Here is a 52,654-nt window from a genome sequence, read left to right as displayed (position 1 = left end):
CTGACACCGCCGGAAGAACACGACAGATGGTACGAGCAAGTGAAGACATGCAAATGAAGCCGTAGAACAGGGAGTTATGAACGCTTTAAGAGCGAGAATCAGAACTCCAATGTTGAGAACAACACGGCCTGACTGTGTCGAACAGCGAGCGGATCACCTAGACGCCCTGTGACACGCCATAAATCGTCCCACCTCTGAGCGACAACCTCTATTGCGAGCAGAACCAGACCAGCGCAGCGTTCGCGAGGGCAATAAGCCAGGCCAATGGCGACCATCAGACCTGCTGAACAGTATCGATTGCGACCCTCTTCACGGCCTTGGCCGCCTCGATCGCTCCAGTGGCACTGAGCCTGCCGTGGGTGGGTGGCTGCAGGGGCTGATCCAAGGCCCAGCGGCCTGATTCAAGCTCCTCCCGCCGAAGAATGCGATGGGACGCGTGCTGCCTGAGGCCTTCCATCAAAACGGAGGCCTCGGCAAATCCCTGACGCTCCACAACATGAAGTCCGAGATCCGCTGCCATGGCTTCACAGAAACTGCTGAAGCCAGGTTTCCCGAGATGCCGCCTGCAGTAGGGCATCACATCCAGTGGTCGAACCCCGTCGGGTAGCAGGGTCACGTTGCTGATCAACGCGAGACGCTCTTTCAGATCTGGATTCCGGGGAAGAGTGAGCAGGAAACGATGATCGGGCCAACGGGCAAACAGTGATGGCTCCAGTCCCAGACCGAGCCCTCCGAACCCCACCAGCACGTTCGGAGAAGGGGACTCCTGCAACTTGGCCTCCAGCGCTGCGGGAATGGATCTGGGTTCAGCAGCGACCAACGTCAAACTGATCTCCCGTAGGTTCCAGTTCATCGCCAGGGAGAAAGGACAACGCAGCAGCAGGGACCCGCGTTGATAGCAATCCCGCGCGCGGCGAACCCATGCCGCGAAGGCAGATCCAAGGGGGGCGTAAATGTCATCCCACCCGAAATTGCCCATCCAAACCAAAGGAGCTTGCAACTGCTCGGCGAGTTCGGCGGCGACAGGTGGGATATCGCCGATAACGAGCACTGGCATGTCCTGCTTGGAAATCCAAGCCACTTCCTGATCCAGCCGCTGGGGAAGGGCGTCCTCCAGATCCTTCAACGCCTCCAGTGTGGCGGCCGGATCGGCACCGAGAGCATCAGCCTGGAGCATCCCCACATCCCAGCGCACGGGGCGTAGCACCACGGGAATATCCCGAAAAACGAGCTCAAGGAAGCGACGATCCACCATCGTGCTGATCACCAGCGTCCAGTGGGGACAGAGCAAGTGCAGCTCCCTCAACAGAGCGGCCTGACGGGCTGCATGGCCGAAACCATGACTACTGATGCAGACGTAGATCAACATCAGTCGGGTCCCCGTGCGCTCAGGCGATGGAGGGTCTGTTCATAAATAAGATTGCCCTGCGGCCGATACCAGCGGTGGCTCACCAGGGTGGGACGAGTGCCATCGAATTCAACCCATGTGAAGTGATGGAGTGGCTCCCCCGATGCATCAACGCCCGTGCGTGGAACACAGGCAGCGTTCACATACAGGGTGCCCAGACGGTCGCGGTGAAAGGTGATCCGTTCGCCTTTCCCACCGCGCAGATGGTGGTGCATGTGCCCAAACACCACGAGATCGGCACGCCGCCGCTCCTGCATGCGATCCAAGGCCAACGCGAGATCACGATCACCCCAATCAATCGCAGGCTTTTTCCAGTCCCGGCCACATGGACTGGAGGCATCAGACCCCAGACCGGTGGGACCGCAATGGGCCAGCACCACCAGCGGCCAGTCGTCGGGTACACGCCGTGCGGCCTCAACAATCCGACGCGCTGATTCCTCTTCCGTCACAGGTCCAAACACGGCTTGAACCGCTTGAGAAAGATGAAACCCTCCTCCGGCGCTGCAGGGACGGGCTCCGACAATGCCGACCGCAGGGGCTTGCCAGGAACGGAGTGCCCATGAGCAATCGCGATCGCCCAGCAGGGTCAACTGCTGCTGGAGAAGAGCACCACTGCGGTCTTTGCCCCGATCATGGTTGCCAAGAATGACGGCCACTGGACAGGCCAGTTGGGTGATCCGCTTGACGAGACGCAAATCGCCATCACTGAGATCACCCACGAACAACAGAGCATCAGCGCCAAGTTGCTGTGCCAACACGGCATCCCGGTCTCCCCAGTCACCGTGCAGATCTCCGGCAATGGCAAGACGGAGCGTCGTCAGAGCAACTGCCTAGGCTGGGTCCATCCTGCCCCAGAAGGCTCAGATGAGCGCTGACACCGCCCTCGTTGCGGCGATCAACCGGCTCCGCAAGGAACGCAACGCCGTGATCCTTGCGCACTACTACCAGGAGCCAGCCATTCAGGACATCGCTGATTTCATCGGCGATTCCCTCGAGCTCTCAAGAAAAGCGGCCAGCACCGATGCGGATGTGATCGTGTTTTGCGGTGTTCATTTCATGGCTGAGACAGCAAAAATCCTCAGTCCAGAGAAAACGGTCGTTCTGCCTGACCTGGACGCGGGATGTTCCCTGGCGGATGATTGCCCAGCCGATGAATTCGCCAGATTCCGCGCCGAGCATCCGGATCACCTCGTTGTGAGTTACATCAATTGCACCGCAGCCGTGAAAGCGCAGAGTGATTTGATCTGCACCAGCAGCAACGCTGTGGACCTGGTCAATCAGCTACCAGCCAACCGACCAATCTTGTTCGCTCCGGATCAGAATCTCGGTCGTTGGGTGCAGCGCCAGAGCGGCCGTGAACTCACCCTCTGGCCAGGGCGTTGCATCGTTCATGAAACCTTCAGTGAAGAGGCGGTCTTACGCCTGAAGCTTGAGAATCCCCAGGCGGAAGTCATCGCCCACCCTGAATGCCAGGAGAATCTCCTGGATCTGGCCGATTTCATCGGCTCCACAAGCAAACTTCTCAACTACACCCAATCAAGCCAGTCCGACACGTTCATTGTGTTAACGGAGCCTGGAATTCTCCATCAGATGAAGCAGCGGGTTCCTGACAAAACCCTGATCGATGTGCCAGGGCTCGATGGCTGCAGCTGCAATGCCTGCCCTTACATGCGACTGAACACGCTGGAGAAGCTCCGCGATTGTCTTGAAAACCTCTCGCCGCAAATCGCGATGGAGGAATCCCTCCGTACTGAAGCCGAGGCTCCGATCCGCCGCATGCTCGAAATGAGTCGTTGAACAAAACTTCGGTGAAGGCTCAGCGGAAACGCAGGTCTTCCTGATCCACCCGCTCCGGCTGCCACCAACGCAGATCAGCATCGTCGTAGGCCACAACATTGAACATGCCTTCGGCATCGTGGTAGGTGATGTGGCAGTGGAACGCCCAGATACCAGGTTGATTGGCATCGAATGCGATGCGACAGGTTTCACCACTGGGCACCATCACCGTGTCGCGAGTGGCTCCCTGCAGCCTCTGGCCGTTGATTTCCACAATTTCGAATTCATGGCCATGCAGATGCATGGGGTGAGCCATCGGTGACGGATTCGTAAACACGATTTCAACCCGTTCACCGCGACGAACCCGAAAGGGATCGCGGTAGGGATACACCTTGTGATTCAAGCTCCATTTGTACTGAGGAGCCGGACCGGTCAAAGCAACGGGAATCACATTGTCGACAGCTTGAGGAGCCAGAGGCGTGCGACTGCGCAGGTTTTGTTCTTGCAAAAACGACAAGCGTCCGATCCACCGATCGGTCTGAGGTGCCAGTTTCGGCAACGACGCCTGCGACGTTCGGATCAAAACGCCACAGCGCATGTTGCTGCGCTGGCCGTAGGCGAGCACGGGAAAAAGTCCAGGTTCGTCGGGAAGTGTCACGCGAATCGCGAGGCGCTGCGCGGTTGCCAGCTGAAACACAGACCCCTCAATTGGCTCCACTGGATTGGCATCCGTGCGCAGAAGCGTTCCAACCAGCTCACCAAGATCCACAAACCAGCTCATGAAGGCACTGGCAGCGATCATCCGCAACACCACGGTGTCGCCAGGCCTGGCCTCAATCACCTCTGGGTCATCCAGGGTTCGATCGTTCGCCAGCAAGGCGTCGTAAACGACATCCGGTTGCTTCACCGCCTGTTGATCCGTGCGCCATTCGAAGCGCTGAAAGGTTGGATTCCATCCCTGCACCAGCACATCCCTGGGCTGATTCCAGTCGAAATCGCTCAGCGATTTCGACATTGCGGTGCCACCACCATCCTCACCAGCAATCAGGTTCTTGAGGATCTGGTCGGAGGGGGTGAATGAAAAATCGCGCAGCATCACTGTCACATCGCGATCAGCCCAGCGCTCCTGCTCAGGTGTGAGCACGAGAAACGGTGCCGACACGTAATCCTGAATCTGCAATCCGTAATGGGAATGGATCCAGAAGGTGCCGTCCTGCACCAGTGGGTACTGAATGCGCAGGCTCTGGCCAGGAGGAATCGGCGGTTGGGTCACGAAGGGAACACCATCCTGCAGATTCGGGATGTAAAGCCCATGCCAGTGGATCGTCGTCGGAACCTCCAAGGTGTTGACGATCTCCACATCCACACCCTGATCACGGGTGACGACGTATCCAAATGTTCCATCCGCCTGCTGGATCGATCCGCGAGTCACGGTGCGTCCATTCACGGTGAGTGGCTTGCTCACAACGTTCAGCACCGTGGTGCCGGCATTGCGGGAGCTGTTGAAGGGCCAACGATCTCGGAAGGTGTCCCAAAGGGATGTGGCGGCAGCACGGGAGCGTTCTCTGAGATCACGCCCAAGCAATGTCAATCCAGTCCCAACGACTGAAAGCCGAAGAAAATCCCGTCGACTGGCCATTCCACATCTTTTTTTTCACCGTAATTACGCTGAGCCCAGCGACAACCGCAACGTCAGCGTCGTTCTTGCCACAGTTGATCAATGGCGCTTCTCGAACACACCGACAGCGGTCTCTACTGCCGAGCTGCGGATGCCTGGATCGATCCATCCAGACCTGTCAGACGCGCTCTGATCACCCATGCCCACGCGGATCACGCCAGGCCCGGCTGCGATGAATACTGGGCGGTTGCGTCCTCCGAAGGGGTGTTGAGGCAGCGCCTGGGGCGTGACATCACCCTCCATTCCACGCCCTACGGCCAGCAGTTCTGGCTCAACCAGGCCTGCGTGTCATTTCACAGCGCCGGGCATGTGCTGGGCTCAGCCCAGATCCGTCTCTGTGTGGACGATGAAGTGTGGGTGGTGACTGGTGATTACAAGCGATGTGCTGATCCGAGCTGTGAACCATTCGAGGTGGTGCCGTGCGATGTGCTGATCACAGAGGCCACCTTTGGGCTGCCGATTTATGCCTGGGAACCGGGTCACCGCATTGCTGAGCAGATCCGCAATTGGTGGCAGGGTGATCGCGAGCACCCGTCGCTGCTGTTCTGCTACTCGTTTGGCAAGGCTCAACGGTTGATGGCGGAACTGCACGCCATCGGCGTTCAAGACGAAGTGCTCCTCCACGGCGCCGTGGAAACCGTGACCCGCAGCTACAGAGAGGCCGGAATCGCCATGACGCCAAGCCGTCCTGTGAGCGCTCTCTCGCGCAAAGACTCCCTCGCCGGACGGTTGATCCTTGCTCCCCCATCGGCCCATCGCTCCGCCTGGATGCGACGGTTCCGCTCTCCGCAGACAGCCTTCGCCTCCGGATGGATGACCGTTCGCGGTGCGCGCCGGCGTCGCGGTTACGAACGGGGCTTTGTGCTCAGTGACCATGCGGACTGGCAGGGATTGATCCGGACCGTGCTCGATTCCGGAGCCAAAAGGATTTACGTCACTCACGGCCAGAACGATGTGCTCTCCCGTTTCCTCAAGGAGCGGCACGAACTCGACGCCCGCCCCCTCGAGCAGCTCAGCTGAACTAAGGTCAGGCCCCGGATGTTGACCCATGCTGAACCCACGTTTTGCGCTGATGGGCTTCGGACTCTTGATCGCTGTCTTGCCGACGCCAGTCGCAGCGCAGGACATCACAGTCACGATCGAGCAGATCAACAGCGTGGTGTTTCCCGCTGATGGGAACGCCGCTGCGCGTGACATCTGCGCAGGCCTCAAGGCCGGCGTTCTCAGCAGGGATCAGATCGGTACCTCTCTGGCGCGGCTTCAGTCAGCACTTGATCGCTACTCCGATGCCAAGTATGTGAAGGCCTACGTAACGGCCTTCAACCGTGCTGCTGCAGGGCTTCCAGGCTGCAGTGTTCAGGTCACAGGGCCTGAGAACAGCAATCTCAACCGCTGGAGCTACTGACGGGATCGCACCGTCCTTGCCCTGCAATGGATGACTTCGCAACGCTGATCGATGCCCTGGATCAATCCACGGGCACGGCGCGCAAGGTCGATCTGATCGCCAACCAACTCTGCACAGGCGAGGCGCACGACAGCGCCTGGAGTGTGTTGCTGCTGATGGGGGAGAAGCGACGACGACTGATCACCGGTCGCCGGCTTCGCGAGATTTTGCAGGCGTGCGATGCAATTCCCGACTGGCTCTTCGATGACTGTCAGAGCCATGTCGGTGATTCGGCCGAAACGCTCGCTCTGCTTTGGCCGCAGCTCAAAGGAGCCGTTCCGGTTCAGTCGATTGATGCCAGGCTGAATGCCTGGATCAGAAGCATTGAGACCAACCCGCCCTTGCACTGGTGGATGGAAGAGCTGCTGCCGGAACTGGCGGTACTCGAGCCGCAACAACAGAGTGCAGCCCTGCTGACGATCTGGAGCACCCTGCCTGATGAGCGGCATTTTCTATTCAACAAACTGCTCACTGGAGGGTTCCGGATCGGCGTTGCCAGGGGGCTGGTGGTGAAGGCGATTGCCAAGGGGTTTTCGCTGGAGGAGGCCCTGGTGCTGGAGCGGCTGATGGCCCCCCTCGAGCCTTCACCGAGCTGGTTTGATGCGCTCACCGCAGCACCCACAACGGAACGAACGAATCGTGGTCCGGTGCCCTACCCGTTTTTTCTAGCCAGCCCCTTGCACCTGGACTCCCTGCGGGAGACGCCGGCACAGCAGTGGTGGGTGGAGCACAAATGGGACGGGATTCGAGGACAGCTGATCCAACGCAACAGCGGCACCTTTCTCTGGAGTCGTGGTGAGGAGTTGATCAATGCACAGTTTCCTGAGCTGATTGAGATGGCGGCATCCTTGCCCGATGACACCGTGCTCGATGGTGAGGTGATCTGCTGGAGTGCCGAAGACGAACGACCGCGACCCTTCAGCGACCTGCAACGCCGTCTGGGCCGCAAGAGTGTGGGCCGGAAACTCCGTCAGGACTGCCCGGCCTGTTTCGTTGCCTACGACCTGCTCGAATCCCGTGGAGAGGATCGTCGCAACAGCCCCCTGGACGAGCGCCTCGCGGCGATGAACGCGCTCCTGGCCTCGATGGACAAGGCTCGATCCGCGGGACAGCTGCGCATCAGCGCTGGAGAACAACTCAGCACCTGGGATGACCTCGCCACCCTTCGCCAGCGGGCCGTGCGCGAGGGAGCGGAGGGGCTGATGCTGAAACAGAGGCAATCCCCCTACCTGAGTGGACGCAAACGCGGCCATTGGTGGAAACACAAGCGCGATCCCATGACCCTGGATGCTGTGCTGATCTACGCCCAGGCAGGGCGTGGGCGCCGAGCCAATCTGTTCACCGATTACACCTTTGCACTTTGGGATCGCCACTCAGCCGATCCAGATCAGCATCAGCTTGTGACCTTTGCCAAGGCCTATTCCGGACTGAACGATCGTGAGATTCTCGACCTCGATCGTTGGATTCGAACGCACACAATGGAACGTTTCGGACCAACGCGATCGGTTACTCCCGATCTGGTGTTCGAAATCGGTTTCGAGGGCATTCAGCCATCCAAACGTCACAAGTGCGGACTGGCTGTTCGATTCCCCAGGATTCTGCGCTGGCGCCATGACCGAATAGCGGACAGTGCCAACACGCTCATCGACGCCGTTCAACTTTGCGAAGAGCAGCGTCCTATTCAGGCGTAGACGCTGCGGCCATCGCCCGGCAGCAATGTGAGGGATTCTGGAGTGATACGAACTCCAACGCACAGTTCAATTTCACCATCATCAGCAAGAAGTTCAGAAGCGGAGTAAATCTCGACGCTGAGAACCCTGTCAGACTGAGCGACATAGTCGTGGAAACGACAGGGACCTCCCTGCTGACTGCCACGGGAAGTTTTCCGGTAGTTGGCGATCCCCTTTTCAGACAATCGATAGCGGACGCCTTGATAAACAAGCTCATCACGAAGAGGGAATACAACAGAGACCTCTTCTGGAGGCACCTGATGCATCCAAGACAATTCAATCCGATCATCATCAACAACTACCAGCCAAACTCCCTCGGCGCCGTCCCTCAGGTAATACTCCTGCCACTGGAAGCCTTTCTGATCAAAAACAAGGGTATTTTCAACAATCCAATCGCGCGATTCACGCTGAACAACATCACCCACCCGAAGATTGAACAAGGTTCGCTGCTGAGGCATAGATCCCACTGGAGGGCGATGCCAACGCGACATGCTGTAACGAGAAAACAGCCAGAGCAGAAGAGCAAAGGCGACAAAAAGAAAAATGAAAAACTCCATTAGAAACCTGTTGTCGTAGAAATTGGCGGACGGGGTTGTTGCAGCCTGCGCCGGCGATCGTTCCGTAGATAGTCGAGCAGAACCGGGCGCGTCATTCGATTGGGTTGAACTGTATCCGAAGCTTCAGGCCTTAAATCACGGGGGAAAGCAAACAATGCAGAAAGCTGATCAGCATCCAACCAGCGAGTGGCAAACGGTATCGGACGGAAACGATTGGACCTGTTGTTCTCATGGGCCATCACGAACCCCCAGGGTCCAAAACTTGGAATCGCCACTGAGTAAGGACGCGTCAGCAAGCCCACCTCCCGCAATGCAGCTTCAATCGAGGCCAGAACGCGGGGTGCGAGAAAGGGTGTACTGGCCTGCGTGACAACCACAGCGCCTGGATTGAGCCGTTGGCGCAAGGTGCCATAGAAACCCACGCTGTAGAGACGAGCGACGGGCAACGTATCCGGATCGGGAAAATCAGCAATCACCACGTCGTATTGGTTGGGCAGGGAACGCAGATGGGCATAGGCATCACCGAGATGAATCCGAACCCTTGGATCCCTGAGGCTGTCAGCATTGAGACGCCGGAGCATGGGATGACGGCGCGCCAGGTTGACGACCTCTGGGTCGAGTTCCACCACATCGACGTTTTCAACGTCAGGCCAACGAAGGATTTCCCTGAGGGCCAAGCCATCACCTGCGCCCATCAAAAGAATGCGTCGCGGTGCTGGGTGCCAAGCCATCGCTGGATGCACCAACGCTTCGTGATAGCGGTACTCATCAAGGCTTGAAAACTGCAAATCTCCATCCAGGAAAAGCCTGAGGTCGGCCCCCTGGCGGGTCAACACGATGCGCTGAAACCGCGATTGCTTCCTTTCAATCACGCGCGCCCCATAAAAGCGATCCTCGATGCGATCACCCAGCGGTGCGATCAGCACACCCGCGACCGATGCCAGGGGGAGCAGGGCCAGCAACGGGTAGCGCCAACGCCGCAAGCTCGGAAAAACCGAGGCCAGGGCCAGGCTGCACCCCACCGGAACGAGCGACAACGCCGCGGCGGACGGAAGCAGACCGAGCCAGGGCAGCAGCACCAGGGGGAAAGCAAGGGCACCGACGAGAGACCCCAGGTAATCCAGCGCAAGAACCCTTGCAAGGGCGCGGCGCAATTGATCCTGGGTTTCGAGCATGCGCGTAATCAGCGGCAGCTCCATGCCGCCAAGCAACCCCACAAGCACAGTGAGCACGACGGTTGCCAACCAGAGCGGCGCATTGCGCGAGAACAACCAGAACAGGGCCAAAGGTCCCAGCAAACAGAGGGGAAACAGGCAGAGTTCCACCAGAATCAACGCCCGAAGCAATCGCACCAGGGATTGCCTCTTCGTGCCAATGAATTCGGTCAACCAGGCACCCAGCCCCATGGCCGCGAGAAACGTACCCACCACCACACCCGTGGCAAGGGTTGCATCACCCATCAGGTAACTCGCCTGGGCGACCAGCAGCAGCTCCAGCGTTAGGCCAGCTGCAGAGGACACCATGGCGGTCACCAACAGCACCCGAACCTGGACGGGACTGAGATCAGCGGCGGTTACTTGCCGCTCCATCCACCACCGCCATACCCACCGCCGTAGGACGAACCTCCAGAGCCGCCACTGCCTCCGTAGTACAGCAGTCGATTCGTTTCCAAGCGGGAGCTGCGGCTGACCCAACGGCCACCCACATAGGAGCCGCGATACGCACCTTGGGTATCGGTGTCTGGCAAAAGGCTCGAACCCAATTGGTTCGCACTGTCGTTGGTCAACGCTGCACTCACTGCAAGAGCAGCGATGCCTCCATTGAGAAGAAGCAAAAGAAGTTTGGTCATGGATTCAACCGGGCTCGAATCGTTTGAGCTTGAGTCCAGGGAAGAGTGACCTCATCACAAATCTGGATAGCAAGGCGTTCGGGGCCGATGTCGGCAAGACTCGAAGGAAGACTCACATCAAAACGTAAAAAGCTATCCCGCGTGAGATGAAAAAGCTGAGGTTCAGCACGCAACGTATAGGTATCGGAATCTTCACCATCGCGTGTGAGCCGAGAAGGAATCGTTCCCTGAAAAATTGAACGGCCCAAACCATTTGTGATCTCCAGACTCACAGCCTGACAATCATTTGCATACCATCGCCCTGAGTGTTCAAAGGTTGCAAAGAAGCGAACTCTGAGCAGTCCACTTTTATACTCACCACGGGTGGCGCGACTCACCTCAGATTGACTTCCACACCAGCCAGAGCATTGCAGAGATCCGCGAAAATACACCTGAGACAGATATAAAAAGCTGACGATTAGGGACGCAAAAAACCCATAAACGAGCACTCCCGAATCGAAGGGATCCTTGGTGATGACACTGTTGACAACAACTGGCGCTGTAAGTTGAGTGGGCTGCGCTTGTTGATCTCTGGGCAAATACACCTCGAAACGCAAGCGAAAACGCCCGGGCTTCTTTGGTCTGAACTCGAGATATCCATCATTTTTTGAGCGACTTTTACCTTCCCTGTCGTATTGGAACTGAACAACACCCTTGTCGTCTAATAACTCTGTGGAAAGAAAAACAAATGTTTTTGCAAATGTTTTTGCAGGAACGGAAAACCGGGACCTGACCGTGACACGATCATTGATGTTTGGCAGCTCGAAAGGTTCCGACTCCACCGGCTGATCAGCGCGGGGGACCTGCACACTCAGGTTGGTGATCGACGAGGGACGATCAAAAAATGTTGCAACAAGCAGCCCGACGGGAATCAACAAGACCCAAAGAGGCCGTCGTGACACCGATGAAGCTGGCGCCTTCTCCTCTGGATCAGCCGGCGAGGTCTGCGGCACTGTCTGCGACATGGAATTCACACAGACTGCGCCGCATTAAATTACTACTACAACTTCCTCGCCACGACCGATGCCGGGACCGATCGCCCAGCTGCTGCTGAGTCTCCTCTGGACTGTTGCTGGGGTGCTGTTAATTGTTGGGGGAATCTGGTTGTTTGATCGCCTGACGCCTCTCGACTACAGAGGCGAAATTCGCAAAGGCAACATCGCAGCTGGAATCGTTGTCGCAGCTGTTGTTCTTGCCGTGACAGCGGTCGTCGTCACCGTGATTCTGATCTGACCCATCCCCTGACCCCCATTGAGCGCTGGTTTGCGCTTCAGGGCTGGACACCCATGCCCTTCCAACGGTCCACCTGGAGGGCCCATCTGGACGGTCGCAGTGGCTTGATTCAGGTCCCTACCGGTTCGGGAAAAACGTACGCCGCCGTGATGGGGTCAATCGCCCGCATGCTCGAGTCACCCTCGCAGCAGAGAGGCGTTCGACTCCTCTACATCACGCCCCTGCGGGCCCTGAGCCGCGACCTTGCCCTGGCGATTCAGGATCCGATCGATGCCATGCAATGGCCACTGAGAGTCGCCATCCGCAATGGAGACACGCCAACGGCCGAACGCTCACGCCAGATCAAAACCCCCCCGGAGATTCTGATCACCACGCCCGAGTCGCTCTGCGTGCTTCTGGCTGGCCGCCACTGCGAGCGTCTGTTTCAGACCCTCGACACCGTCATCCTCGATGAGTGGCACGAACTGATCGGCAGCAAGCGGGGGATTCAGGCAGAACTGGCGCTCAGTTGGTTGCGACAACAACGCCCCTCACTTCAGACCTGGGCCATCAGCGCCACCATCGGCAATCTGGAGGAATCGGCACGGCATGCCCTCGGAGACCGATGCGATCCCTGTCTGATCACCGGAGCGCCGAAGCGGGGACTGAGCGTGAGCAGCATTCTTCCGGACAGCATCGATGGCTTTCCCTGGGGGGGCCATCTCGGCCTCAGACGGTATGAGGACCTCGTTGGTTCACTGGTCCCCACCACCAGCACACTGCTGTTCACCAACACCCGCAACCAGGCGGAACGCTGGTTTCAGTGCCTGCGTTACGCCTGCCCTGAGATGGAGGGGCTGCTGGCTCTGCATCACAGCGCTTTGGATCGCAGCGAACGCGAGGCGATTGAAGCCTCGGTAAAAGCAGGGTCCATGCTCTGGGTGGTCTGCACCAGTTCCCTGGATCTTGGGGTTGATTTTCAGCCTGTGGAGCAGGTGGTGCAGATCGGATCTCCCAAGAATCTGGCCCGATTGCTGCAGAGAGCCGGACGTTCGGCCCACCTGCCAGGGGGCACATCGAAGGTGTTGTTCATGCCGACCAATGCCCTGGAACTGCTGGAGCTCAGTGCCGTGCGTCGCGGACTGGAGAACGGCTTGGTGGAGGAACGACGCCCTCCCCGTGCCCCCCTGGATGTGCTGTTGCAGCACCTCACCACCCTCGCCTGCGGTCCAGGCTTCTGTGCGACATCAACCCTGGAGGCCATCCGTGCCACCGCCAGCTACAGCCAACTCAGCAAAAGCGACTGGGACTGGTGCCTGCGCTTTCTCGAGCAGGGGGGCGATTGCCTCGGGGCATACCCCCGCTACAGAAAGTTGGAAGCCACAGACGACGGACGCTTCGTAATCCGCGAGAAGGCCATTGCCAGGCTGCATCGCTTCAACATCGGCACGATCACCTCCGCTCCATCCATTCGCGTGCGCTTCGTGCGTGGCTCGGTGCTCGGTCACGTGGAAGAAAATTTCATCAGCCAGCTCAAACCCCGGGATGTGTTCTTCTTTGCCGGCCGTCAGCTGGAGTTCGTGCGTCTGCGCGAGATGACCGCTTATGTAAAAAGCACCACCAAGAAAAGCACTGCCGTACCGGCCTGGGCCGGCGGCCAAATGTCGCTGTCTGATCTACTCACCCATCATCTGCGCGAAGAAGTAGCCCGAGCCGGGCGCGGGGAGCTCGATACACCGGAATTGAAGGCGCTTGAACCGTTGTTTGAGCGCCAGATGGATCTCTCCACCCTGCCCGAAAGCGATCAGTTGCTGATCGAAACCTGCCGAACACGGGAAGGGGTGCACCTGTACGCCTATCCCTTTGAAGGCCGGTTTGTGCATGAAGGGCTCGGCTTTCTCTGGGCGACACGCCTCACGCGCATTCAGCGGGGAACGATCACCGTGTCGGTGAACGATTACGGATTTGAACTGCTTGCGCCGAGGGGCTATCCCATGGACCAGCTGCTGGAGGACCATCTCGACGAGCTCCTCGATGACACATCCTTGGAAGAAGATCTGGAACAGGCCCTGAACCTCTCGGAACTGTGCCGACGCCGGTTTCGCAGCATTGCCCAGGTTGCGGGGCTGCTGGTGCAGGGATTCCCGGGCCAGAGCAAATCCACCGGCCAACTCCAGATCAGCGGCTCCCTGCTCTGGGAAGTGTTCAGCAAACACGAACCCAACAACCTCCTGCTCCGCCAGGCCAGAGACGAGGTGCTGCAGGAGCAGCTTGAGCTGCCCCGACTGCGCTCTGCTCTGAGGCGCATCCGTCAGGGAGACACCCTGCACTGCCCGACACCCCGACCGGGCCCACTCGCCTTCCCCCTGCTGGTGGAACGATTGAACAATCGGATGACCAACGAATCCGTGCAGGAGCGCGTGCAACGGATGATGCGGGAGGCATTGCGCGTAGAAGCTGACTAGGTTCCGATCATCCAGATGTTCCTGGCCATGGCGCGCGTGATCGAGGTGTTCCGCCAGTTCCTGCTGCTCGGATGCTCGTCTTTCGGCGGTCCAGTTGCCCACCTCGGCTATTTCCGTGAGCGGTTCGTGCAACGGGAGCAGTGGCTCACCGACGCGGCCTATGCCGACCTCGTGGCCCTTTGCCAGTTTCTGCCTGGCCCTGCCAGCTCCCAGGTTGGGATGGGCATCGGCTTGATGCGCGCGGGGTGGCTCGGCGCCTTGGCAGCGTGGATCGGATTCACCTTTCCATCAGCGATCCTGCTGGTGATTGCGTCGGCAGTGCTGTCAGCCAATCCGGACTGGCTGGCAGGAGGCTGGGTGCAGGGCTTGAAAGTGGCTGCCGTTGCCGTGGTGGCGCAGGCCGTGCTCGGCATGCAGCGCAAGCTGGCACCTGATCGAGGCCGCGCGAGCCTGATGGCTCTTGCAGCTGTGTTAGTACTGTTGGTCCCCCTGGCCTGGGTTCAGGTTCTCGCCTTGCTGATCGGAGCGATCGTCGGGCTGACCCTGTTGCCTCCACCCGACGATCGCGCCTTGAGCCATGAACTGCTCAAGGTGCCCGTGCGCCGAAGCGTGGCCATTCTTCTATTGCTGGTGCTGATCGGCCTGCTGATGGCCCTGCCCTGGCTCACAACGCAGGCCCGACCGGTAGCGATCCAGCAAGTGGCTGGGTTTCTTCAAGCTGGATCTCTGGTGTTCGGTGGAGGTCATGTCGTGCTTCCTCTGCTCGAACAGTCTCTGGTTCCCGCTGGGTGGATCAGCCTTGATCAGTTTCTGGCCGGCTATGGAGCAGCTCAGGCTGTTCCTGGTCCCATGTTCAGCTTTGCGGCGTTCCTCGGTTTTGATCTGCGCGGCGGGTTGCAGGGCATCGGCGGCGCGCTGCTGGCGCTGATGGCCCTGTTTCTTCCGGCTTTTCTATTGATCGGAGGCGTTCTTCCGTTCTGGACTGACCTCGGCAAATTGCAAGCGATGCGACGCGCCCTGAAGGGCATCAATGCTGCAGTCGTGGGTGTGTTGCTGGCAGCCCTGTTTCAGCCGGTCTGGCTGGCCGGCATAAAGAACAGTGCCGATTTCAGTTTGGCGTTAGTGGCCTTTCTGCTTCTGGTCGGTTGGAAGCAACCGGCCTGGCGGGTTGTTGTGGTTTGCGGCTTGGTAGGCGGCTTCGCCCTGTCGTCATGACCGATCAACCGACTTTGTTTCTTGTCGTCCTCGGAGGACGTACAGCCACGTGCCACGTGGAACTCCACGATGTGCGCTGGGTGGTGGGGTCTTGCATCGAAGACACCATTCCATCGCTGAGACGCGAATGGTTCGGCTTGCAGAAGGGACTGCATGTGGACAGCTACAAGGCCATCACCCAGGTGGATGGCTTCGCGATCCATCTGATGCCATCAGCCGTGGACCAGGCGGAGTTCTCTGAGCGTGATGAGGCTGGCCCGGTGAATCGCTTGTGGTTTGTCAATCTCGGTGGCTATATGCGGGAATCGCTTCAGGAACAGCATCATTTCGGCCTTGTGGTGGCAGGCTCACAGCAGGCGGCCAAGGCCCGGGCCAAAGCCCGTTGGTTGAGGAACTCACTGCAGCTTCACAAGGATGATCTGCACAGCATCAATTGCGTTGGTGACGTCGATGATTGCTTGCCGATCGATGGCCTTGATGGTTGGCGCATCACGTTGCGGAAGCAGCCCTCTGCCCTGGAGATGGATCTGAGTCCCGACTGGTTCGGCTACTGGCGCATTGATGGCCGAAGACTGAAACCAAGACCGGACGCACTCACTTGAATCAGCTTTGAACGAACTGCCACCAAGCGTGAACACGCTCAGGGCTTCCATACCAGAGCGAACCGAATAAACCGCCGTGGGCGGTGGCAGCGAGAACCTGATGACGGGCATCCTTTAAGAGGGCTGACGAAACGGGCACAAGACCATCCCCTGACACCGACGCGTCGCCCGTAATGCTCCTGTAGCTGCCAGCAGCGCTGCGCCGACTGAACGCGGATGCCATGGCAGCACTGAGATCAAGCTCGCCGGCAACAGCCACGTAATCCACTTCCGGATGATGGCAACCCGGGTAGCGGCGATCCACCATGGCGCGCAGGGGGGTCGCTCGGATGGCCTGATGGGGACTGCCGAGTGTGACCAGGCGGTTGCAGCGATCAGAGCCGCCGTACCGACGCCCCTGGAAATCCTCATCACTGAGATACAGGCGCAGCATCACCCCCCCGGAGCTGTGGCCGACCAAGGTGACCTGCCCGCTAGTTGACATGTTCTGCTGCTGCTCCACCGCTGCTGCCACGCGATCGAGCACGCGCCGCCAGCCGAATCCCCAGCTGGTGAGCAACCAGTCGAGGCGGCTGACCGGAACGACCAACACGTCCGCAGCACCGGATTTCCTGATGGCTTCGGCCATCGGCTGATACGCCTCCTCGGTAATCAGAAATCCACCAAGAATCACCACCGGCTGATGGGGGTCGACGGGTCGCATCACTCCAGTGCAGGGGAGACAGCGCCATCATCAGAGCAGACGATCATCACGCCATGGCATTGGAGAGGGTCGCCGACTACCCCAGGCCACCACGACTGGAGCCCAGCGAGGATCACGTTCTGATCAAAGTCGGCGGTGAAGTGCTCTTCGATGGCAAGGGCTGCCAACGCGTGCTCGAGACGTATCACCCTCCCACTTACTACTTGCCACCAACGGGGATGGCCACAGCCTTGCTCTCCCCCGCAGCAGGACGAAGTTTTTGCGAATGGAAAGGGGTAGCGGAGTACTTCGATGTGGTGACATCACAGGGCAGGATTCATCGAGCTGTGTGGCGTTATCCATCACCCACCCCATCGTTTCAAGCCATCACTGGGTGGTTTGCGCTGTATCCGGGTTTGATGCAGGGATGCTGGGTCAATGCTGAACCAGTGATCCCCCAGCCAGGAGGTTTCTACGGTGGATGGATCACATCAGCTGTTGAGGGGCCATTCAAAGGGGATCCAATGCATCCGGAGCTGATCTGAACCGATGGAGAAACTGATCCGCTTACTCAAAGACCATCCCAAAGACCCGGCGATCGCGGCGTTGATCAAGGACGCCGAAGCCGGGTCTGATGTGGACCTCAATCAGCAGAGCGAACAGCTCAGTGGGGTTTGGGAATTGCGCTGGAGCAGCGCCAGCCAACCCTGGCTGAAACAGGCGGCATGGTTGGACAATCTGCAGGTCTTGGACCCAGTTCACAGCCGAGGCATGAATGTGCTGAGGCTGAATGGTCCCCTTGGTGGGTTGGCGGCGATCACAGTTGAGGCAGAACTGTCGATCGCGAGTGCGACCCGGGTTTCAGTCTGCTTTCGCAAAGGAGGCTGGATCGGGCCTGGGTTGCCAGGAGGAGGCCGCTTGGCGTTGATGAAAACAGTGAATCAATCGTTCCCAGCCTGGCTTGAGATCACAGCGCTGGATGAAAAGCTGCGAATTTGCAAAGGGAATGCAGGAACAACCTTTGCCCTGTTGCGACGGAATGACCTCAACATTGAATCATTTTTTCAGTCGATTGAATAAACATCATCATCAAAAACTGAGACACCGAACCTGGGCTGATCGAACAAGCAAGCAAACATTGCCTACTCACTACGAAGAACATCAGACAACACGAGGCTTTTTGTGTGCCAGTGACAGACAAAACAGTTTTCTGTTAACTTCACCAGCACGTTCAAAGTTATCCCCTTCATGAAGCGCTTGATCTGGCTCGCAGCATTGGCCCCCTTCATGCTCACCCCTTCCGCCTTGGCTCAGAAGGAAATACCCAAGGCACCAGGTCATGACCAATGTCCGCTGGGTTATGTGAACACTCTGGGCAGTACCTGCGTGTCACCGGTGTACTACGAAGTGGCTCCCACCAACGGCAAAGCTTGCCGGTCGGGCTGGATGAACATTGGTGCTGGCTACTGCAAGAAGAAGACTCTCGGAATCTTCTGAGCTGTCCATGCCATTCGCTGTTGCCCTAGCCATGTTGCGGCAGCGTGATCGCTGGCTGCTGCAACTCCGCGATGACATCGATGGCATCGCCGCACCAGGGTGCTGGGGACTCTTCGGCGGCCATCTGGAACCAGGAGAATCCCCTGAAACGGCTCTGCGCCGGGAACTGGAGGAGGAGATCGGCTGGTGTCCCGTCAACCTCCAGCTGTGGATCAACCACAGCACCGCCATCCGCACAGCCCATGTGTTCGTTGGTGAGCTCCAGAAAGATCTGCACCGGCTTGAACTGAATGAAGGCCAAGACATGGTTCTGGCCACTGCAAAAGAACTGCGGTCTGGCCGAATTCTCAGCCCGAAGCTGAATCAAACCCGTCCGCTGGCGCCAACGCTGACACTCTTGACCGCCAAGCTCGACGCGATCGATCACAGCGACTGAATCAGGATCACCAGCAGGAATGCGATCACTGCGACGACCAACCAGAAGGCCAGTCCCTTCCTGCGTGTGGTCAACGCAGGTCTGCGAACCCCTCCTACCCGTTGATCGGCAGGAGTTCCGCAATGGGAGCAGACCAGACGACCACCAAGGGAGCGATCGGCACGGAAACTGGTGGATCCGCATCGGCTGCAGCGGCTGGTCATTGAGATCCCATCGGCTCAGCCGCCACAATCACCCTATGGCCCTTCACTACGCAAGCAGACGAGACGCACCTTGGCTGGAACTCCAAGCCATCGAAGCTTGGGCTGGTGGTCAACGCATTGTCGAAGGCTTGTCACTGCGGCTCTGGATTGGCGAATCCACAGCGATTCTCGGACCGAACGGTGCCGGCAAAAGCACCCTCGTCAAGCTCATCAGCCGCAGTCTTCATCCCGTGGTTCAACCGCAGTCCCACCTGCGGCTCTTCGGAGAGGAACGCATCAATCTTTGGTCCCTGCGTGAGCGTCTGGGAATGTTGGATACGGAACTGCAGCAGCGCATCCCCAAGGCAATGCCCTGCCGTGAGCTGATGCTCTCCGCCTTCTTCGGAGCCATCGGTCTAAGACGCGGACTTCATCCCACCCCTCAGCAGATTCAACAATCCGCTGAAGTGTTGGAGCAGTTCAACCTTTCAGATCTGGGTACCTGCCGATTCGGGAGCCTGTCCGATGGCCAGAAACGCAGAATGCTGATAGCAAGAGCGATGGTGCATCGGCCGCAGGTGTTGGTCCTCGACGAACCAACCAATGCCCTCGACCTGCGGGCTCGGCATGGATTGCTGGCACAGCTGAGACAGCTCTGCCGCATGGGAACCACAGTGATCGTGATCACCCACCAGATCGATTCGATCATCCCTGAGATCACCCGAGTGGTGGGAATGCGCAAGGGTGGCGTTGTCGTGGATGGTGCACCAGTCGAGGTGCTCAACGACCGCGTGCTGTCGGATCTGTTCCAGACGCCTTTGAAGGTTTTAGAAGCCGGTGGTTACCGTCAGGTGCTGCCGGCATGACCCTTGCAACAGAGAGCCAAGGGGTAATGAAACGCCTGTTGCCCTTAGCGCTTTATGGGCTCCTGAGTGTGTTGAACCCCAGCGCGGCACGCTCGAACACGACCGATGGACCCCTTGCTTGTGCACCTGTGGAACCCGCTCCAGAACGGGCACTGAATCGTCTCCAGGCGACCGCAGAGCTTGAGGACTGTCTGCAGCGTCATGGATCGGATCACGAAGCAATCCAAAGATTGATCAGCGAACTCAGAAATGAACTGATTCAGCTGAGCAACCATCGGGCGAATCACCTGGATGAAACCGTCAAGAGTCTTGAGGCCACAGCGTTCTCTCCGACAACGCGATTGAAGGGAGTCACCACGTTCATCATCGGAGGCAATGCCTTCGCAGGAACCTCCGACACGCTGCGCAACGACATTCGCAGCAGCTTCGGAGCTTCGATCGTTGGCTACGACGAGAAGCTGATCCTGCGCACGAGCTTCACGGGCAAGGATCTACTCAATCTCCGGCTGAGAGCTGGCAATCTCGATTCAGACCAAAACGCCTTCGGAGGAGGTGGCCCAAGCCAACTCTCGGAATTGGAGGTGGCTTTTCAGCAAGGACCTGTCTCCGACCGCCTCGGAGTCAATCGCGCCTGGTATCAGTTCCCAGTGGGTGAAGATTGGACGTTCACCGTCGGTAGCCGGGTGAACCAGAGCGTGATGCTGGCGATGTGGCCAAGCGTCTACCCCGACGACACGGTGCTGGATCTGTTCACCCAGGCAGGAGCTTCAGGGGCGTACAGCAGCAATCTCGGCGCCGGTGGTGGTGTGATGTGGGAACGAGGACCGCTGAGCTTCAGCCTCAACTACATCGCCGGCAACGGTGAGAACGGTGTTTCCGGATCGGGAATGTTCGGGGTGGACGCAGGCAGCAGCGCCACCGCACAGGTGGGCTGGGCCACGGACGCCTGGGGAATCGCCGCAGCGCTGGCGACCATCCAGAACGGTTTCAACATCATTGATTACGCCAGTCCTTTCACCCTGCGCAGCTTCAACCAACCCGGCATCACCACAGGCACGGCCTTGAGCGGGTACTGGCAACCCCCCGATGATGGATGGGTCCCATCAGTCAGCGCCGGGTGGGGGTGGAACAGCACGCGCTATCGCAAAACGGTGAAGAGCGATGGGCTGGTGTCGATCTCCCAGTCATGGACGGTGGCTTTGCAGTGGAGCGATTGGCTGTTTGAAGACACATCCATGGGGCTGGCCGTCGGCCAACCGATCTTTGCGACGGCTCTGAAGGGAGGGGCGACTCCCGACGACGCCGGTTTCGCCATGGAGGGCTGGATGATGGTTCAGGTTTCAGACGCGATCAGCGTCACGCCCGCGCTCTTCTATCTCAGCCGCCCCCTGGGAGCAGAGACGCCCCAAGGCACATCCCTGAGTCAGCTTGGCGCCTTGCTGAAAACAACCCTGAGATTCTGATCTGCGGCGGCCGGTGTCATAACCTCGCCTCGCGCGAGACGTGACGTTTTGAACAGCAACGCCAGAATCGATGCTCTTCAGCTGATGCTGACCGATCTGCGCACGCGCAATGAACCGATCCGGCATAAGGCCGCATTCCGAGGTTGCCAGCCTGAGTTCCAGGCGCTGGTCACGCAACTGATTGAACAATTGGAAGGGGAATTACTGGAGGAGAAGCATCGCTTTCGAGCTTCTCAGCGCGACTGATTGCGATAGGCGGTGGGTGCAATCACGAGGAAGAGAAACCACCAGCACCCCACAACCAAGGCCACAGAGCCTGTGACCCAGAGCCGGTGAAGCACCAACCAGCTGCCAACCACCACGAACAGGCCGGTGAGAAGGATCGTCCATGGCTGACACCACCATGGCTTGTGCGACCACAGATCGGTGTCAGTCGACTCAGTCATCGCAGCGAATCAATCTGGCCACTCTGATGCAGCTGATGGAGGGCGGTGTAGTCGCCGAAGTAGTCCCCATCAACAAAAATCTGGGGAAACACCTTCAGCCCACTGCGCTTCCGGCAGGCCTCAAATGTGCTGTCGGATTCGACGGGGATGAGGCGATGAGGAATCGCATGCCGTTCGAGAAGCTGGCGTGCGCGATGGCACCAGGGACATCCTTGGAGAACGGCCAGCTCAACCCGTCCGTTGCTGGTTGTTGGTGAGCTCTGGCCTGGCAATTCACTCAATCCGACCATCAACTGCACGCCCCTGTGCACGATGGTTCCAGGTTCGAGGTGTCCACCCCAAACCTGGCAAGCTCCGTCCGAGAGGCTGAGATGGAGGTGAACTCCCTGCGGAGAAACCGTGCCATTCAGTGTGATCACTTCCAGTATGCCTTGCATCCTGGTGGGATTGGGTTGACCCGGGCACTGAAAACAAGCCGCTGAAAGATCGCCAACAACTCCCAGAACGAAGCCGCTGAGCTGGTGATCGGATGCAAGTTGATGAAGGGACTGGTGAAGATCCTGACCGGGTTCCAGCTTGAGGGTCAGAGTCTCCATGCAATCCCTGAGAAGGCCGCAACAGAATAAAGCAAGCCAACTAAAGGGCATTACGGTACGATTACGTTGCGCAAACGAAACATTTACGTGTCATTCCTCCAGACATTGCTCCATGAGCTGCAGGAACAACTGCGCTCAGAGCATCCGGAGATCAGCGCCGGGCAGGTCGCTGAAGCCGCTGAATCGGAACGGGTGAATGTCACCCTTCCTGCCGGTGTGATGAATCGACTGAAGCAGCAGGCCCTGGCAGAAGGCAGAAGCTGCAGCAGCCTCGCCACTTTTCTGATTGAGGAAGGCCTGCGCAGGCATGGATCCCTGCAATAAAGGCGGCATCGGACCGGTCTCGGTCATTGCAACAGAGAGTCTGTGATCTTTTTCACCTCTCCCTTTCGTTGCATGTCGAGCAACACCACATCAATCGGAGTCCGCAAGGGACTGTCGATCGGCAGAACGAAACCGTAGGTCTGATTGGCCAGGCTGAATGGCGCAATCTTGTAGGGGGCCCCAGGATTTTGCTGAAGGTAAAAACGCAAGGGCGCACCATCGAAAAGCACCCCATCAACATTGCCCTTGCCGAGCAACGCAATGGCCTTGTTCAGTGTTGAGGCAGGCTTCGCCCGTGCGCCATAGATCTTCGCCCAGGTTTCGCTGGTCGTGCCATCCACAACGGCGACGGTCTTGCCCCGTAGATCTGCACTTTCGCGGATATCCGTGGGGTCAAGCCGAGAGAGCGAAACAGTGAAGGCTGAGGCCAGGCCAGCCGTGATGGACGAGAGCGCCAGAAGCGACATCACCATCCAAACGCCCGCAATGGTGCGACCGGTTTTGGAAAGCGGAGCCCGATCGCCATAGCCCACGGTTGTGAGCGTGACCAGGGCAAACCACATGCCATTGCCCACACCCTGAAGGTAATGACGGGGGAACTGAGCGGCATTCCGCCTGCGTTCCGCCAGCCAGATCAGATTTCCAACCAGAAACAACAGCAGCATCAACCCCCCGGCTGATGACAAGGCCGCCCAACCAAAAAAGGGACGAAGCCGAGCCAGAAGACTGGGTGCTCGCAGGGGCAGCAGCAGATCTTCTGTGCCGTTGAAATAAGGCTGGGTGAAGTCGATCTTGGGGTTGGCCAGACGACCTGGGGTGATGCTGATCGGCCCGATGGCCATATCCACCTTTCCATTCACCACGGCGTCCACATTCGCCTCCGTATTCGGAAACTGGATCAAGTCATAAGGGCGGTTGAGACGATCAGCCGCTTCATCCCAGATCTGGAGACTGATCCCGCGCAATGCGACGCCATCCTCGATCACGAAGGGAGGAGAACCGCTCACGCCCACCCGAAGCGTCTGGGCCAGAGCATCACCAGGCCAGGCAAGCACCGTTAGCCCTGCCAAAAGGAGTGCAGCCTTCACGTTCACCGCCTCAACCGTTGCGCTCAAGCCGTCTCACGATGAAGCCCATGGCAACCAGCGAACCGAGCAGAGCCAAGAGCAGGGCAAGTGTCATTGAGGCTCAGGAAACCGTGGAACCCTGAGGTTGCCATCTTCAGCTCCGAGAATCCACTCCGCAACCTCCATCCGCAGGGCATAGGCACATTCGAAACGCTCTTGCCGCTCGAGGGAAATCAACCGCCGCTGGAGCCAATACAGAGTTTCTCCCGCAGGAGCGAGGGGTTGGGAAGCACTCGCCATTCGACCGACCCACAATGCGTTGAGAATGGACGATCGGGAGAGTCATTGGCTGCCATCGACGCTACAGAAGCAGATTCAGCGATTCCAACGGGCGGCTGCATCTGGCGTTGGCGGGATGAGCAGCTGGTGCTTCTGCCGGATCGGGGGATCTGGAGAGAGGCGAGCCGAGACCTTCTGGTCGCCGATCTCCACCTTGGCAAGGCCGAAGTGTTTCAAGCCTTTGGGATTCCCGTGCCGAGTGATGAGGATCGCGGAACGCTGGGGCGTCTTCAGCGGATCTGCACCAGCTGCAGCCCCGAGAGGATCATCATCCTGGGTGATCTGATCCATGGTCGCCAGGGGCTCACCCCCCGGTTGATGCACGACCTGGCCACGTTGTCTGAACGGCTTGCAACCCAGATTCTCCTGGTTGGAGGCAATCACGACAGGGATCTTCGAATGCCAGTGCTTCCTCGAAAATCGTCCTTCCGTCTGGGCAGTCTCTGGCTGAGCCACGAACCAGAAAACGGCCCAGCTACGGCAGAACTGCTCAATATTTGCGGCCATATTCATCCAGCGGCAACCCTGCGCCAGGGTGCTGATCGCCTGCGACTTCCTTGTTTCGCCTACGACGAACTCGAGCAGCGAATGCTGATTCCTGCCTTCGGAGAGTTGACGGGAGGGCATGACTGCGGTCACCGTTACCGCAAATGGCTGGTGGCCGAGGGCGCCATCGTTCCTTGGCTTACTCCCGAACCCCAACCAGGAAAGCGACGGCAAGCCCGGTGAAACGGACCACTGCGCCCGCAACCGGCAAGGGACGTCGGAGACGTCAGCCACGACGGAAGCGGCTTGGCGGTCGCAAACGATGGCTGATTCTCGGATTTCCAGTCGCCGTCTTCGCAGGTTTGCTTGCGCTTGCACCGGGGACACCCGATCCAGGCCTCACACCACGCACGGACCAAGAGCTCGAAGGTGACGCGCTTGGCACCTTCAGGTACCAACCTGATGATGAGGTGTATGCCCTTGATTTCGACCCACGCAAAGTCAGACTTGGTCTGCTCGAGGGATGGGATCGCGAGCAGGATGCCTTTGAGGACTCGGCAGCACTGGCTTACGTGTCCGGGCCGATGTATGAGCGACACATCGACAGCGGTGGGCAGGAGATCACCGTTCCTTTGGGGGATCTGAAATTCGGTCAACGCATCTGGCGGGGACGCAACCGCACAGCGTCCCGACAGCGGGCCTTCGTTGGAATCCGTGACGACGGACGCGTGGACTTCGGCTACGGGGAACTCACCCCTGAACGTGAGCAGACCTACGACATGTTCATCGGTGGACTGCACAGCGTTTACAACGATCTTGAGCAGCCCCCTGACAGCTACAAAGGCGCTTACAGCATCAGCATGGGGCAGAGAATCCGCTACTACTTGCCTCGGATCAGGATGATCTTCGGCCTGCGCAGTGACGGGCGGCTGGAAATGCTGATGAGCAAGGACGGCCTCACATTGGAACAGACCAGAGAACTCGCACGGCGGCGAGGCTTGGTTGCGGCCTACATGCCCGACCATGCCTCCAAGAGTCGTCTGATCATTCCAGGCGTGAAGGGATTCACCGAGGAAGACGCCAATTGGATCAGCGGTGGGGCGACCAGTTTTGTGCATGTCCCGTACTTGCTACGGCTGAGTGAGCGACGCAATCAGCTTCAGGGAGGACTGGTCGCCAACCTCTCAGAGCGTCTGCAGACACAGGCGTCCTGCAACGGCCCAGCCGATTGTGTTCAGATGGCTGGATCGCGTCTGGCTGATCGAGCGCTGGCTGGTCTTAACCGCGTGATGGAACAGGGGGTTGAACCCATCGCCCGGATGATCTGGACGCCGAAACCGATGTCCCGCGAGTCCGATATGGCGCAACCGACGACGCCGGGGACCAGGAACCGTTCTCCTCTTCCGGAGCCGCCAATTACCGCTGATCCCTTGGTGCTGCTCGAACAGCCCCTTGGGGACGATTTGGCAGCACCGCTGGAGCCGACGCTTCCACCGATTGAGACCGATCTACCGCCAGACCTCCCCCCACCCGAAGTGATCGAGCCCCGATTGAGAGAAGAGTCTCCAGGCACGCCTGCCGAAAACAACGGCCAAGATCCTGCTGATGCAATGGTTGGAGCGCCACCGCCGCCGCTTCTTCCCCCTCCCCTGCCCTGAAATCAGCGGCGGAAGATGCCGTTGCAGTCCCCACTTGGCGGCTTGGAGAAACACACATTCTCTGGTGACCAGTAGCCGATCGCAGGGAAACTCAGACCCTGGCGACGCGCTTCCGCATTCACAGCCTCCACGCCTCGGGCAGTGATCAGAACATGACCGGGGCCCTCGACCTGATCGAGAAACTTCTGTTCCGGCATCTCCTTCATCGCAGAGGCCACAGTCGTCGATGCGGCCAAGGAGGCAAACCCTGTGATCAATAGGAAGGGAAACAAGCGCTTGAACATGGCTGAGTTGCTGAAGTTCAGTTGGTGGTTACAACCACAGGAGTGCCGACATCCACCTGCTTGAAGAGCGTGACGACGTCCTTATTAAGCATGCGGATGCATCCCAGACTGACGGCGGCCCGGAGCTTGACCCAGTTCGGCCAGGCTGTGCCGTGGATCGCGTACTCGCCGGAACCGATCTGAAAGTAAGCCATGTAGCGAACGCCAACTGGATTCTTCGGACCGGGTGCGATGACCTTGCCGCCCTTGTGATACACAGGAGCTTCCTCTTTGCGCGTGATCGCGTAACTGCCTGCGGGGGTCGGCGATTCCGGAGCTCCGATGGCGACAGGGAAGCGTTCCACAACCTTGCCGTTGTCAAACAGCGTGAGGTATCGCTGCTTGAGGCTGATCTCGATGGTTTTTTCAGCCCGAGCCTGCATCGGAACCAAGCTCACGCACAACAGAGCCAGACCCGCCGGCAGGGCGATGCGCCAGGAAGGGAAGGGCATGGCTGAAATCGCGTTTGCGCGGCCATTGTGACCTAGATCGGGTCGGGCTAGCGTCACTCCACTTTCAGACTCTCCCGTGTCCCCCACCTCCGCACTCCGATCCCTGCTCCGCTGCGGACCCTTGCGGGGTGTGATCGGTGCGGGCCTTGGACTCACTGCACTGCTCACTCCCGCCGCCTCCGCTGGGTTCTCACCCGAAGAGCTGGCTGCGTTTGAAGTCACCGAGATGCGAGCCACGGTGACCACCGCTCTGCCAGAAGAGAAAGTGATCGAGGTGATCGATCCCCACGGTCACAAAGAGATCCTGACGGTGGGCATCGATCTCACTCCCCTGGGCCTGAAAGCGGGGGACGAAGTGAGCCTCTCCATTCTTGACGGCCTGGTGGTGGAACTGGAACCAAGTTCCAGCACTGATTTGAGCTTCAACCGCGAAGACATCATCCTTCCCATGGACATGGGCAAGCTCAAGAAGGGCATGCGCGTGGCCCTGGCATCGGGGACCGGCCGGGTGATCCGCATCGATGCTGAGGACAACTCCATCGATCTGCTGGGTCCTCTCGGCGGAATCAACAACCTCGATGTGGTCCCCACACCCGGGGTAAATCCCTTTGACAGCCTCAAGGTCGGAGACACCGTTGACTTCCGGCTGATCCAGCCTCTTGCCATCGATGTGCGCAGGCTCCCTGCCTCAGAAGCGTCAAGGCAGAGCTACAGGGTCAACGGACAGGCGCCGATGGTCAGCACTGTGATCGATGACGGCGCGGCCATCAAGAGTGAACTGCTGGAAGCCTTTGAACTGGCTCAGCTGAAGGCCACGATTCAACGAATCATCCCCGGTCAGAAAGTGATCGAGGTGAAAGGCGCCCAAGGCCATACCAGCCTGCTGACCAGTGCGATCGATCCTGCAGCAACGGGCCTCAAACCAGGAGATCTTGTGTCCATCGAGCTTCTCCAGGGTCTGGTGGTGGATCTCAGGCCCTCGAGCCAGACCAAGCTCAGCTTCCAACGGGAAGATCGCCGACTCGGAGAGGATTTCGGTCCACTGCCATCGGGCACTCGGGTGGCCATGGCGACCGGAACCGCCGAAGTCGTCCGGCTGTCGCGCACCGATCACAAGCTCACCCTGCGCGGCCCCCTCGGAAAGATTCACAAATTGGACATCCGTCCTGAACTCGAAGATGAAGTGTTCGCTGATCTCAAGGTGGGCGACATGGTGGACTTCCGGCTGATCAAGCCGATTGCCATCCGCATCCAGCCCCTGGCCCAGCGCTAGGGCTGGGCGGACGCCAGGGCTCTCACCACATCACCCCGGGTGAGCATGCCAACAGGTCGGCGCTCTTCATCAACCACGATCAATCGCTGCGTCCCTTTTTCGTGGAGCATGGAGGCAGCCTTCGGCAGTGGCAGAGACTGGGCACAGGAATGGCTATCACGACTCATGAGATCGGCCACGGTATTGCCCAACACCTGATGAACCTGCTTGTCCCAATTGAGGGGGTTGCGCAGGTAAATCACGCTGTCGAGAAGCATCACGTAAGGCCCCGCATCGACCCCGCTCTCGCGCACCATCAGGTTCTGCTCGGTGAGTTCACCCACAAGCGTGCCGTCATCACCGACCACAGGCACTCCACTGATGTGGTGGTCGCTCAACAGAGTCACGGCATCCTTTAAGGGAGTGGCAGGCGTGACTGTCAGCACCGGAGCGGACATCACCTCCCCGACCGTCTGCTGGAGCACCATGGGACCTGATCAACTGCACGCATTCTGAGCCTTGGTCTCTCCCTGGCGATCCTGGGCGGATCGACTCACCCTGTTCCGTGCTGTTCTGGGCGCCCCCGTACTGCTGGCTCTTGCCGCTGATCAGCTCTCCACCGCTTGGTTGCTGCTGCTCTTGGGTGCCTTCAGTGACTGGGCTGATGGCTGGATGGCCCGCAAGGCCGATGGCGGCAGCAGCTGGGGGGCCAGGCTCGATCCCCTGGCAGACAAGCTTCTGATCAGCGCTCCATTGATCTGGTTGGCCAGCGAGCAGGTCCTCCCCCTCTGGTCGGTCTGGCTTCTGTTGGCCAGGGAACTATTGATTTCGGGTTGGCGATCAGCAAGTCAGAGCGGGGCTCCGGCCTCCTGGATTGGCAAAACAAAAACCACCCTGCAGTTCCTGAGCCTGTTTCTGCTGATCTGGCCTCCAAGCTGGGGGGCCGGTTCAGTCGTCCTTGGACTTCGTCAGCTGGGCTGGAGCCTGTATTGGCCAGCCCTGGGGCTGGCCCTCTGGTCTGGGCTGGCCTACATCACGCCGCTGACAGCAGGGCGTCGTCGCCGCTGAAATCCGGATTGGGCGTGGGGCTCAGCTGGTAATCCCGTTGAAAACTGTCAGCCATTGAGGTAGCGGCATCAAACCGGGGCATCCAGGCCAGTTCGCGCTCCACCCTTGAGACATCGGTCAGGAAGTGACTGAGCCGCAGGGGGAACGCTTTGCGGGCTTTCGGATCCAGGCCACTGGGGTCGAATGAACGCAGATCAAGATCCGCGCACTCGCGGCCACAGGCCTCGGCGGCGGCGGCAATCAACCCACGGAAGGTGATTCCGCGATGGGATGAGCAGTTGTAGATGCGGTTGCAGGCAGCATCCACTTCAAGGCTGCGGGCCATGGCCTCCGCAAGATCCTCCACATGGCCAACCTGGGTCACCGTGGTTCCGTCCCCCGGAAGCGGGATCGGGCGCCCATGCACGATGCGGTCGAAGAACCAGCGCTCTACCGGGTTGTAGTTGCCGGGGCCGACGATATAGGTGGGCCGGAAACTTGTGAACGGAATCCCCTCACGCATCAGCCAAGCTTCGGTTTCAGCCTTACCGGCATGGCGACTCTGAGGATCCAAGGGACTCTGCTCATCAAGAGGCCAGCTCTCACTAGCGGCGTAAACCCCAGCAGAGCTTACGTAGAGAAATCGGTGGGAGGGAGCTCCAGTCCGTTCAATTACCTTTTGGCTGTCAGCAAGAGTCCGTCCGGAGCTGTCGATCACCACCTCGAAGCGGCGGCCACGGAGCTGCTCCAGGGCGGTGTCGTCCTGGCGATCACCAACGCAGGACTCGACACCAGCGGGCAGGGGTTGCCGACCACGGGTGAACAAGGTGAGCTGATGACCCTGCTGCAGAAGGCGGCTCACGAGAGGTTTCCCAACAAAGCGGGTCCCACCCATCAACAGGATTTGCACAGTCAGTCCAGCGGATCGGCAGCCATTGAAGCGCGCTCAACCCAGCCATGCAGGATGGGGGTTGTTCCCTGAGCCGGCCATGCAGATCATTCCCGCCATCGATCTGCTGGGGGGCAGCTGCGTCCGTCTGCACCAAGGTGATTACGACAAAGTCACACGCTTCAATGACGACCCCGTGGCCCAGGCCATGCGCTGGCAGGAACAGGGCGCCGAACGACTGCACCTGGTGGATCTGGATGGAGCCCGCAGTGGGGAACCAGCCAATGACAGCGTCATCCGTGCGATCACTTCAGCACTCACGATCCCCGTGCAACTCGGTGGAGGTGTGCGAACTGCGGAGCGGGCAGAGACTTTGCTTGCTTGTGGTCTCGACAGGGTGATCCTCGGCACCGTGGCGCTGGAGCAGCCCCAGCTGGTGATCGATCTTGCCGAGCGCCATCCCGAGCGGGTCGTGGTGGGCATCGACGCTCGCCACGGGAAGGTGGCCACCAAGGGATGGCTGGAGGACAGCAACACCGAAGCCATCGCGCTGGCCGCCCGCTTCAGTACCTCCGCCATCGCAGCGATCATCAGTACTGACATCAGCACCGATGGCACCTTGGAGGGACCAAATCTTCAGGCCCTTCGGGAGATGGCTGAAGCCAGTTCCGTTCCAGTGATCGCCTCTGGAGGCGTGGGATGCATGGCCGATCTTCTGGCCTTGTTGACATTGGAACCGCTTGGAGTCGAAGCCGTCATCGTTGGTCGTGCGCTCTACGACGGACGGATTGATCTGGGCGAAGCGCTGAGAGCCCTGGCGAGTGGCCGGCTTCAGGACCCTCCATCGGACCTACTTCAGGATTTCGCCTGAGCCATGCACCCTCCCGAGGAGGGTTTTAAAGTGAAGTTATTCCGACTACCGCTGTGGAGTCTGCGCTCGTGTCACCCCTCATTCAGGATGGAGGCAGACACAGGAGCCTTCAGCAAGCATTCGAGCAGTGCCGAACACTCGGCATGCGCTTGATTCGGCAACGCAGGATGGTGCTGGATCTGCTCTGGAGCGAAGGAACCCATCTCAGTGCGAGAGACATTTTTGAAAAACTGAATCAGAGAGGCCGGAGCATTGGCCATACCTCGGTTTATCAGAATCTCGAAGCCCTGCAGAGCGCTGGTGTGATCGAGTGTCTCGATCGTGCCAGTGGTCGTCTCTACGGGTACCGCAACGACCCCCACAGTCACATCACCTGCATGGAAAGTGGTGTGATTGAAGATCTCGACGTTGAACTCCCCGCGGCCTTACTCCAGGACATTGAACAACGCACCGGCTACAGGATCGAGTCCTACACTCTTCAGCTCAGTGGTCGTCGTGCAGAGACCACTGGAGGATCCTGAAGAGGACCGTTACCTTGACGCCTGTAAGCAATAGAGCTGAGCACCGTGAACGTTCAGGCCAGGGAGATTCTCCTTTTCGCTCCCGACCTTCTCGGTGAAAGTCTCGCGGCTGAACTCTCCACCGCTGAGCATCCCCTCAGCATTCGACGCAGCAGTGAGGCGTTAGAGAGCCACCCCGACCTGGTGATCTGGGCGCTCCCGGGACGCAGCCAGTCACTCCTTCTCGACCGGGAGATTCTCCAGCTCCAGCAACGCTGGACTCCTTCGCCAATCCTGCTCGTTCTTCCCTCGGATTTCAGCCGTGATCCCAGGGAGCTTCTAGCTTTGAACTGTGAGGGGGTAGTTCAGGATCCTGATCTTGAGGGTCTGCGTTCCGCCATCCAGCGCCTCTTGCAGGGGGGACGGGTGCTCGCTATCGAATCCAGCGCATCGACGGCTGACCATCCAGTACAGCCTGTCGGCGCTGCCAGTTGGCTGCTATTGAGCGGTCTGCAGCAGATCAGTGCAGATCTGCAGGTCATCGAAGCGCTCTTGAATCCTCCACCCGAGCAATCGCTTCTGCGTTTGCTGCTGGAAGGACGCCGGCGGGAGCTGCTGAGTGCGCGCAATCTGCTGCTGTGGCTCTGGGGGCCTCTTCAGGTGGGTCTTGATCATGCCGTTGCCCTCTCGCAGCCGAAAGAAAGCATCAGTCTCAGCATCAGAGATCGCAACACGGAGGCGGTGTGGGAGGCCATCCAAGACCGACTTCAAACCGCCGTGAGCGGAGGTCTGGGTAATGGCACCGGCCAGTTGCTCGCCATCGAGGGACTGCATCCGGAGCGTCGCCGCGATCTGCTCCTGGCCCTTCTCCAACAACTGCACACCGTGCTGCAGCGCCTCCGGCAAGAAGCCCCCGCAGCCCCCTTGAGCCAGCAGGACCTGAGAAAGCGCTGGAACGCCCTGCAACCGGAAGTCCGTCAGCAAGCGCTACGCAGTGTGGCGGGCAGCTACGTGCGCTTGCCTCTCGGCGAAGCCATGCAGCCGGTTGCGGACGAGCTGCTGAAGCGGACCGATCTATTGCGAGGCGACGAGGAACTTCCAGACCCCATGACCATGCTTGCGGCGTTGGTGCAAGACCAACCCGTTCTTGTGGACGGACAGCTGCTTCCCTCCGATGATCCCAGAGCCTTGCTCCAGCTCGAGACGCTCATCAGTAACTGGCTGGTGCGCACAGCGGAGTTGATCGGGGGCGAGTTACTGGGCGTCTGCGGCGAGTGGCCTGAACTGCGTCGTTATCTGCTTGATCACGCCTTGATTTCCACCCGTGAACTGGAGCGGCTGCGCAACCAGCTCAACAGTCAGTCCCGTTGGCAGGAGTGGATTGAACGACCGATCCGCCTGTACGAAAGTCGCAGACTGCTGTACAGGCTGAAATCAGGCCAGATCGAGCCCCTGCTGCTGACGGAACCGAGGGATGAGGAACTGAAACAGCTGCAGTGGTGGCAACAGCAGGTCGCCCTTCTGGTCGAAGCCCGCGATGCCATCGCCCCCCAGGTGCAGAGTCTGGTGAAACGGTTCGGCGATCTGATGGTGGTGGTTCTCACCCAGGTTGTCGGTCGCGCGATCGGTCTCATTGGCCGGGGCATTGCCCAGGGAATGGGGCGCAGCTTCGGGCGAAGCTGAGCGTCGAGATGAGAGTGCGGCGAGAAGGGTTCAGAATGCGTTGTCTTTCCTGCTGAACCATGGCTGGGTTCCTGCTTCGCTCCCTTTCGATGGTTCTTGCTTTGGTTCTGATCGCACTCCCTGGACAAGCCGCCAGGGAGACCGACAGCTACGACGGAAACATTTTCGCTCTGTACGCAGGCAACGGATCTCTGGTTCCACCCGCCATAACCCTGGCCGAGTCGCAAGCCGCAGGCCGCACGAGCGTTTTGGTTTACTACCTCGACGACAGCAGCACCAGCAAGGTGTTCTCCTCATCCGTGTCGGAACTCCAGCGCGTCTGGGGCAACAGCGTTGACTTGCTTCCCCTCACCACCGATGCCCTGCAGAATCGCGGTGACCAGGGTCAGAACGACCCTGCCCACTACTGGAAAGGGGTTGTTCCTCAGGTGGTGGTGCTCGACGGCAGTGGTTCAGTGATTCTTGATGCAGAGGGACAGGTGCCCCTCGAAGAGATCAATGCGGCGATCAGTGCTGCGACCGGAATCCCCGCCCCCACAGGCGGAAGCACAAGTCTGAGTTTCAACGAGCTCAACACCGAGGTGATCTCCCGCTGAGCCCTCGGCTCGGACGCCTTACGCTGCGCGCCACTACTACCGGTCCAGGACCGGCGATTCCATGGCTTGTCTCCTGCTGATTCTCTTGCTGCTGGGGCTGGCAATCGCCTGGATCGAAGCGCGCCATCGACTCCGACCCGCTTCCCCCCTACTGCTGTGTCAAAGCGACTGGTCCGTCAACCAGAAGGGAGCATCTCTGGTCATGAATGGGTGGCTGGAGATCAGCAATCCCCACACGCGCATGGAGGTGATGGTTCCGGAACTTGAGGTCCACCCCACCCTGATCGGCAGTGCCGATCTGCGCGACATCGTTACATCCATCCAGATCACACCGCAGCACCCCGATGAGGACACACGGGCTGATGGCTACTGGCCCGCGTACATCGTGAAGGGTCAGAAAAGCACCAAGGTCCACGTGGAGATCACGCTGACGGGTGACGCATCCACACCTGTTGGCGAGAGGGTGGACACGGTCTGGGTGGACGTGCAGTGGGTGAACTACGGACCCTTCGGACGCTTGAGCCGTCGCCAGGGGGTGGTGGTGCCCCTGCGCCGACCGGCAGTGATGGCAGCCGGTCAGGCTGCATTCCGAACGGGCGAAGGATGCTCGGTGCTGCCGTTGAAGACCCACCTGCTCGGACCTCTTGATGACTGCATTGAGGTGTTGCGTCACTACGCCGGCGATCTGCTTCAGAAGGGCGACATCCTCACGATCGGTGAAACACCAGTGGCGGTGATCCAGGGGCGTTATGCCCATCCCTCCACGATCAGTCCGGGATGGCTGGCTCGACTGCTCTGTCGCGTGTTTCACCCCACCAGCAGCCTGGCCACAGCCTGCGGTCTGCAGACCCTGATCGACCAGGTGGGGCCTACCCGAGTGTTGCTGGCCTGGTTGGTCGGCTCCCTGCTCAAACCATTGGGACAGCGGGGCTGGTTCTATCGCCTGGCTGGAGAACAGGCCCGCCTGATTGACGACATCACCGGAACGACGCCTCCCTATGACCAAACGATCGTGCTGGGGCCCCAGCACCCTGAACGCCTGTGTGAGGAAGCAGCGGCAGCCCTTGGCGTTTCGGTCGCCATCGTGGATGTAAACGATCTCGGACGCGTCAAGGTGCTGGCCTCGAGCCGTGGATGTGATCAAGAACTGCTGCACCGCGCACTCAAACCGAATCCCGCCGGCAATGCCAACGAGCGCACGCCTCTGGTGTTGGTGCGCCCTGCATAAGCACGAAGTGAGAACGGCGGCGATACATTTGGAAGAGGCAGGAGGCCTGCGGTGGGACAGTCAGCGGGATTCCGGCTTCGGATCGAACCACTGAAGGCGGGTCACATCGCCAGCAATCCCTTCAACGGAGAGCGCAACGAAGGGCTGCCTGACACCACTCTCCAAACCCTGCTGGTGCAGAACTGGGTCAGCGGCTTGGGTGGTCTGATCCGCTCCGCGCTAACCACCCGTACCACCCGGGTGCTCTCTCTGCTTGAAACAGCCTCCACCCATCAGGACCGACTGCTGGCGCTGGCACTACTTCGCCCCGGCAACCGCCGTTCAACCTGTTGGCATTTGGATCTTCTGCAGTTCCAGAGCCCTGAGCGTTTCAGCCACGCGCAGGCATTGCGACTCCTCATTCAGGACTCCATGAAGGATCCAGTGGCTCAGTCGCCCAGCTGGCTGGTGCGATGTGACCCACTGGATCGCGTAACGCTGGATGTGTTGCGCGAATCTGGTTTTCAGCCACTGCTTCAACGCCGCATCTGGACGGCCCCGCAGAAACAACGATCGGCTCTAGAGGAACAGGCCCTGGGCTTACCCGACGATCTCCGGTGGAGTGCGGTCTCGCGGAGCAATGTGAAGCCGTTGTTGTCTCTTGAGCAGAGCAGCATTAGTCCCCAGCACCGTCAGATCATTGACAGGCACTGGATTGACTTGCTGGATCGCCGGCAAGGCTCGCTGGTGCTGATGGCGGGAGTTAACAAGGAACCGGTGGCCATCGCCGGACTCCTCAACCGACCTTGGGGGCTGGATGCGTCCCGTTGTGAATTCGTGCGTGGCCCCGCCTGGGATGCACGGATCAGCTCGGCTTTCAGTGACATCGTCCACCGGTGGGTGGTGCGAGGCCGAATCCCAGAGCTTCTCGTGAATGAAGACGATCACAGGATGCAGAACCAGCTGGAAAGCCTTGGCTGGACATCCGAAAAATCAGAGCTACTCCTGGGCCGGAGCCTCTGGAGACGGGTGAGTCAGAGGGAACCGGGAGGCCTCCGCTCTTTGGAAACCATGCTTGGCCATCTGCAGCCGCAGCATCCTCCGCTTCCCACCCCAACCCTGGCACCGAGGCGTTGAATCCCAGGCCTGCCCCCCGCTCAATGCTCAGTCTCGACGTCGGCCGGCGCCGCATCGGACTCGCCGGTTGCGATGGCCTGGGGCTGACGGTGTCACCCCTTCCGGCATTGCACCGTGGCGCCCATGCGCAGAATCTTCATTACTTGCAGACACTTTGCCATCAGCGCAACGTGCAAGGACTGGTGGTGGGCGTCCCCTTGGATGATCAGGGACAGCTCACAGACCAGGCGCACCACTGCCGTCGCTATGGACGAAGGATCGCCCGAGATCTTGGTCTTCCTCTCGCCTTTGTGAATGAACACAGCAGCAGCTGGGCTGCAGCTGATCGGCATGGACTGCAGGGAGATCGAAGCGGTCGACTCGACAGTGCCGCCGCCGCATTGCTTCTGGAACAGTGGTTAGCCGAGGGCCCGGATGTCGAACCGGTCAACGCGGCGCCCGATGAACGTGGCGGGAATGAGGCTAATGAAGGATCCTGTTCACATCCATCCACGACCCCATGAGTTCAAGCGGCCCGTCGTCCAGCGGTGAAGTCCCCACCGTCCTCGTCAAAGACAGCGAGGGACGCGACCTGCTCTGTTTCCTGGAGCAGCTCATCCCTCTGGATGGCCAGGACTTTGCCCTGCTCACTCCGGTGGACACGCCCGTGTGCCTGTTCAAGCTCCGCGATGGCGAGGATCCCCAGCTGATCGACAGCATTGCGAGCAGTGAGCCGATCCTCTCGGTTGCTGATGTGGTGCTGCAGGAACATGACCTCACCCTGGTGCGTTCGGCCGTCACCCTCACCGTGAACGGTGAACTGGATGAACCCGAACCGGAAGATGCTGACGACGAGGAGGGTGACGACGAGTCCGAGACCTATGAACTGCTGGTGAGTTTCCTCGTTGAGGACCAGGAATACGGGCTCTACATCCCCCTCGATCCCTTTTTCGTGGTGGCACGCATGGACGATGGCTGTGCCGTTCTCGTTGAAGGAGAGGACTTCGACAGGATCCAGCCCAGAATCGAGGCTGAACTCGACGAGCGCGATCTACCGGAGTGATGCAGCGACACTGGTTGCGGCCCGACTGGGACCCCGGTCTCACCCTGGCCCATCTGCCACTGGAACCATTCCTTGGGCGAGGAATCAAAGTGCTGCTCCTGGATGTGGATCGCACACTCCTGCCAGGCAAGGACGTGCTGCTGCCACCGGCCATGCGCCAGTGGCTGGATGAAGCCTCCCGACAACTGCATCTGCATCTGGTCAGCAACAACCCCTCCAGGCAACGGGTGAAGGCCGTTGCTGATCAGATCGGGGTCGACTTCACCTGCGCCGCATCCAAGCCCCGCAGACGGGCCATCAGCCGAATCATCGACCAATTGCCCACCCCGCCCACGCAGATCGCCATGGTTGGCGATCGGGTCTTCACCGACGTCCTGGCAGGAAATCGCCTGGGACTGTTCACGGTTCTGGTCAGGCCCCCGAATGCTGAAGGATTCCCCTGTCAGAACGATCGAGTTCAGCGTCTGGAACGCCGCCTGGCACTCCTTCTGGGGAGCTCCTTCCGATGAAGCTCAGAGTTGTGAAGGTCGGAACCAGCCTGCTCAGGGAGCGTCCGGGTGCCACGACTGCAGATGCAATTGAGCGTCTGGCCAGCAGCTTGGCGAAGAGCATTCATAACGGAGACAGAGTCGTTCTTGTGACCTCTGGAGCCGTCGGACTGGGGTGTCAACGCCTGGGGATGCCCCACCGACCCACAAGCGTCGCCGGCTTGCAAGCCGCAGCAGCCATCGGCCAGGGCCATCTGATGAGCTTGTACGAGAAAGCCCTGTCGCATCGCTCGATTCCTGTGGCACAAGTGCTCCTGACGCGCTCGGATCTGGCTGACCGCAGGAGTTACCACAACGCCTCGGCAACCCTGCACCAATTGCTGCAGTGGGGTGTGCTTCCGGTGGTGAATGAAAACGACACGGTGTCTTCAGCGGAACTGCGCTTCGGCGATAACGACACTTTGTCGGCGCTTGTGGCAGCGGCCGTAGGCGCCGACGAACTGATCCTGCTCACCGACGTGGACCGCCTCTACACAGCTGACCCCCGCAGTGACAGCGCAGCCACACCAATCACCGATGTGCTGCATCCTTCTGAAATCGCCGAACTGGAGGAGGGAGCCGGTGATGGCGGCCGCTGGGGGACCGGTGGAATGACCACCAAACTGGCCGCCGCACGCATCGCCACCGCCAGCGGTATCACCGTGCATCTTGGCGACGGACGCAACCCCGAGGGGCTGCGTCAGATCCTTCTGGGCGGGCGAGGTGGCACGGTCTTCCATCCCCACCCCGAACCGCTGGGCAACCGCAAAAGCTGGCTGGTTCACGCGCTCCAACCCACCGGAAGTCTGTCCATCGACAGCGGTGCCTGCAGGGCCGTGACGCAGCGTGGTGCATCCCTGCTTCTGGTGGGAATCACCGCTGTGGAGGGTCAGTTCAGCGTGAATCAGGCCGTGCGCGTTCTCGACCCCGATGGCCTGGAGATCGCCCGTGGGCTGACATCCATTGACAGTGAGCAGCTTGTGTTTCGTTTGAACCAAGCCTCCAAGCCCCGAACCATCGGAGGCTCCCCCGTTGTGATTCACCGTGACGCCATGGTGCTGATCACACCTACGATCCGCCAGCCAGCCTCCTGAACCCATGCGATTCAGCCAATTGATCGCCGTGCTCAAGAACGGCGATGCAGGCGTTCTCTCCCTTTCCGAAGGCCGGGACCCCGAACTGCGCGGTGCTGCCTCACTGGAATGTGCGACGGCGGATCAACTCAGTTTTCTAGAAAAAGGAAACGCGCTCGTTGGCAGTCTCGAAAGCAGCGACGCTGGCGCGGTGTTGATCCCCGATCAACAGGACCTGCGCGACCTTGCCGAGCAGCATCAGCTGGCCTGGGCCATCTGTCGTGATCCCCGGCTGGCTTTTGCCGAAGCCCTCGAACAACTTCACCCCAAGCCATCCCCCCAGGCAGGGATCCACGCCAGTGCTGTGATCGCCGATCGCGTGCAACTTGGTGCCGGTGTCAGCATCGGCCCCCAGGTGTGCATCGGCGATGACACCCGAATCGGTCCACGGACCGTGATTCATCCGGGTGTGGTGATCTACGGGGATGTGGACATCGGTGAGGGCTGCGAACTGCATGCCAACGCCGTTCTCCATCCCGGCAGCCGGATTGGTGATCACTGTGTGGTGCATTCCAATGCCGTTGTGGGATCCGAAGGCTTCGGCTTTGTGCCCACCGCCAAGGGGTGGCGCAAGATGCCGCAGACCGGCCTTGTCGTGCTCGAAGACGGCGTTGAAGTGGGGTGCGGCAGCACCATCGACCGTCCATCCGTCGGCGAAACCCGGATCGGCAGCGGCACAAAAATCGACAACCTGGTCCAGATCGGTCACGGCGTGGTGATGGGCCGCGGCTGTGCCCTTGCCTCTCAGGTGGGGATCGCCGGTGGTGCCCAACTGGGCAACGGGGTCATCCTTGCTGGCCAGGTGGGCGTGGCCAACAGAGCCGTGATTGGCGATCGAGCCATTGCAAGCTCCAAGAGCGGGATCCATGGGGAGGTGGCCGCAGGCGAGGTGGTAAGCGGTTATCCAGCCATTCCCAATCGGCTCTGGCTGCGCTGCTCGGCAGCCTTTGCCAAATTGCCCGAAATGGCGAAGCAGTTGCGAGAACTGAAGAAGCAACTCTCTTCAGAAGCCACCGGAGGATCGATCGAAGCCAATCAGTAATCTCAGCACCATCGTTGTCGGTCGTCTCCATGACTCAGCATCGCGTCGTCCTGCTTCCGGGAGATGGCATCGGCCCTGAAATCACAGCCGTAACGCGCCAGTTGCTCGACATGGTGGCCGATCGCCACGGCTTCCAGCTGGACTTTGATGAACAGTTAATCGGAGGGGCTGCGGTCGATGCCACCGGAGAGCCTCTCCCCGCCACAACCCTGGAGGCCTGCCGCTCAGCGGATGCGGTGCTGATGGCTGCGATCGGCAGTCCACGGTTTGACAGCCTTCCCCGGGAGAAACGACCGGAAAGCGGCCTACTGGCGTTGCGGTCGGGACTGAACCTGTTTGCCAATCTCCGCCCGGTGAAGATCGTGTCTGCACTGATCGAAGCCAGCAGCCTGAAGCCCGATGTGATTAACGGTGTGGATCTGATGGTGGTGCGGGAGCTCACCGGAGGCATCTACTTCGGCCAACCCAAGGGAAGGGTCGAAGCCGACGGTGAAGAACGCGGCTTTAACACCATGACCTATTCGGCCTCAGAGGTGGATCGCATTGCCAGGGTGGCCTTCGAACTCGCCAGGGAGCGAGAGGGGCGGCTCTGCTCCGTGGACAAGGCCAATGTGTTGGACGTGAGCCAGCTATGGCGCGATCGTGTGGACGCCATGGCCCCTTCCTACGCGGATGTGGAGGTGAGTCATCTGTATGTCGACAACGCAGCCATGCAACTGGTGCGCGCACCTCGACAGTTTGATGTGTTGCTCACCGGCAACCTGTTTGGCGACATCCTTAGTGATGAGGCCGCCATGCTCACCGGCTCCATCGGCATGCTTCCTTCCGCATCCCTGGGCAGCAGTGGCCCAGGATTGTTTGAACCAGTGCATGGATCTGCTCCGGATATCGCCGGAGAAGACAAGGCCAATCCAATGGCCATGGTGCTGTCTGCAGCCATGATGCTCCGGATCGGCCTCAAGCAGAAAGCCGCCGCTGACGACCTTGAACAGGCCGTCGACCGCGTCCTTGCCTCTGGTTTCCGCACCGGTGATCTGATGGCCGAAGGATGCACACCTCTGGGATGCCAGGCCATGGGTGAGGAGCTTCGCAAGGCGCTTTAAACAAGTCGCGCCAATGAAAATTCGGATTTGGCCCTTCGACCTGCCAAACTCGTCGGGCCAGATCTGCCTCCGTCGATGTCGAAGCGTCACCCCGTCGTGGCTGTCACGGGTTCCTCCGGTGCAGGAACCAGCACCGTGAAGCGTGCTTTCGAGCACATCTTCGCCCGTGAAAGCATCACTCCGGCTGTCGTTGAGGGTGACAGCTACCACCGCTTCGAGCGGATGGAGATGAAAAAGGCCATGGCAGAGGCCCTCTCCAATGGGGAAAACTTCTCCCATTTCGGACCTGAGGCCAACCTCTTCGACAAACTCGAAGAACTCTTCCGAGTCTACGGCGAAACCGGCGGTGGACAGAAGCGTTACTACCTGCACAGCCCCGAAGAAGCGGCGGAACACAACGCCCGTCTCGGCGTTGAGCTCAACCCAGGCCAGTTCACCCCCTGGGAAGACATCCCCAGTGGAACCGACCTCCTCTTCTACGAAGGTCTCCACGGCGGAGTGCAGGGCGAAAACTACGACGTGGCTGCCCTGGCCGACCTGCTGGTTGGCGTGGTGCCCATCACAAACCTGGAGTGGATTCAGAAAATCCACCGAGACAATGCCGAGCGGGGCTATTCCGCCGAAGCCATTGTGGACACCATCCTGCGCAGGATGCCGGATTACATCAATCACATCTGCCCGCAGTTCAGCCGCACGGATATCAACTTCCAGAGGGTGCCAACAGTGGACACCTCAAACCCTTTCATCTGCAGGAACATTCCAACCCCAGATGAAAGCTTCGTGATCATCCACTTCCGCAAGGGAGCTCGTGAAAAGTGGGGGATCGACTTCTCCTACCTTCTGAGCATGATTCACGATTCATTCATGTCGAGCCCCACCAGCATTGTGGTGAATGGTGGCAAGATGGGCTTTGCCATGGAGCTGATCCTCACACCAATCATTCACAGGATGATCGAGGAAAAGAAAAAGCTGGGCTGATTTCAGTCTTTTCCAGTCACGCTGAATCGATCTATCGTGGGTTCATCTGAACAGTCAGGTGAACCCATTTCTTCGTTTTCACCATCCTTTGTGATTGAAGGTGCTGGCGGTAGTAACGCCGGACTGACACCACGTTGGGATCGAGTGGACAGTCGACGCTTGATCGCCGTCGCACGGAAGGTTTATTTCAATCACCTAACGACCAACGGTTACACCCTCGATCCATGTGGTGTGGTGGTGAATGGTCAGCACGATGACGGTCGCGTGGTGTTTGAGATGCCGACTCTCCTGCCCGAGGAACAGTTCATCAGCGCTGAGCTGATTGGCCTCAAACTCAAGCGCCCCAGAGTCCCCAGAGATCGACAGAAGGGGAGCTCGTTTTAGTGGCTCTTATGGTGATCTCCCTGGCCCTCTTCGGCGCCTGCATCGGCAGTTTCACCAACGTCGTGGTGTGGCGACTTCCAAGGCAGGAATCTCCGATTTGGCCAGGAAGTCACTGCCCGAGCTGCGGTCATCCCGTGCGTTGGCATGACAACGTTCCGGTGCTTGGGTGGTTGCTTCTGCGCGGCCGATGTCGCGACTGCACAGCAGCGATCTCGGCCCGTTACCCAATCGTGGAAATCTTTAGTGGCTGCCTGTGGCTCAGCGCCCTGATCCCTGCCCAACGCAGCAGCGAAAACAGCGTGGTGCTGATCACGCTGCTGATGGGGCTTGTGCTGGTAAGTCTCCTGCTGCCGCTGGTTCTGATTGATCTTGACCACCTGTGGTTGCCGGAACCGATTTGCCGAGCAGGGGTGATCTGCGGCGTCATCGCCACAGCGTTTCTGGCCTGGGGAGGCGGCAGTGACCAACCAGAGGCGATTCTCCTGAATCATCTGATCGCCAGCGCGGCCGGACTTCTGGTGATGGAGGGCCTGAGCGCACTTGCCGAACGAATCCTGGGCCAACCTGCTCTTGGTCTTGGCGACGCCAAACTGGCTGCGATGGCTGGGGCCTGGCTCGGTTTGGGTGGCCTCGGCATCTCCATGGCTCTAGCGGTGTTCTCCGGTGCCGCGGTTGGAACTTTGGGCCGATGGACGGGCCGTCTTGGGCCCAGGCAACCCTTCCCCTTCGGTCCTTTCATCGCCTTCGGGGTCTGGATGACATGGCTGATGGGAGCGTCGTGGTGGTGGCACCGCTGGCTTGCTCTGATGGGAGGAGCCTGATGTGTCGTCTTAAATGGTTCCAGTAGAAGGCATTGCGTGTCGCTATTCGACTGGTTCGCCGATCGCCGCAAGGAACAGTCCGTCGTGAAGGTTGCCCAGGAGCCCGAGGAAGGCGACGGCCTCTGGAGCAAATGTCCTGAATGCGGCCAGGTTGTGTATCGCAAAGATCTGCTTGCCAATGCCAGTGTTTGCAGCAATTGCGGACATCACCACCGGATCCACAGCGCTGAACGCATCGCCCTGATCGCCGATGAAGGCAGTTTTGAAGCGATTGACGAGGAACTGGCCCCAACCGATCCTCTTGGTTTTAAGGACCGTCGCGCCTACGCCGACCGGCTGCAGGAGACCCAAGCCGGTACAGGCCTCCGCGATGGAGTGATCACAGGCTTCTGCCGAGTGGACGACATCCCCATGGCCCTGGCGGTGATGGATTTCCGCTTCATGGGCGGATCCATGGGATCGGTTGTGGGAGAAAAGCTGACCCGCCTGGTCGAACAAGCCACAGCCAAGCGCCTGCCGCTGCTCATCGTCTGCGCGTCAGGGGGAGCACGCATGCAAGAGGGGATGCTCAGCCTGATGCAGATGGCCAAGATCTCCGGTGCCCTGGAACGGCATCGCGAAGCAGGCGTGCTTTACGTGCCCCTGCTCACCCACCCCACCACCGGAGGCGTGACCGCCAGTTTCGCCATGCTCGGTGATCTGATCCTGGCGGAACCGAAGGCTCTGATCGGCTTCGCCGGCCGCCGGGTGATCGAACAGACTCTGAGGGAAAAATTGCCCGAAAACTTCCAGACAGCGGAGTACCTCCAGGACCACGGATTCGTGGACACAATCGTTCCTCGCACCCAGCTGAAATCCACGCTCGCCACGCTGATGAAGCTGCATGGCTGCCTGCAGGGGAGTGCGGCAGTTTGATGCGACTGACTCCCCGTTTCAAATCCGCCCAGTGGATCAGCGTGTTGGTTGTGCCACTCCTGCTTGTCCTGCTTGGGGGGCCAGCATTGGCAGGCCCGGTTGATTGGCGAGAGGTTCCATCCAGTTTGGAGGGCCAACAGTGGTGGGACGCCGGCAGTGTTCGACGCACCCGGGACGGCAACGTTTCCGTTCTCAGCCGTTACAGCCTGAGAACGGAGGATGAATCACCGGCATTAGGGACCCTGGTCGTGATGGAAATTGATTGCGACCAACGGCTGTATCGGGACACGCAGAAAAACGGTCTCCCCCGTTTCAAGGCCTCCTGGGAAGCGCCGGCTGACGACGATCTGATCTCTGAGGTGATCAATGCTGTGTGTCGCTCCGGCTTGGCCTGATTCCGCCTTGTTGTCTTACCCCCTGATGCTTCATGGCTTTGCGCTCTGATCGAGAACCAATTGGTGTCGCCGTTGCCGGACTCGGTTTCGGGGCAACGGTTCACCTGCCCGCTCTGGAAGCGAACGCTGATTTCAAGGCCGTGGCGTTGTGGCATCCCCGTAGAGACCGCCTGGATCAAATGGTTGGAGACAGGGGCTTGAAGGGATATGACGCCTTCGATGCCCTGCTTGAGGATCCCGATGTGCAAGCGGTGATCATCGCCACACCGCCTGGGCCGCGCTACGAGCTGGCCCTAAGGGCTCTGGCCGCAGGGAAGCATCTGCTGCTTGAAAAGCCTGTTGCCTTGAATGCGGGTCAGGTGGCTGACCTGCAGCGCACAGCATTGGCATCGGGCCTCACTGTGGCGGTGGATTTTGAATATCGAGCTGTACCGCTATTCCAGCAGGCAGAACGGCTTCTGAACAGCGGCGCGATCGGGACCCCCTGGCTTGCAAGGCTCGATTGGCTGATGAGCAGTCGAGCCAATCCTCAGCGCCCATGGAACTGGTACGCCAAAGCCGACGAAGGCGGCGGTGTGCTGGGTGCCCTTGGAACCCATGCCTTCGACATGCTGGCCTGGCTGATCGGTCCGGTGCAGACCCTGCAATCAATCACGCAAACCGCCATCGCGAACAGGCCGGATGCCAGCGGCGACGTTCGGGCCGTCACAGCGGAAGACATCGCCCTGATCAACACCACGCTCACGTCCCATCAGGGAGCACCGCTGGCCGCACAGGTGGCCTTGGCATCGGTAGCGCGCAATGGCAGGGGCTGCTGGCTGGAGATCTACGGATCGGAAGGAAGTTTGAAGCTGGGCAGTGAAAACCAGAAGGACTACGTGCACGGGTTCTCCCTCACCCTTCAACGGGACGGCGAACCGCCTCGCAGCGTTCAGGCGGATGAAGAGTTCCGCTTTGCGAAAACCTGGAGTGACGGACGCGTTGCCCCTGTCGCTCGGCTGCAAGGTTGGTGGGCGGAAAGCATGCGCAGCGGCCGGCCGATGGTGCCAGGTCTGTTGGAAGGGCTGGCCAGTCAGAAGGCATGCGACCGCTGCCTTGAGATGGCCTTAGGACGCTGATCGAGGCGAGACAAGAATCTCGGGGTTAGATCCGGTAGATTCGCCCCCATTCGTCTTCAAGACGTTCCACCTCGAGGTTCTTTCCCATGGCGCTCGTTCCGCTTCGGCTTCTGCTCGACCACGCCGCCGAAAACGGCTACGGCATTCCTGCGTTCAACGTGAACAACCTGGAGCAGGTGCAGGCGATCATGGAAGCGGCTGATGAGACCGACAGCCCCGTGATCCTGCAGGCCTCCCGCGGCGCTCGCAGCTACGCCGGTGAGATCTTTCTGCGTCACCTGATCCTGGCCGCCACCGAGACCTATCCCCACATCCCCGTGGTGATGCACCAGGACCACGGCAACGCTCCCGATACCTGCTACTCCGCTGCCATCAACGGTTTCACCTCCGTGATGATGGATGGCTCCCTGGAAGCCGATGCCAAGACTCCCGCCAGCTACGAGTACAACGTGGCTGTCACCAAGCAAGTGGTGGATTTCGCCCACTCCGTGGGTGTGAGCGTTGAAGGTGAGCTGGGCTGCCTGGGTTCCCTGGAAACCGGCAAGGGTGAGGCTGAGGACGGCCACGGTTTCGAAGGTGAGCTCTCCAAGGACATGCTTCTCACCGATCCCGCTGAGGCTGCTGACTTCGTTGCCAAAACCAAGTGCGACGCCCTGGCCATCGCCATCGGTACCAGCCACGGCGCTTACAAGTTCACCCGCAAGCCCACCGGTGAAGTGCTGGCCATCAGCCGCATCGCTGAAATCCACAAGGCCATCCCCAACACCCACCTGGTGATGCATGGCTCTTCCTCCGTTCCCCAGGAATGGTTGGAGATGATCAACAAGCACGGTGGTTCCATCCCCGAGACCTACGGCGTTCCCGTCGAAGAGATCCAGGAAGGCATCCGCAACGGCGTGCGCAAGGTGAACATCGACACCGACAACCGCCTCGCCTTCACCGCTGCTGTGCGCGAAGCGGCCATGGCTGATCCCGCCAACTTCGATCCCCGCCACTTCAACAAGCCGGCTCGCAAGTACATGAAGCAGGTGTGCCTCGACCGCTACCAGCAGTTCTGGGCCGCCGGCAACGCCAGCAAGATCAAGCAGGCCAGCATCACCCACTACGCCGGTCTTTACGCCAAAGGCGCTCTCGATCCCAAGGCTGCTGTCGCTGCCTGATCATTGCGATCGAGTCATCACGCCAAGGGAGGCCAAAAGGTCTCCCTTTTTTGTGCTTAAACAGTCACCACATCCAGGTCCATCCGATTGTTGGTCCTGCGCTCTTCCACTTCGATCACCATCTGTTCGGGGTCAGCGATCACGGAGATCCTGTGATCACCCACGGGCAGATCCAGGGGCATCGTGAAGTCCTCGCCTTCACCGGCTTTGAGCCACGGGATGCGCACGTAGCGATGGTTGCTGTAGCGGTCATCGATCACGACAGCGACGCCCACATCACTGACATCCATGCTGCCGATGTTGCAGACACGGAACTGGAGCTCTCCCTCTCTGTAGGCAAGCTGCTGAATTGCCAGGTCGCTGGCCAGTGTCCTGATGCTGCGCAGCGGGTAGATCCAAAGGCACTCCAAACGTTCCAGGCGGGTTGAAGGATGTTCATGGTGGAGATGACCGCCGTAAGCCAGGTCGGTGCTGCAGCCATGCAGATGAAGATGGGCACCTGGTTGTGGCACGGTCACCCGTCCCTGTTCCGGCTCCGTATCAAAGAATCCGCAGCAATCCCAGTGCATAGAGCGGCCGAGATAACGGATCGGATCGCTTGAATCTTCACTGGGCAGTGGTGAAAGCCTGTAGTGCTGAAGCATGTCGTAGAGGCTGAGACCGGCGACTGTGGTGCCTGCCTCACTGGAAGCGATCCCGAGGTTTCTGCGCTGCTGTCCCATGCAGAGCTTGGAGGCCACGGTGATCACCAGTTCATGCCAGTGCGCGATCAGACGCACGCCGTAGATCGGTGCCGCCTCCAGGGTGCCAAGACGCTGCCCCTGGGCGATGGCTTCCTCTACAAGGGCTTGAAGTGGTCGGCCCTCCAGGTCTCCCAGGGCTCCGAGATCAGCGGGTCGACGCAAAGACGTGGCATCGCCGGTGAAGCACACATAAGGGAAGTGGCCGCTGCCATCTCCAGGGGTGAGTCTGACGATGCTGCCGTCGTGAGCGACGCAGCGCCAGATCGCGGTCTGCTGATCGCCATCGCGCAGGAAGGTCAGTTCTCCATTGTCGACACTCGTGGTTGTGCCCAGACCCAGCACATCACCTTCGAGCGGAATCCTCTCCAGCGGCAGATGTTCGCGCACATCGCCAAGGATCAGATCACAGACACTGTTGGCAATGGTGAGGTCGGCCATGTTGAGTCAGCGAAGAAGTTGAAGGGTGCCATCGCTCCCATTCAGCTGTGCCTGCACGCCCAGAGGCAGGGATTGATTGGGTAATCCATGGCCCAATGGCAGATCGAGCAGCAGGGGAATCCCGAGATCACCGAGCCGTTCCTCGAGAATCCCAGCCATCGAAAAATCACCGGGAAGGATGTCGTCTTCCTTCCAGCTGAAACGACCGCAGGCCACACCCGCCACGTTGTTCAAGAGCCCCGCACTCCGCCACTGCGTCAGCATGCGATCCACGCGGTAGGGAGCCTCGCCCACATCCTCAAGCACCAAAACAGATCCCTGAAGCGATGGAAACCATGGGGTTCCGATCAGATGCGTCGCCACCGTGAGATTGGTCACCACCAGGGGGCCCTGGGCTGAACCAGCATGCATCGGGCGTCCCTGCAACGGTGCTGTCGGCTCACCTTTCAAAAGCGACACTGTGCGTTGCCACTGCTCCTCCGGCCCACCTGTGGAGCCATGAATAGCGCCAAGAAGTCCGGCTTTCCACTGAGCTAACAGCAGGGCGCTGCTGTCTGAAAAACCAAGCGCCCAGAAGGATCGTTTCGGAAACTGAACGCCTGCTTCCAGCACCCTGGCCGCGCCCCAGCCGCCACCCACATACATCACCCCATCCAGAGTGGGATCATTCCAGGCCTCCTCGAGAACCCGGCGTCGCTGAGCATCGGTTCCCGAAAACCACTGCCACTGACCGCGCACGTCGTCAGGGATCTCCAAGACCCACCCCTGGGCCTCACAGCGTTGAACGAGAGGATTGAAATCCGTGTCTGGATCCATCCAGGTTCCTGGATTAAGAGCACGCAGCCGCGAGCCTTTCGCCAGAGGTTGTAGAGGTGAAAGCGATCGGGGCGTTTGGCGTGCCCTCACACCACCAGGCCAGAGTGAGGCCATCGCCCCGGAACCGACTGCTAACGAAGCCAACTCCAGCAGCGATCGACGGCGCATGACTCAGGAGAGCAGAGCCTCCAGGATCGCGCGACCGGCTGTACTTCCAGTCACTGGATCGCAAGCGCGCTCCGGGTGTGGCATCAAACCCAGCACATTGCCCTGTGCATTGGTGATACCAGCGATATCGGCGACAGAACCATTGGGGTTACGGCAATACCGCAGGGCAATGGCGTCATCGTCCTGCAGCTTCTTGAGAGTGTCGTCGCTGCACTGAAAACGGCCCTCCCCGTGTGCGATCGGCAGGGAGAACTGGTCATCGCGCGCGCAAGTCGCCAGCCAGGGGGTGCGATCACTCACCACCGCAAGGGGGGTGGACTCGCAGATGAAATGGAGATGACGGTTCCGCGTGAGGGCACCAGGCAGCAGACCGAGTTCCGTCAGCACCTGAAATCCGTTGCAGATTCCCAGAACACGGCCCCCCTCAGACGCGAAACGTTTCAAGGACTCGAGCACTGGTGCAAAGCGGGCAATGGCGCCGCAGCGCAAATAGTCGCCGTAACTGAATCCGCCCGGCAGCACGACGGCCTCCAACCCAGTGAGATCACGATCCTCGTGCCAGAGATACTGGGTCGGGTGACCGAGACACCCTTCTGTGGCCCAGCGGACATCGCGGTCACAGTTTGATCCTGGGAAAACGACAACCCCGATGGTCATGACTGTGAGAGCTCCAGAGTCCAGTTCTCGATCACAGGGTTGGCCAGAAGTCGATCACTGAGCAGTTCAACCCTGCGACGCGCCTCCGCCTCGTCAGGTGCCTCCAATTCCAGTTCCACAGCTTTACCGATGCGGAGATGGGCAATCCCATCCACACCAAGACGCTGGGCAGCGGCACTCGTCGCTTCCCCTGCGGGATCGAGGACCGATGGGCGCAGTTGCACCAGAACGCGGGCTTGAAAACGCGGCACGAGCTCTGAACGGAATTGTTAAATCTTGACAGGCCAGGGGTCCGCAAAGGCGCAGACGGCCGCACGTTGAAAACAGGTGAGTGAGCCCTGCAACGAGTGACTGCACCCAACAACGCTGTTCTTCCATCCGTCGCTCTGCTGATGGTCTCAGTGGCAGTCTTTGGCGCTCCTACGCGGGCTGAATCCGCTGTGGCCGTCACCATGGAATGCCGCCACGCCAATCAGTCCTGGTCGCCCTGCCACTACGTGAGCGAACAACCGGGGGCACGCTGGGAACTGGCGTTCAGCAACCAAGTCGTGCGATTTCAGCACGATGGCAGCGGCACGATGGAGATGAAGATTGGCGAGCAAACCGCTTGGGCCAAGGTGCAGACGCACTGGAGTGCGGATGGAACGCTGTGCTGGAACACGGTCTGCGCCCGCGGCGACATCCCGCTCGATTGAGGTCAGCGTTCCAACGTGGCATTCACCGCCAGCTCAAAGGGCACGGCGGATGCCGGCAAATTGAGCAGTTGACAGCAGAGGGATGCAAGGTCGCCCGGCTGCGTCATCAACTCCGGTGCCAGAGGACTTGTTCCGCGTGCCATATCGGTGTTCACCCAGCCTGGACAGATGGCGGTCACGCGAATTCCCTGGTCCCAGCCTTCGTTGCGCATCGCCTGGCAGAGGCCCATCAAGGCGAACTTGCTGGCGGAATAGCCCGCCAACGTGCCCTTGCAGCGTTTGCCGCTCATGGAGACCAGAACCTGAATTCGACCCGTTTGTGAAGCAACAAGCGCTGGCCAGGCTGCTCGCGTCAGCAGCCAAGGGCCCTTCACATTCACACTCCAGAGCTCGTCGGGCTCGTCGGTTTGCGCATCACTGAACAACAACGGTGTGCTCCGGAGGATTCCCGCGCAGTGAATCAGGGTGTCGAGTGCTCCGAACGCCTGCTGCACCGCCTGCACAGCCCGCTCGGCATCGCCTGGATCCCTGGCGTCGTAGCGACAAAGCGATAAAGAATCGCCATGGAGACGGGGATCCAAGGCTGTGTCGCGGAGGCCATCCGGATCGCGAACAGCCAGACAAAGGTGATACCCCTGAGACAGCAGCAAAGTCGCAATCGACCGGCCGATACCCCGACTCGCACCTGTGATCAGAATCGTTCGCATAGTGAGAGCACGTTGAGGAAGGCCACCCCATGGCGGATTGGAACCGGGCGTTCCAAGGCTGGAACCTGAGCTGGAGAAGCCTGTTCAGCAATCAACAGGGGGAATGGTGGCTGGTGGCCCAGCTGCTGCTGATCGTGGGACATCTGGCGCCGGCTTGGCCGAGCACGGACTCCCTAGGGGTCCATTGGCCACCGGTGGTGACGATGGGCGGACTGATCCTCTTCGCCGTGGGATTGGGATTGGCGGTTCAGGGATTCCGCGCCCTGGGCCCCAGTCTCTCGCCCTTGCCGGAGCCGAAAAAAGGGGCCGCGCTGGTCACCACGGGGGTTTATGCCCACTGCCGTCATCCTCTCTACAGAGCGGTTTTGGTGTGTTCCTTGGGAGTAGCCCTCGCCTGGGGAAGTTTGCTGCACTTGGCGCTTCTCTTGTCGCTGGTGGTTGTCCTCACCGGCAAGGCGCACCGGGAAGAGCGTGAACTGCTCAAATGCTGCCCCAACTATGCGGACTACATGAAAACCACAGCGTCGATCGTGGCTCACATCCCTGGCCTCGACTGGCGCACAACGGGGGCCGGCTGAGAAACCGTTTATTCATTTTTGAACCGATAATGTTTGCCCGTAAGACAGGTCAGTTTTTCTGTCAGCGGAATGCAAATCGTCCGGGATCGCCGAACCCTCTGCCGTTGCCTTGCATTCCCAGTTGTGGCCACAGCGTTGCTCGCACTGGGAGTGACCCCCGCAGCGCGCGCTGATCGTCAGGATGGCGAGCGTCCGTCCCTGATGGCCCTGCTCGAGCCCGTTCCACCGCGGGCGGAGCCTGTCCCCACCCTCGTTCTGGAACGGACCGACCGCCGCATCGCCTCCACCGGCGATCCGATCTGGGATCTGAGGCTCGAGATTCCAGGGAAACCCACGCGTCGTTTTGACGCCGTCAGCGGACGGGCCAATCGTCAGAACGCTGACCGCGACCGCATGGGAAGCCGGGCTCCCCTGCCAGCAGGCACTTACAGCGTCGGCCCGGTCGAACCCCTCGCCGACGGGGCCTACCCCGAGCTTGGCCCTGTCTGGATCAGCATCGAGCCCACCTTCACGACCGGTCGCAGAGTTCTGGGAATCCACCAGGATCCCAGCGCCGGTCGCCTGAATACCCAGAGCGGCACCCTTGGATGTATCGGTCTGGTGAACCGCAACGACATGCTCGATCTCTCCACTCTGATCGAACGGTCAGGAACCCAGCGCCTTGTGGTGATGAACTGATTCGATCGCCGAAGATCGCAAGCAAAGGGCAAAATCGCATATGGGCATTGCGCTGGATCTCTCCGATGCTCCCGCTCCGCTCATGCGCAGAGTGCTGCTTGCCTACGGCATTGGTGATGCCGGAACTGGCATGGCCACGGCCGTCGTGGGCTTCTATCTCTTCGTTTTTTACACGGCAGTCGCTGGGTTGCCCGCATGGCTGGCCGGAACGGTGCTCATGGTGGTTCGCGTCTGGGATGTGTTCAGTGATCAGATGATCGGTTTGCTCAGCGATCGCACTGGCGGACGCTGGGGCCCGCGTCTGCCGTGGATGATCTCCAGTGCGGCACCCCTGGGGCTGTCCATGACCCTGATGTGGTGGGTGCCACCGTTCAGTGATCCTTGGCGGTTTCTCTGGTTTGTAGCGGTAGCGGCGATCTTTCAGAGCACCTACTCCGGGGTGAACCTGCCCTACTCAGCCCTGGCTACGGAGCTGACCAATGATGAAACGCTGCGCACCCGCCTCAACGCTTACCGCTTCACGGGGTCCGTTCTGGCCAGCCTGCTTGGGCTTCTGCTTGGCGCAGCACTGAGCCATGAAGG

General features: G+C 59.8%; 66 protein-coding genes (2 of these 66 cut by a window edge). 43 read left to right on the top strand and 23 right to left on the bottom strand.

From position 1 onward, the window contains the following. The 3 genes from SynMEDNS5_RS05905 to SynMEDNS5_RS05895 form a co-directional block, all read right to left on the bottom strand. On the bottom strand, positions 1-49 hold the 5' end (the start) of the coding sequence (locus SynMEDNS5_RS05905) for a glycoside hydrolase family 104 protein (protein WP_186585654.1). 695 nt of this gene lie to the left of the window's left edge; 49 of the gene's 744 nt are visible here — the first part of the coding sequence; the start codon lies at positions 47-49; its stop codon lies beyond the left edge, outside the window. 225 nt (positions 50-274) lie between these two features. Further along, positions 275-1,369, bottom strand: a complete 1,095-nt coding sequence (locus SynMEDNS5_RS05900; protein ID WP_186585653.1) for a hypothetical protein — start codon at positions 1,367-1,369, stop codon at positions 275-277. Further along, the gene (locus tag SynMEDNS5_RS05895; RefSeq protein ID WP_255440345.1) at positions 1,369-2,163 is read right to left on the bottom strand and encodes a TIGR04168 family protein; all 795 of its coding nucleotides are present in this window, start codon (positions 2,161-2,163) and stop codon (positions 1,369-1,371) included. Before SynMEDNS5_RS05895 ends, SynMEDNS5_RS05900 begins: the two co-directional genes overlap by 1 nt. A 109-nt stretch (positions 2,164-2,272) precedes the next feature. On the opposite strand from SynMEDNS5_RS05895, the gene nadA reads away from it, so the two are divergent. Then, positions 2,273-3,205, top strand: a complete 933-nt coding sequence (nadA, locus tag SynMEDNS5_RS05890) for a quinolinate synthase NadA (RefSeq protein WP_186585652.1) — start codon at positions 2,273-2,275, stop codon at positions 3,203-3,205. Between the two features lie 19 nt (positions 3,206-3,224). Here the strand turns inward: nadA and SynMEDNS5_RS05885 are convergent, their stop codons facing one another. Continuing rightward, positions 3,225-4,823, bottom strand: coding sequence for a multicopper oxidase family protein (locus SynMEDNS5_RS05885; RefSeq protein WP_186585651.1), 1,599 nt, complete (start codon positions 4,821-4,823; stop codon positions 3,225-3,227). 81 nt (positions 4,824-4,904) lie between these two features. On the opposite strand from SynMEDNS5_RS05885, the gene SynMEDNS5_RS05880 reads away from it, so the two are divergent. The 3 genes from SynMEDNS5_RS05880 to SynMEDNS5_RS05870 are packed head-to-tail and all read left to right on the top strand — an operon-like array spanning position 4,905 to position 7,997. Further along, positions 4,905-5,882, top strand: coding sequence for a ligase-associated DNA damage response exonuclease (locus tag SynMEDNS5_RS05880; RefSeq protein ID WP_186585650.1), 978 nt, complete (start codon positions 4,905-4,907; stop codon positions 5,880-5,882). 28 nt (positions 5,883-5,910) lie between these two features. After that, entirely contained in the window at positions 5,911-6,267 is a 357-nt protein-coding gene (locus SynMEDNS5_RS05875) for a DNA ligase (protein ID WP_186585649.1), read from the top strand. A 26-nt stretch (positions 6,268-6,293) separates the two neighbouring features. Then, complete coding sequence (locus SynMEDNS5_RS05870) at positions 6,294-7,997, top strand: ATP-dependent DNA ligase (protein WP_186585648.1); 1,704 nt, start codon at positions 6,294-6,296, stop codon at positions 7,995-7,997. On the opposite strand, the gene SynMEDNS5_RS05865 is transcribed toward SynMEDNS5_RS05870, so the two are convergent. The 4 genes from SynMEDNS5_RS05865 to SynMEDNS5_RS05850 are packed head-to-tail and all read right to left on the bottom strand — an operon-like array spanning position 7,988 to position 11,446. Then, positions 7,988-8,593, bottom strand: a complete 606-nt coding sequence (locus tag SynMEDNS5_RS05865) for a DUF4178 domain-containing protein (protein WP_186585647.1) — start codon at positions 8,591-8,593, stop codon at positions 7,988-7,990. The genes SynMEDNS5_RS05870 and SynMEDNS5_RS05865 overlap by 10 nt on opposite strands. Continuing rightward, positions 8,593-10,182, bottom strand: coding sequence for a polyamine aminopropyltransferase (locus tag SynMEDNS5_RS05860; protein ID WP_186585646.1), 1,590 nt, complete (start codon positions 10,180-10,182; stop codon positions 8,593-8,595). Before SynMEDNS5_RS05860 ends, SynMEDNS5_RS05865 begins: the two co-directional genes overlap by 1 nt. After that, positions 10,167-10,442, bottom strand: a complete 276-nt coding sequence (locus SynMEDNS5_RS05855) for a hypothetical protein (RefSeq protein WP_186585645.1) — start codon at positions 10,440-10,442, stop codon at positions 10,167-10,169. Before SynMEDNS5_RS05855 ends, SynMEDNS5_RS05860 begins: the two co-directional genes overlap by 16 nt. After that, positions 10,439-11,446 (bottom strand): hypothetical protein, encoded by a 1,008-nt coding sequence (locus SynMEDNS5_RS05850; RefSeq protein WP_186585644.1) that lies wholly within the window; start codon positions 11,444-11,446, stop codon positions 10,439-10,441. The genes SynMEDNS5_RS05855 and SynMEDNS5_RS05850 overlap by 4 nt, the downstream gene beginning before the upstream one ends. A gap of 58 nt (positions 11,447-11,504) precedes the next feature. Here SynMEDNS5_RS05850 and SynMEDNS5_RS05845 point away from each other — a divergent pair, with 58 nt between their 5' ends. Genes SynMEDNS5_RS05845 through SynMEDNS5_RS05830 form a run of 4 tightly spaced genes read left to right on the top strand, consistent with a single transcriptional unit; the run spans position 11,505 to position 15,975 of the window. Continuing rightward, positions 11,505-11,714, top strand: coding sequence for a DUF350 domain-containing protein (locus SynMEDNS5_RS05845; protein WP_186585643.1), 210 nt, complete (start codon positions 11,505-11,507; stop codon positions 11,712-11,714). Then, the gene (locus SynMEDNS5_RS05840; protein ID WP_186585869.1) at positions 11,711-14,158 is read left to right on the top strand and encodes a ligase-associated DNA damage response DEXH box helicase; all 2,448 of its coding nucleotides are present in this window, start codon (positions 11,711-11,713) and stop codon (positions 14,156-14,158) included. The genes SynMEDNS5_RS05845 and SynMEDNS5_RS05840 overlap by 4 nt, the downstream gene beginning before the upstream one ends. Before the next feature lie 27 nt (positions 14,159-14,185). Then, positions 14,186-15,373, top strand: a complete 1,188-nt coding sequence (gene chrA / locus SynMEDNS5_RS05835) for a chromate efflux transporter (protein ID WP_186585642.1) — start codon at positions 14,186-14,188, stop codon at positions 15,371-15,373. Further along, positions 15,370-15,975: a DUF1543 domain-containing protein gene (locus tag SynMEDNS5_RS05830; RefSeq protein ID WP_186585641.1), complete on the top strand. Its 606-nt coding sequence runs from the start codon at positions 15,370-15,372 to the stop codon at positions 15,973-15,975. Before chrA ends, SynMEDNS5_RS05830 begins: the two co-directional genes overlap by 4 nt. A gap of 1 nt (position 15,976) precedes the next feature. Here the strand turns inward: SynMEDNS5_RS05830 and SynMEDNS5_RS05825 are convergent, their stop codons facing one another. Beyond that, complete coding sequence (locus SynMEDNS5_RS05825; RefSeq protein WP_186585640.1) at positions 15,977-16,678, bottom strand: triacylglycerol lipase; 702 nt, start codon at positions 16,676-16,678, stop codon at positions 15,977-15,979. 53 nt (positions 16,679-16,731) lie between these two features. Here SynMEDNS5_RS05825 and SynMEDNS5_RS05820 point away from each other — a divergent pair, with 53 nt between their 5' ends. The 4 genes from SynMEDNS5_RS05820 (at position 16,732) to SynMEDNS5_RS05805 (ending at position 18,590) form a co-directional block, all read left to right on the top strand. Continuing rightward, positions 16,732-17,202, top strand: coding sequence for a DUF427 domain-containing protein (locus tag SynMEDNS5_RS05820; protein ID WP_186585639.1), 471 nt, complete (start codon positions 16,732-16,734; stop codon positions 17,200-17,202). 4 nt (positions 17,203-17,206) lie between these two features. Further along, positions 17,207-17,737 carry a PAP/fibrillin family protein gene (locus SynMEDNS5_RS05815; protein WP_186585638.1) on the top strand — a complete coding sequence of 177 codons (531 nt, stop codon included), beginning with the start codon at positions 17,207-17,209 and terminating at the stop codon, positions 17,735-17,737. 168 nt (positions 17,738-17,905) lie between these two features. Then, on the top strand, positions 17,906-18,154 hold the full coding sequence (locus SynMEDNS5_RS05810) for a hypothetical protein (protein WP_186585637.1): 249 nt from the start codon (positions 17,906-17,908) through the stop codon (positions 18,152-18,154). Between the two features lie 7 nt (positions 18,155-18,161). Next, positions 18,162-18,590, top strand: coding sequence for an NUDIX hydrolase (locus SynMEDNS5_RS05805; RefSeq protein ID WP_186585636.1), 429 nt, complete (start codon positions 18,162-18,164; stop codon positions 18,588-18,590). Here SynMEDNS5_RS05805 and SynMEDNS5_RS05800 read toward each other — a convergent pair. Further along, positions 18,578-18,793, bottom strand: a complete 216-nt coding sequence (locus tag SynMEDNS5_RS05800) for a transcriptional regulator (RefSeq protein ID WP_186585635.1) — start codon at positions 18,791-18,793, stop codon at positions 18,578-18,580. The two genes, SynMEDNS5_RS05805 and SynMEDNS5_RS05800, sit on opposite strands and share 13 nt — an antisense overlap. A 35-nt stretch (positions 18,794-18,828) precedes the next feature. Between SynMEDNS5_RS05800 and SynMEDNS5_RS05795 the strand changes: the two genes are divergently transcribed. Genes SynMEDNS5_RS05795 through SynMEDNS5_RS05785 form a run of 3 tightly spaced genes read left to right on the top strand, consistent with a single transcriptional unit; the run spans position 18,829 to position 21,347 of the window. Continuing rightward, positions 18,829-19,638 (top strand): ABC transporter ATP-binding protein, encoded by an 810-nt coding sequence (locus SynMEDNS5_RS05795; RefSeq protein WP_186585634.1) that lies wholly within the window; start codon positions 18,829-18,831, stop codon positions 19,636-19,638. Then, positions 19,635-21,101 (top strand): iron uptake porin, encoded by a 1,467-nt coding sequence (locus SynMEDNS5_RS05790; protein ID WP_255440343.1) that lies wholly within the window; start codon positions 19,635-19,637, stop codon positions 21,099-21,101. Before SynMEDNS5_RS05795 ends, SynMEDNS5_RS05790 begins: the two co-directional genes overlap by 4 nt. 48 nt (positions 21,102-21,149) lie before the next feature. Continuing rightward, positions 21,150-21,347: a hypothetical protein gene (locus SynMEDNS5_RS05785; protein WP_186585633.1), complete on the top strand. Its 198-nt coding sequence runs from the start codon at positions 21,150-21,152 to the stop codon at positions 21,345-21,347. Here the strand turns inward: SynMEDNS5_RS05785 and SynMEDNS5_RS05780 are convergent. Together SynMEDNS5_RS05780 and SynMEDNS5_RS05775 are read right to left on the bottom strand one after the other, a co-directional pair. After that, positions 21,335-21,547: a DUF6737 family protein gene (locus tag SynMEDNS5_RS05780; RefSeq protein WP_186585632.1), complete on the bottom strand. Its 213-nt coding sequence runs from the start codon at positions 21,545-21,547 to the stop codon at positions 21,335-21,337. The genes SynMEDNS5_RS05785 and SynMEDNS5_RS05780 overlap by 13 nt on opposite strands. Then, entirely contained in the window at positions 21,544-22,143 is a 600-nt protein-coding gene (locus SynMEDNS5_RS05775) for a PCC domain-containing protein (protein ID WP_186585631.1), read from the bottom strand. Before SynMEDNS5_RS05775 ends, SynMEDNS5_RS05780 begins: the two co-directional genes overlap by 4 nt. A gap of 87 nt (positions 22,144-22,230) precedes the next feature. Between SynMEDNS5_RS05775 and SynMEDNS5_RS05770 the strand changes: the two genes are divergently transcribed. Then, positions 22,231-22,467 carry a CopG family transcriptional regulator gene (locus SynMEDNS5_RS05770; protein WP_186585628.1) on the top strand — a complete coding sequence of 79 codons (237 nt, stop codon included), beginning with the start codon at positions 22,231-22,233 and terminating at the stop codon, positions 22,465-22,467. Positions 22,468-22,490: 23 nt separating this feature from the next. Here SynMEDNS5_RS05770 and SynMEDNS5_RS05765 read toward each other — a convergent pair whose 3' ends face one another. Both SynMEDNS5_RS05765 and SynMEDNS5_RS05760 read right to left on the bottom strand, forming a co-directional pair. After that, positions 22,491-23,582, bottom strand: coding sequence for a transporter substrate-binding domain-containing protein (locus SynMEDNS5_RS05765; RefSeq protein WP_255440342.1), 1,092 nt, complete (start codon positions 23,580-23,582; stop codon positions 22,491-22,493). Between the two features lie 63 nt (positions 23,583-23,645). Then, on the bottom strand, positions 23,646-23,834 hold the full coding sequence (locus SynMEDNS5_RS05760) for a hypothetical protein (RefSeq protein WP_186585626.1): 189 nt from the start codon (positions 23,832-23,834) through the stop codon (positions 23,646-23,648). 45 nt (positions 23,835-23,879) lie between these two features. Between SynMEDNS5_RS05760 and pdeM the strand changes: the two genes are divergently transcribed. Continuing rightward, entirely contained in the window at positions 23,880-24,602 is a 723-nt protein-coding gene (pdeM, locus tag SynMEDNS5_RS05755) for a ligase-associated DNA damage response endonuclease PdeM (RefSeq protein ID WP_186585624.1), read from the top strand. Then, positions 24,524-26,017, top strand: coding sequence for a hypothetical protein (locus tag SynMEDNS5_RS05750; RefSeq protein WP_255440341.1), 1,494 nt, complete (start codon positions 24,524-24,526; stop codon positions 26,015-26,017). The genes pdeM and SynMEDNS5_RS05750 overlap by 79 nt, the downstream gene beginning before the upstream one ends. Before the next feature lie 2 nt (positions 26,018-26,019). Here SynMEDNS5_RS05750 and SynMEDNS5_RS05745 read toward each other — a convergent pair whose 3' ends face one another. Next, positions 26,020-26,301, bottom strand: a complete 282-nt coding sequence (locus SynMEDNS5_RS05745) for a hypothetical protein (protein ID WP_186585622.1) — start codon at positions 26,299-26,301, stop codon at positions 26,020-26,022. A gap of 17 nt (positions 26,302-26,318) precedes the next feature. Further along, entirely contained in the window at positions 26,319-26,792 is a 474-nt protein-coding gene (locus SynMEDNS5_RS05740) for a L,D-transpeptidase (protein WP_186585620.1), read from the bottom strand. Between the two features lie 76 nt (positions 26,793-26,868). Between SynMEDNS5_RS05740 and SynMEDNS5_RS05735 the strand changes: the two genes are divergently transcribed. After that, positions 26,869-28,065: a hypothetical protein gene (locus SynMEDNS5_RS05735; RefSeq protein WP_186585618.1), complete on the top strand. Its 1,197-nt coding sequence runs from the start codon at positions 26,869-26,871 to the stop codon at positions 28,063-28,065. On the opposite strand, the gene SynMEDNS5_RS05730 is transcribed toward SynMEDNS5_RS05735, so the two are convergent. Further along, positions 28,062-28,532, bottom strand: coding sequence for a CBS domain-containing protein (locus SynMEDNS5_RS05730; RefSeq protein WP_186585615.1), 471 nt, complete (start codon positions 28,530-28,532; stop codon positions 28,062-28,064). The two genes, SynMEDNS5_RS05735 and SynMEDNS5_RS05730, sit on opposite strands and share 4 nt — an antisense overlap. A 31-nt stretch (positions 28,533-28,563) precedes the next feature. Here SynMEDNS5_RS05730 and pgsA point away from each other — a divergent pair, with 31 nt between their 5' ends. Continuing rightward, entirely contained in the window at positions 28,564-29,112 is a 549-nt protein-coding gene (gene pgsA / locus SynMEDNS5_RS05725; protein WP_186585613.1) for a CDP-diacylglycerol--glycerol-3-phosphate 3-phosphatidyltransferase, read from the top strand. Here pgsA and SynMEDNS5_RS05720 read toward each other — a convergent pair. Continuing rightward, positions 29,078-30,001, bottom strand: a complete 924-nt coding sequence (locus SynMEDNS5_RS05720) for an NAD-dependent epimerase/dehydratase family protein (protein ID WP_186585611.1) — start codon at positions 29,999-30,001, stop codon at positions 29,078-29,080. The genes pgsA and SynMEDNS5_RS05720 overlap by 35 nt on opposite strands. Positions 30,002-30,080: 79 nt before the next feature. Here SynMEDNS5_RS05720 and hisA point away from each other — a divergent pair, with 79 nt between their 5' ends. From hisA to fba, 19 genes are all read left to right on the top strand, one after another. Next, positions 30,081-30,851 carry a 1-(5-phosphoribosyl)-5-[(5-phosphoribosylamino)methylideneamino]imidazole-4-carboxamide isomerase gene (gene hisA, locus SynMEDNS5_RS05715; protein WP_186585865.1) on the top strand — a complete coding sequence of 257 codons (771 nt, stop codon included), beginning with the start codon at positions 30,081-30,083 and terminating at the stop codon, positions 30,849-30,851. A 143-nt stretch (positions 30,852-30,994) separates the two neighbouring features. Continuing rightward, positions 30,995-31,372, top strand: a complete 378-nt coding sequence (locus SynMEDNS5_RS05710) for a transcriptional repressor (RefSeq protein WP_255440340.1) — start codon at positions 30,995-30,997, stop codon at positions 31,370-31,372. Positions 31,373-31,417: 45 nt separating this feature from the next. Then, the gene (locus SynMEDNS5_RS05705) at positions 31,418-33,034 is read left to right on the top strand and encodes a DUF3685 domain-containing protein (protein WP_186585606.1); all 1,617 of its coding nucleotides are present in this window, start codon (positions 31,418-31,420) and stop codon (positions 33,032-33,034) included. Between the two features lie 59 nt (positions 33,035-33,093). Further along, complete coding sequence (locus tag SynMEDNS5_RS05700; RefSeq protein ID WP_186585604.1) at positions 33,094-33,630, top strand: thylakoid membrane photosystem I accumulation factor; 537 nt, start codon at positions 33,094-33,096, stop codon at positions 33,628-33,630. A 61-nt stretch (positions 33,631-33,691) separates the two neighbouring features. Continuing rightward, positions 33,692-34,858, top strand: a complete 1,167-nt coding sequence (locus SynMEDNS5_RS05695) for a F420-0:Gamma-glutamyl ligase (protein ID WP_186585594.1) — start codon at positions 33,692-33,694, stop codon at positions 34,856-34,858. A 51-nt stretch (positions 34,859-34,909) separates the two neighbouring features. After that, on the top strand, positions 34,910-35,974 hold the full coding sequence (locus SynMEDNS5_RS05690; RefSeq protein ID WP_186585592.1) for a hypothetical protein: 1,065 nt from the start codon (positions 34,910-34,912) through the stop codon (positions 35,972-35,974). A gap of 23 nt (positions 35,975-35,997) precedes the next feature. Then, positions 35,998-36,477, top strand: a complete 480-nt coding sequence (ruvX, locus tag SynMEDNS5_RS05685) for a Holliday junction resolvase RuvX (protein ID WP_186585590.1) — start codon at positions 35,998-36,000, stop codon at positions 36,475-36,477. Further along, positions 36,474-37,016 carry a DUF3727 domain-containing protein gene (locus SynMEDNS5_RS05680; RefSeq protein ID WP_186585579.1) on the top strand — a complete coding sequence of 181 codons (543 nt, stop codon included), beginning with the start codon at positions 36,474-36,476 and terminating at the stop codon, positions 37,014-37,016. The genes ruvX and SynMEDNS5_RS05680 overlap by 4 nt, the downstream gene beginning before the upstream one ends. Continuing rightward, on the top strand, positions 37,016-37,525 hold the full coding sequence (locus SynMEDNS5_RS05675; RefSeq protein WP_186585577.1) for a YqeG family HAD IIIA-type phosphatase: 510 nt from the start codon (positions 37,016-37,018) through the stop codon (positions 37,523-37,525). Before SynMEDNS5_RS05680 ends, SynMEDNS5_RS05675 begins: the two co-directional genes overlap by 1 nt. Further along, positions 37,522-38,637, top strand: coding sequence for a glutamate 5-kinase (proB, locus tag SynMEDNS5_RS05670; protein ID WP_186585574.1), 1,116 nt, complete (start codon positions 37,522-37,524; stop codon positions 38,635-38,637). Before SynMEDNS5_RS05675 ends, proB begins: the two co-directional genes overlap by 4 nt. 4 nt (positions 38,638-38,641) lie before the next feature. After that, positions 38,642-39,718, top strand: coding sequence for a UDP-3-O-(3-hydroxymyristoyl)glucosamine N-acyltransferase (gene lpxD / locus SynMEDNS5_RS05665; RefSeq protein WP_186585572.1), 1,077 nt, complete (start codon positions 38,642-38,644; stop codon positions 39,716-39,718). Positions 39,719-39,747: 29 nt separating this feature from the next. Then, positions 39,748-40,821, top strand: coding sequence for a 3-isopropylmalate dehydrogenase (gene leuB, locus SynMEDNS5_RS05660; RefSeq protein ID WP_186585563.1), 1,074 nt, complete (start codon positions 39,748-39,750; stop codon positions 40,819-40,821). A 75-nt stretch (positions 40,822-40,896) separates the two neighbouring features. After that, positions 40,897-41,799 (top strand): phosphoribulokinase, encoded by a 903-nt coding sequence (locus SynMEDNS5_RS05655; RefSeq protein ID WP_186585551.1) that lies wholly within the window; start codon positions 40,897-40,899, stop codon positions 41,797-41,799. A 36-nt stretch (positions 41,800-41,835) separates the two neighbouring features. After that, positions 41,836-42,183 (top strand): hypothetical protein, encoded by a 348-nt coding sequence (locus SynMEDNS5_RS05650; RefSeq protein ID WP_186585549.1) that lies wholly within the window; start codon positions 41,836-41,838, stop codon positions 42,181-42,183. 8 nt (positions 42,184-42,191) lie between these two features. Further along, positions 42,192-43,004 carry an A24 family peptidase gene (locus SynMEDNS5_RS05645; protein ID WP_186585547.1) on the top strand — a complete coding sequence of 271 codons (813 nt, stop codon included), beginning with the start codon at positions 42,192-42,194 and terminating at the stop codon, positions 43,002-43,004. Between the two features lie 36 nt (positions 43,005-43,040). Further along, complete coding sequence (accD, locus tag SynMEDNS5_RS05640; RefSeq protein ID WP_186585545.1) at positions 43,041-43,919, top strand: acetyl-CoA carboxylase, carboxyltransferase subunit beta; 879 nt, start codon at positions 43,041-43,043, stop codon at positions 43,917-43,919. Continuing rightward, positions 43,919-44,314 (top strand): hypothetical protein, encoded by a 396-nt coding sequence (locus tag SynMEDNS5_RS05635; RefSeq protein ID WP_186585535.1) that lies wholly within the window; start codon positions 43,919-43,921, stop codon positions 44,312-44,314. Before accD ends, SynMEDNS5_RS05635 begins: the two co-directional genes overlap by 1 nt. A 32-nt stretch (positions 44,315-44,346) precedes the next feature. Next, positions 44,347-45,432, top strand: coding sequence for a Gfo/Idh/MocA family protein (locus SynMEDNS5_RS05630; RefSeq protein ID WP_186585533.1), 1,086 nt, complete (start codon positions 44,347-44,349; stop codon positions 45,430-45,432). Between the two features lie 86 nt (positions 45,433-45,518). Beyond that, complete coding sequence (fba, locus tag SynMEDNS5_RS05625; RefSeq protein ID WP_186585531.1) at positions 45,519-46,592, top strand: class II fructose-bisphosphate aldolase; 1,074 nt, start codon at positions 45,519-45,521, stop codon at positions 46,590-46,592. 56 nt (positions 46,593-46,648) lie between these two features. On the opposite strand, the gene SynMEDNS5_RS05620 is transcribed toward fba, so the two are convergent. The 4 genes from SynMEDNS5_RS05620 to purS are packed head-to-tail and all read right to left on the bottom strand — an operon-like array spanning position 46,649 to position 49,665. Continuing rightward, positions 46,649-47,773, bottom strand: coding sequence for a CARDB domain-containing protein (locus tag SynMEDNS5_RS05620; RefSeq protein WP_186585520.1), 1,125 nt, complete (start codon positions 47,771-47,773; stop codon positions 46,649-46,651). Between the two features lie 6 nt (positions 47,774-47,779). Then, the gene (locus SynMEDNS5_RS05615; protein WP_370593576.1) at positions 47,780-48,757 is read right to left on the bottom strand and encodes an LD-carboxypeptidase; all 978 of its coding nucleotides are present in this window, start codon (positions 48,755-48,757) and stop codon (positions 47,780-47,782) included. Between the two features lie 3 nt (positions 48,758-48,760). Beyond that, the gene (gene purQ, locus SynMEDNS5_RS05610) at positions 48,761-49,414 is read right to left on the bottom strand and encodes a phosphoribosylformylglycinamidine synthase subunit PurQ (protein WP_186585518.1); all 654 of its coding nucleotides are present in this window, start codon (positions 49,412-49,414) and stop codon (positions 48,761-48,763) included. Next, a complete protein-coding gene (purS, locus tag SynMEDNS5_RS05605; protein WP_186585516.1) occupies positions 49,411-49,665 on the bottom strand; it encodes a phosphoribosylformylglycinamidine synthase subunit PurS in 255 nt (84 codons plus the stop codon). The genes purQ and purS overlap by 4 nt, the downstream gene beginning before the upstream one ends. 96 nt (positions 49,666-49,761) lie before the next feature. Between purS and SynMEDNS5_RS05600 the strand changes: the two genes are divergently transcribed. Further along, complete coding sequence (locus SynMEDNS5_RS05600) at positions 49,762-50,109, top strand: hypothetical protein (protein WP_186585505.1); 348 nt, start codon at positions 49,762-49,764, stop codon at positions 50,107-50,109. A 2-nt stretch (positions 50,110-50,111) separates the two neighbouring features. On the opposite strand, the gene SynMEDNS5_RS05595 is transcribed toward SynMEDNS5_RS05600, so the two are convergent. Continuing rightward, on the bottom strand, positions 50,112-50,816 hold the full coding sequence (locus tag SynMEDNS5_RS05595; protein WP_186585503.1) for an SDR family NAD(P)-dependent oxidoreductase: 705 nt from the start codon (positions 50,814-50,816) through the stop codon (positions 50,112-50,114). Between the two features lie 29 nt (positions 50,817-50,845). On the opposite strand from SynMEDNS5_RS05595, the gene SynMEDNS5_RS05590 reads away from it, so the two are divergent. The 3 genes from SynMEDNS5_RS05590 to SynMEDNS5_RS05580 all read left to right on the top strand — a co-directional run. Further along, entirely contained in the window at positions 50,846-51,394 is a 549-nt protein-coding gene (locus SynMEDNS5_RS05590) for an isoprenylcysteine carboxylmethyltransferase family protein (protein WP_186585492.1), read from the top strand. Positions 51,395-51,463: 69 nt separating this feature from the next. Beyond that, positions 51,464-52,072: a hypothetical protein gene (locus SynMEDNS5_RS05585; protein WP_186585490.1), complete on the top strand. Its 609-nt coding sequence runs from the start codon at positions 51,464-51,466 to the stop codon at positions 52,070-52,072. A 40-nt stretch (positions 52,073-52,112) separates the two neighbouring features. Next, on the top strand, positions 52,113-52,654 hold the 5' end (the start) of the coding sequence (locus SynMEDNS5_RS05580; RefSeq protein ID WP_186585488.1) for an MFS transporter. 826 nt of this gene lie beyond the right edge of the window; 542 of the gene's 1,368 nt are visible here — the first part of the coding sequence; its start codon is at positions 52,113-52,115; its stop codon lies beyond the right edge, outside the window.

The sequence above is a fragment of the Synechococcus sp. MEDNS5 genome, from assembly GCF_014279875.1.
Lineage (GTDB): Bacteria > Cyanobacteriota > Cyanobacteriia > PCC-6307 > Cyanobiaceae > Synechococcus_C.
Note: the sequence above shows the minus strand (reverse complement) of the source record. Positions and strands in the feature narration are given on the sequence as shown.

What these genes read in the sequence shown, in the direction of transcription:
- SynMEDNS5_RS05900 (WP_186585653.1), bottom strand. Translation starts at nt 1,369, where the DNA reads ATGTTGATCTACGTCTGCATCAGTAGTCATGGTTTCGGCCATGCAGCC.
- nadA (WP_186585652.1), top strand. Translation starts at nt 2,273, where the DNA reads ATGAGCGCTGACACCGCCCTCGTTGCGGCGATCAACCGGCTCCGCAAG.
- SynMEDNS5_RS05885 (WP_186585651.1), bottom strand. Translation starts at nt 4,823, where the DNA reads ATGGCCAGTCGACGGGATTTTCTTCGGCTTTCAGTCGTTGGGACTGGA.
- SynMEDNS5_RS05880 (WP_186585650.1), top strand. Translation starts at nt 4,905, where the DNA reads ATGGCGCTTCTCGAACACACCGACAGCGGTCTCTACTGCCGAGCTGCG.
- SynMEDNS5_RS05875 (WP_186585649.1), top strand. Translation starts at nt 5,911, where the DNA reads ATGCTGAACCCACGTTTTGCGCTGATGGGCTTCGGACTCTTGATCGCT.
- SynMEDNS5_RS05870 (WP_186585648.1), top strand. Translation starts at nt 6,294, where the DNA reads ATGGATGACTTCGCAACGCTGATCGATGCCCTGGATCAATCCACGGGC.
- SynMEDNS5_RS05865 (WP_186585647.1), bottom strand. Translation starts at nt 8,593, where the DNA reads ATGGAGTTTTTCATTTTTCTTTTTGTCGCCTTTGCTCTTCTGCTCTGG.
- SynMEDNS5_RS05860 (WP_186585646.1), bottom strand. Translation starts at nt 10,182, where the DNA reads ATGGAGCGGCAAGTAACCGCCGCTGATCTCAGTCCCGTCCAGGTTCGG.
- SynMEDNS5_RS05855 (WP_186585645.1), bottom strand. Translation starts at nt 10,442, where the DNA reads ATGACCAAACTTCTTTTGCTTCTTCTCAATGGAGGCATCGCTGCTCTT.
- SynMEDNS5_RS05850 (WP_186585644.1), bottom strand. Translation starts at nt 11,446, where the DNA reads ATGTCGCAGACAGTGCCGCAGACCTCGCCGGCTGATCCAGAGGAGAAG.
- SynMEDNS5_RS05845 (WP_186585643.1), top strand. Translation starts at nt 11,505, where the DNA reads ATGCCGGGACCGATCGCCCAGCTGCTGCTGAGTCTCCTCTGGACTGTT.
- chrA (WP_186585642.1), top strand. Translation starts at nt 14,186, where the DNA reads ATGGCGCGCGTGATCGAGGTGTTCCGCCAGTTCCTGCTGCTCGGATGC.
- SynMEDNS5_RS05830 (WP_186585641.1), top strand. Translation starts at nt 15,370, where the DNA reads ATGACCGATCAACCGACTTTGTTTCTTGTCGTCCTCGGAGGACGTACA.
- SynMEDNS5_RS05825 (WP_186585640.1), bottom strand. Translation starts at nt 16,678, where the DNA reads ATGCGACCCGTCGACCCCCATCAGCCGGTGGTGATTCTTGGTGGATTT.
- SynMEDNS5_RS05820 (WP_186585639.1), top strand. Translation starts at nt 16,732, where the DNA reads ATGGCATTGGAGAGGGTCGCCGACTACCCCAGGCCACCACGACTGGAG.
- SynMEDNS5_RS05815 (WP_186585638.1), top strand. Translation starts at nt 17,207, where the DNA reads ATGGAGAAACTGATCCGCTTACTCAAAGACCATCCCAAAGACCCGGCG.
- SynMEDNS5_RS05810 (WP_186585637.1), top strand. Translation starts at nt 17,906, where the DNA reads ATGAAGCGCTTGATCTGGCTCGCAGCATTGGCCCCCTTCATGCTCACC.
- SynMEDNS5_RS05805 (WP_186585636.1), top strand. Translation starts at nt 18,162, where the DNA reads ATGCCATTCGCTGTTGCCCTAGCCATGTTGCGGCAGCGTGATCGCTGG.
- SynMEDNS5_RS05800 (WP_186585635.1), bottom strand. Translation starts at nt 18,793, where the DNA reads ATGACCAGCCGCTGCAGCCGATGCGGATCCACCAGTTTCCGTGCCGAT.
- SynMEDNS5_RS05795 (WP_186585634.1), top strand. Translation starts at nt 18,829, where the DNA reads ATGGCCCTTCACTACGCAAGCAGACGAGACGCACCTTGGCTGGAACTC.
- SynMEDNS5_RS05790 (WP_255440343.1), top strand. Translation starts at nt 19,635, where the DNA reads ATGACCCTTGCAACAGAGAGCCAAGGGGTAATGAAACGCCTGTTGCCC.
- SynMEDNS5_RS05780 (WP_186585632.1), bottom strand. Translation starts at nt 21,547, where the DNA reads ATGACTGAGTCGACTGACACCGATCTGTGGTCGCACAAGCCATGGTGG.
- SynMEDNS5_RS05775 (WP_186585631.1), bottom strand. Translation starts at nt 22,143, where the DNA reads ATGGAGACTCTGACCCTCAAGCTGGAACCCGGTCAGGATCTTCACCAG.
- SynMEDNS5_RS05760 (WP_186585626.1), bottom strand. Translation starts at nt 23,834, where the DNA reads ATGGCGAGTGCTTCCCAACCCCTCGCTCCTGCGGGAGAAACTCTGTAT.
- SynMEDNS5_RS05750 (WP_255440341.1), top strand. Translation starts at nt 24,524, where the DNA reads ATGGCTGGTGGCCGAGGGCGCCATCGTTCCTTGGCTTACTCCCGAACC.
- SynMEDNS5_RS05745 (WP_186585622.1), bottom strand. Translation starts at nt 26,301, where the DNA reads ATGTTCAAGCGCTTGTTTCCCTTCCTATTGATCACAGGGTTTGCCTCC.
- SynMEDNS5_RS05740 (WP_186585620.1), bottom strand. Translation starts at nt 26,792, where the DNA reads ATGCCCTTCCCTTCCTGGCGCATCGCCCTGCCGGCGGGTCTGGCTCTG.
- SynMEDNS5_RS05730 (WP_186585615.1), bottom strand. Translation starts at nt 28,532, where the DNA reads ATGGTGCTCCAGCAGACGGTCGGGGAGGTGATGTCCGCTCCGGTGCTG.
- hisA (WP_186585865.1), top strand. Translation starts at nt 30,081, where the DNA reads ATGCAGATCATTCCCGCCATCGATCTGCTGGGGGGCAGCTGCGTCCGT.
- SynMEDNS5_RS05710 (WP_255440340.1), top strand. Translation starts at nt 30,995, where the DNA reads ATGCGCTTGATTCGGCAACGCAGGATGGTGCTGGATCTGCTCTGGAGC.
- SynMEDNS5_RS05700 (WP_186585604.1), top strand. Translation starts at nt 33,094, where the DNA reads ATGGCTGGGTTCCTGCTTCGCTCCCTTTCGATGGTTCTTGCTTTGGTT.
- SynMEDNS5_RS05695 (WP_186585594.1), top strand. Translation starts at nt 33,692, where the DNA reads ATGGCTTGTCTCCTGCTGATTCTCTTGCTGCTGGGGCTGGCAATCGCC.
- ruvX (WP_186585590.1), top strand. Translation starts at nt 35,998, where the DNA reads ATGCTCAGTCTCGACGTCGGCCGGCGCCGCATCGGACTCGCCGGTTGC.
- SynMEDNS5_RS05680 (WP_186585579.1), top strand. Translation starts at nt 36,474, where the DNA reads ATGAGTTCAAGCGGCCCGTCGTCCAGCGGTGAAGTCCCCACCGTCCTC.
- SynMEDNS5_RS05675 (WP_186585577.1), top strand. Translation starts at nt 37,016, where the DNA reads ATGCAGCGACACTGGTTGCGGCCCGACTGGGACCCCGGTCTCACCCTG.
- proB (WP_186585574.1), top strand. Translation starts at nt 37,522, where the DNA reads ATGAAGCTCAGAGTTGTGAAGGTCGGAACCAGCCTGCTCAGGGAGCGT.
- lpxD (WP_186585572.1), top strand. Translation starts at nt 38,642, where the DNA reads ATGCGATTCAGCCAATTGATCGCCGTGCTCAAGAACGGCGATGCAGGC.
- leuB (WP_186585563.1), top strand. Translation starts at nt 39,748, where the DNA reads ATGACTCAGCATCGCGTCGTCCTGCTTCCGGGAGATGGCATCGGCCCT.
- SynMEDNS5_RS05655 (WP_186585551.1), top strand. Translation starts at nt 40,897, where the DNA reads ATGTCGAAGCGTCACCCCGTCGTGGCTGTCACGGGTTCCTCCGGTGCA.
- SynMEDNS5_RS05645 (WP_186585547.1), top strand. Translation starts at nt 42,192, where the DNA reads ATGGTGATCTCCCTGGCCCTCTTCGGCGCCTGCATCGGCAGTTTCACC.
- SynMEDNS5_RS05635 (WP_186585535.1), top strand. Translation starts at nt 43,919, where the DNA reads ATGCGACTGACTCCCCGTTTCAAATCCGCCCAGTGGATCAGCGTGTTG.
- SynMEDNS5_RS05630 (WP_186585533.1), top strand. Translation starts at nt 44,347, where the DNA reads ATGGCTTTGCGCTCTGATCGAGAACCAATTGGTGTCGCCGTTGCCGGA.
- fba (WP_186585531.1), top strand. Translation starts at nt 45,519, where the DNA reads ATGGCGCTCGTTCCGCTTCGGCTTCTGCTCGACCACGCCGCCGAAAAC.
- SynMEDNS5_RS05620 (WP_186585520.1), bottom strand. Translation starts at nt 47,773, where the DNA reads ATGGCCGACCTCACCATTGCCAACAGTGTCTGTGATCTGATCCTTGGC.
- SynMEDNS5_RS05615 (WP_370593576.1), bottom strand. Translation starts at nt 48,757, where the DNA reads ATGCGCCGTCGATCGCTGCTGGAGTTGGCTTCGTTAGCAGTCGGTTCC.
- purQ (WP_186585518.1), bottom strand. Translation starts at nt 49,414, where the DNA reads ATGACCATCGGGGTTGTCGTTTTCCCAGGATCAAACTGTGACCGCGAT.
- SynMEDNS5_RS05595 (WP_186585503.1), bottom strand. Translation starts at nt 50,816, where the DNA reads ATGCGAACGATTCTGATCACAGGTGCGAGTCGGGGTATCGGCCGGTCG.
- SynMEDNS5_RS05590 (WP_186585492.1), top strand. Translation starts at nt 50,846, where the DNA reads ATGGCGGATTGGAACCGGGCGTTCCAAGGCTGGAACCTGAGCTGGAGA.
- SynMEDNS5_RS05585 (WP_186585490.1), top strand. Translation starts at nt 51,464, where the DNA reads ATGCAAATCGTCCGGGATCGCCGAACCCTCTGCCGTTGCCTTGCATTC.